Genomic DNA, 56,383 nt, shown 5'->3' with positions numbered 1-56,383 from the left:
CAGATTGTCGTTATCGCCCGCGGCAACGCCGTCGAAGCGGATCGCTGTTTCGCCGGGACCGGTCGCCAGCACCGCTTCCACCTTGTTGTCGATCCGGAAGTCCGGCGGCACGTCGAAACGGATGCCGAGGCCGCCATGCAGGAAAGTCTGGCCGCGGACATAACCCTCCTGAGGGCTGTCGCCATAGAGCAGGCCGTCGATGCCGGCGATGTAATAATCACGGCCCTTGTCGCCGACGGTGCCTTCCTGGCCGAAATTACGGGCATGGCGGCGGGCGAGATCGACGCGCTGGGTGGAGTTCGGATGGCTCGACAGGAAGTCGAGGCTCTGGTCGCTGTCGGGATCGACAGCCGAATAACGGGCATAGGCCGCCATGGAATCGAGGAAGCGCGCCGCCGCATAGGGGTCGTAACCCGCTTCGCCGAGCATCCGCACGCCGATCACGTCGGCCTGCAGTTCCTGCTGGCGCGAAAATGCCGCCAGGCGAAGCTTGCCGCGGGCCAGCGCCTGCTTGCCGGCTAGATCGCTGGAAAGGACTTCGGCAACGACGCGGCTTGCGATCACTTCCGCCTCTTCGCGGCGCTGGCGTTCGATGCCGTGGTTGGCGGTGACGTGGCCCATCTCGTGGGAGAGCACCGCCGCGACTTCCGATGCGTCGTTGGCAAGTGCCAGAAGGCCGCGCGTCACGTAAAGATAACCGCCCGGCAGCGCGAAGGCGTTGATCGCCGGCGAATTCAGGATGGTGATGCGGAAGGACTGGTTGGGATTTTCCGAAACGGCCGTCAGGGCGCCGGCGATGCGGGCGACCAGCCGCTCGGTCTTGGCGTCGCGATATTCGCCGCCGTAGCTCGCAACGATGCGCGGATGCTCGCGCGCGCCCATCTGCGCTCGCGGATCGTTCTTCTGCACTTCGTCGACGATCTGCGGCGAGTCGGAGGGAGAAACATTCGGCGTATAAGCCTGGTCGAAGAGCGATTGGCAGCCGGAAAGGATCGCACCGCTGAACAGCAGAGCGCCCAAGGCCCGCCGACCGGGCAAGGCACGGACAATCGTCCAGACAGCCGGGATCGCTGTGTCGCGCCTCATCGTCCTCGTCTTCCGCACCATCATTCCCAAGGTCCGCCATCCGGCTTGACAGAGGTCCTCTCGATCCAAGCCGGCTCCTTCTCTATGTCGCTTAGCGATTTTCGCGTCGAATGCACAGATGCTGTTGTTGAAATATGTCTTGCTGGTGCGTTTGCAATGAAAATCCCCGCTACCTTTTCGCGATGCCATCGCGGCACGTCCAAATTGTGGCGAGTTCCATAACGGTCCGGCCGTCCCCGTCGCCAAACGTGATCACACAAATAGTAACTTGCAAATTGCAAGTTACTTATGCCACAAGGCAACGTCTTGCCGGAGAAGAAACCCATGAAACGGACAGGTCCCATCGACACCGGATGCCCGGTGTTGCGCAGTCTCAAACATGTCGGCGAGGTCTGGAGCTTCCTGATCCTGCGCGATGCACTGGGAGGTGCAACACGTTTCGACGAATTCCAGCGCAACCTCGATATCGCCCCGAACATCCTGACCAGCCGCTTGAACTCGCTTGTCGAATCCGGGCTGATGGAACGACGGCGCTATACCGAGCGGCCGCCGCGGGACGAATACCACCTCACGCAGCGCGGTCGCGACTTCAAGCCTGTGGTGCAGGCGATGCTTGCCTTCGGCAACCAGCATTTCGCGCCAGAGGGGGAAAGCGTGGTGATCGTCAACAGGGAGACCGGCGAGCAGGCCGACCCAGTGATGATCGACCGCCGCAGCGGCCGGCCGCTGGGCGATCCGGTCTTCACCAACGCGGCTGGTCCGGCTGCGAGCGAGCGCATCCGCCGTCGCTACCCATCCGTGAACCAGTTATTGCCACATAGAGAGGCTGATCGATGAGTGCCGTGACCACCGAAGCCGTCGAAGCGGCGTCTCCTTTCGAAGATGCGGACGCGGCGCCGATCAATCCGCGGACCCGGCAGCTGCTGCAGGATCCCATCCTGCCGATGCTGATCCGGCTCGCATGGCCAAATATCCTGATCATGCTCGCCCAGGCCTCGACCGGCCTCATCGAAACCTGGTGGATTTCGCATATGGGTACCGCGGCGCTGGCGGGCATGGCCCTGGTCTTTCCGGCCGTGATGCTGATGCAGATGATGTCTGCCGGCGGTTTCGGCGGAGCTATTTCCTCGGCAATCGCCCGCGCGCTCGGTAGCGGCCGGCGTGACGATGCCGACCTGCTTGCCTGGCATGCCGTCGTCGTCAATGTCGCGATCGGGCTGTTGTTTTCGGTGATCATGCTCGCCTATGGCCGGCCGATCTATCAGGCGCTCGGCGGCGAGGGGCCGGAACTCGAAGCGGCCCTCATCTATTCCAACGTTATATTCGGCGGCATGATCTTCGTCTGGCTGATGAACGGCCTGGCGAGCGTGGTGCGCGGCACGGGCAATATGCTGTTCCCGGCGCTGGTTACCTGTGTCGGTGCCGCACTCCTCGTGCCCGTATCGCCGCTTCTCATTTTCGGCTTCGGCCCGTTCCCGGGGCTCGGCATCGCCGGAGGCGGTCTGGCCCTGGTGCTCTACAGTTTCGGCAGCACCGCGGTGCTTGCCTGGTATATCCTCTCCGGCCGCAATCTCGTGCGCTTCGGCGTCGGACCGCTTCGCTGGGCGATGTTCCGGGATATCGTCCGTCTCGGCGCTGCCGCGGCGATCAATTCCGTTCTCACCAATGTGACCATCGGCATTGCCACGGCTCTGGTGGCGACAAAGGCGGGCGTCTCGGCGGTGGCCGGTTTCGGTACCGGCGCGAGGCTCGAATATCTGCTGATCCCCGTGATCTTCGGCATCGGTGCGCCGATGGTGGCGCTTGCTGGCACCAACATGGGCGCCGGCCAGAAAGATCGCGCAATGCGCATCGCCTTCACCGGCGCCGCCATTGCCTTCGTCATCACCGAAGTGATCGGCCTGATCGCGGCGATCTTCCCCGTCGCGTGGATTTCGTTGTTCAGCGAGGAGCATGGAGCGATCGATGCGGGAGTCGCCTATCTGCAGATCGTCGGGCCGGTTTATGGTTTCTTCGGCGGCGGGCTGGCGCTCTATTTCGCCTCTCAAGGCGCGGGCCAGCTACTCTGGCCGCTTGCCTGTGGTTTTCTGAGACTTGCCATTGCAGGTCTCGGGGGCTGGCTGGCGCTGGAATTTACCGGATCGCTCAACGGTCTGTTCTTTGCGCTGGCAGCTGGTCTGGTCGCTTATGGAGGAATACTGTTCCTCGCCATCCGCTCCGGCGCCTGGTTTCGCGGAAAGGCTGCCTGATCAGCCGGAGAGAAATTCGGCGAGTGCCGGAATATCGCGCCGGGCGAGGAATTCCTCGGCTGGCGCCTGCAGCAGGATCTGGCCGTGGTCGATGAAGATCGCGTGGTCGGCCAACCGGCCGACTTCGTCCGGATCGTGGGTCACGATCAGCACCGTATTGCCCGTCTCGCGATGCAGGTCGACGAGCAGGCTGGCCATCGAAAGCCTGAGCCCGGGGTCGAGCGCTGCGAACGGCTCGTCCATCAGCAGAACCGGTTTTTTGCGCACCAGAGCCCGTGCGAAGGCGGCCCGCTGCCTTTCGCCACCGGAAAGCGTCCCCGGCATCCGCTTCTCAAAACCACCAAGCCCGACGCGCTCCAGCGCCTGCGATATCGCGGCCCGGTCACTGTTGGAAAGTTTCAGCGAGGGGCTGATGCCGAGGCCGATATTGGTGGCGAGGTCCAGATGGGCGAAGAGATTGTTGTCCTGAAAGACCAGCGATACGGGACGCTCGGAGGGATGTTTTTCCGTGACGTCCCCGCCCGCGATCTGGATACGGCCGCGGTCCGGCGTCTCGAAGCCGGCAACGAGGTTGAGGAAGGTCGATTTGCCGGAGCCGGATGGCCCGGTAATCGCCGTCACGGCGCCGGCTGGCAAAACACAGTCGAAGCGGAATTCCCTCGTGCCGAGCTTCAGTTCAACCTTGTTCAGCGCGATGCCGTCAGCCATGGCTTGTTTCCCTCCGGCCGGCAGTGCCGATCATCGTCAGCGCCAGGCAGATGATGCCGAGGATAAGCGCCAGTCCGTCCGCGTCGTTGGTTCGATAGCTGGATAGCCGGCTATAGACAAGCCAGGGAAGGGTGGTGAGATCGCTGGAGCCGAACAGCGCCACCGCGCCGAGATCGCCCAGCGACAGCGCCATGGCGAAGGACAGCGCCGTCAGCAGCGGCCTTGCCAGAACCGGCAGATCGATCCTCCATGCCCGTGAAAGGCCGGACAGGCCGAGGCTTGCAGAAAGCCTGCCTGTCCGCTTGCGGTGCGTTTCGACGGCCGGGGCCAAAACGCGCATCACAAAGGGAAGCGCCATCAGCATGTTGATGATCGCCACAAGCGCCGGTGCGAAGCGCGCCACATCGCCGAACGGGCGCAGCATCAGGAACCAGCCGGTCCCCAGCACGACCGGCGGCACGAGCAGCACCAGCGAGGACATCCCACCCAGGGACACGGAAAACGCCCTGGCCGTTCCGCCAGGCGTCTTCATGTCTGCGATTGCACCGCGCCCGGCAATGATAGCCAGGGAGGTCAGCACGGCCAGCAGGCCGGCGGAAAGTGCGATCGTGAAACTGGTCCAGGCGGCGCGCAGGAAGGCGGGGCTGTTGACGAGGCTCCAGAGATTGGCCCGGACGCCCGCGCCGACGATCGAGGCGAGCGGCAGGATCAGGAATATCGTGGCAAGCAGGATCGCCAGCACATCCCAGAGCCGCGCGGGCAACGTCCGGCCATCGAACCGGCGGGTCGCCCGGCCGGCCGTGATACCAGCGTCGTCAGGGGCTGGAAACAGCGAAATCGCGATCAGGATCAGCGCCGTAATGCCGATCTGCAGCAGCGACAGCGCTATGGCGCGTGGAGGGTCGAAATCGAAACGCAGCGACTGGTAAATCGCCACCTCGAGCGTGGTTGCAGCCGGCCCGCCGCCGAGCACCAGGACGAGCGTGAAGCTCGTGGCGCACAGCATGAAGATCAGGCCGGCAATGCCCGGGATGACGCGGCGGGCCGCAGGCCACTCGATGAAGCGGAAAACGGAGAAGGGTTTCATCCCGAGGCTGGAGGAGAGCAGCCAATATTCCGCCGGCTGGCGCTCCAGCGCCGCAAGCAGCAGTCTCGCGGCGAGCGGCAGGTTGAAGAACACATGTGCCAGCAAGATGCCGGAAAGCCCATAAATGCTGATCGGTTGTTCGAGACCAAGCTTCAATAGCAGGCTGTTTATCACTCCCTGCCGCCCCCAGATGCCGATCAGGCCGAGTGCACCGATCAGCACCGGCAGGCCCATCGGCAATGCCATCAGCCGGATGACCCATACACGGCCCGGAAAGCGCGGGCGGCGTGCGAGCGCGAGTGCGACGGGAAGGGCGAAGGCGACCGACAGCAGCATCGAAAGAACCGCCTGCAGCAGGGCGAAGCGCAGGATCCGCCAGGTATAGGCGGTGAACAGCCGGCTTTGGGTGTTGCCGGCGTCCCAGGAGAGAAGGGCGGCGACGGCGAAGCCGACGAAGAGGGCGATTCCGACAAGGCTCAGCAGCCCCCAGCCTATCCCGCGTCTCCGCTCGGCTCGAGTCAGCATGGGATTAGTTCATGCTCATGGCGGTCAGCCATTCGTCGATCCAGGCCTGCCGGTTTTTGGCGACCTCGTCCGACCCCATCAGGAAAGTTTTCGTCGGCTGCACCAGCTTGTTGAATGCGTCGGGGAGCGGCTGGGAGGTCTTGGCGGCCGGCATCATCCAGTTGGTGGTCGGGATGACGTCCTGGAAGGCCGGCGAGACCATGAATTTCAGGAACTGTTTCGCCAGGTCCTTTTCCTTCGCCCCCTTCAGCATGCCGGCGACCTCGATCTGGATGTAGTGGCCTTCGGAGAACGCGGCGGCCTGATAGCGGTCCGTCTTCTCCTCGACCATGTGATAGGCGGGCGAGGTCGTGTAGGAAAATACCATCGGCACTTCGCCCTTGGTGAACAGGCCATAGGCCTCCGACCAGCCGGGCGTGACGGTCAGCACGCGTTTCCTGAGCTTCGCCCAGGCCTCCGGTGCCTGGTCGCCATAGACCGATTTCACCCAGAGCAGCAGGCCGAGGCCGGGGGTCGAGGTGCGCGGGTCCTCGATGGCGATCTTCTGCGCCGGATCGCCGTCCACCAGTTCCTTGAGGCTTTTCGGCGGGTTCTTGATCGCCTGGGTATCGTAGACAACGGCGAAATGGCCGTAGTCGTAGGGGATGAACGTGTCGTCGCTGTAATTGCCGGGGACCTTGGCCGCGGCGGCGTCGAGCCCGTGCGGCTCGAACAGGCCGGTCGCCTTCGCCTCGGAGATCAGGTTGGTATCGAGGCCGAGCGCGATATCGGCGTCGGTGCCTTTGCCTTCCAGCTTCAGGCGGGTCAGAAGCGCCACGCCATCGGCGACGCCGACGAAATTGAGCTTGCAGGCGCAGGTCTTTTCGAACGCCTCTTTCACCTTGGGACCCGGGCCCCAATCGGAGATGAAGCTCTCGTAGGTGTAGACGGTCAGCGTCTTTTCCTGCGCTTCGGCCGGCGCGGAAAGGGAAAAGGCGGTAGCGGCCACGAGTATCGAAAGAATGGTGCTGCGCATCAGCGTCTCCTCGTTTTGGTGACAAAGGGGGATAGGCGCTGATGAAGAGCCGTCTAATCCCTCCGCCGGTGTTAACCGGATCAGGTTCCGCGGGTTGGCCAAAGGCCTCTCAGCCGCACGAAAACGCGCGGCACCCCGTTAGAGCAGGATCAGATTTAGCGGCGAGGCGAATGGCTGGCAAGAGGCGGTCTGCGGCCGGCTCAAGGCGCATTCGGCAGGAGCAACATGGCTCGGTGGTTCATGGCTCAGTGGTTCTGCGGAAACACTTTCAGTTCACGCGGAACGATCGCCATGCCGCCCAGCCGGTTGGCAACGGCGTAGTCGATCGTCTTTTCGACCACATCGGGCATGACCGGTTTGGTGAGAACGCCGAGCGAGCCCTTGACGCCGGCTTCCACATCGTCCGGATTACCCGTCATGAACACGACGGTGATGCCATATTGTTCGGCAAGCTCGCGACCGATCTCCGGACCAGTCCGGCCGTCCGAAAGATTGACATCGACCAGAGCGATATCGGCATAGGCGGCGAGCGCCAGGGCGTGTTTGCGGGCATTGGCAAAACCGGCGACTTTCAGGCCCATGGCTTCGATCGTCTCGGCTACATCGAGCGCGATCAGAAACTCGTCTTCGACAATCATGACTCTTTGATTCATCGCCTCAGTGGCCAGCCGACGACGCGTAACATTTGTCAGCATTGGATGTCCCCATTCGGTTGATCGGTTCCTGGCAGGCCGATCCGTCCCCGGGACATTTCGACCACTACTTACACCCCAGAACGCCCCGGGACATCATATGTTCCGCTCCGCGACAAATATTTTTTCAGCTAACTATTTGTTAAGTTTAACAAATCGCAAATCAGCCTTCAATTTCTTCACGCAGCATTTCGAGTTCCAGCCATTCTTCTTCCATTTTGCTGATGCTTTGGCGCAGCTTTTCCATCTCCGCAGCCAGCTTGTTGAAGGCGGCGGGATCCTTGGTGAAGAGATTGGGATCGGCCATTTTCTTCTCGCGGGCGGCGATCTCGGCCTCGGCTTTTGCCATTTCCTTCGGCAGGTTCTCGAGCGCGAATTTCTGCTTGAAGGAAAGCTTGCCTTTGCCCTTGGGCGTGCCGGAACCCGATGCCGCGGTATCGGTTTTTGCCCTGTCAGCTTTTTCGGTGCGGCGCCTTTCCTCCAGCGCGCCCTTGCGCTGCGCCAGCATATCCGTGTAGCCGCCGGCATATTCGATCCAGCGGCCGTCCGGTGCGTCCGGATTTGCGGGGGCGATGGTCGAGGTCACGGTGCGGTCGAGGAAGTCGCGGTCGTGGCTGACGAGGATGACGGTGCCGGAATAGCCGGCGACGATTTCCTGCAGCAGGTCCAGCGTCTCGATGTCGAGGTCGTTGGTCGGTTCGTCCAATATCAGGAGGTTGGACGGCCGGGCCATGATGCGGGCAAGCATCAGTCGGGCGCGCTCGCCGCCGGACAGGTTCTTGATCGGTGTCCTGATCTGCTCCGGCTGGAACAGGAAATCCTTCATGTAGCCTGCGACATGCCGCTGTTCGCCGTTGACCAGCAGCGTCTCGCCGCGTCCATCCGTCAGATAGTGGGACAGCGTGTCCTCGGGGTCCAGGTCCTCGCGCTTCTGGTCGAGTGTGGCGATTTCCAGATTGGTGCCGAGCTTGACGGTGCCGGTGTCGGGTGCCAACTGGCCGGTCAGCATCTTCAGAAGCGTCGTCTTGCCGGCGCCGTTCGGGCCGACGAGACCGATGCAGTCGCCGCGATGCACGCGGATCGAGAACGGTGCGACGATGATCCGCTCGTCGTAGCTCTTGGTGATGTTTTCGGCCTCGATGACCAGCTTGCCGGATTCACGGCCTTCGCTGACGCTCGCCTGCACCGTGCCCTGCGGTCCCTTGTGGCCGCGGTAATTGCCGCGCATCGTCTGCAACTCGCCGAGGCGGCGCATGTTGCGCTTGCGGCGGGCCGTCACGCCGTAGCGCAGCCAGTGCTCTTCGCGCTCGATCGCTTTGCCGAGCTTGTGCTGTTCCAGCTCTTCCGCCTCCAGCACCTCGTCGCGCCACGCTTCGAACTCGCCGAAACCGCGGTTGAGGCGTCGTGACGTGCCGCGATCGAGCCAGACGGTGGCATTCGAGACCTTTTCGAGGAAACGCCTGTCGTGCGAGATCACCACGAGCGCGCTTCGCGTCTTGCGCAGCTCCTCTTCCAGCCATTCGATGGTCGGCAGGTCGAGATGGTTGGTGGGCTCGTCGAGCATCAGGATGTCGGGTTCGGGCGCCATGACGCGGGCCAGTGCTGCGCGTCGGGATTCTCCGCCGGAGAGCGTGTTCGGGTGTTCCTGGCCGGTGAGGCCCAGATGTTCGAGCAGATAGGTGACGCGATAGGGGTCGTCGCCCGGGCCGAGGCCCGCTTCGGCATAGGCCTGCACCGTCGAATAGTCGGCGAAATCCGGCGCCTGTTCGAGATAGCGGATGGTCGAGGACGGATGGCGGAACACCTCGCCCGACTGGGGCTCGACCATGCCGGCGGCGATCTTCATCAGCGTCGACTTGCCGGAACCGTTGCGGCCGACGAGGCAGATGCGGTCGCCCGGCTCCACCTGCATGCCGGCGCCGGCGAGAAGCGGCGCGCCGCCGAAGCTCAGGAAAATATCGTCAAGTTTCAGAATTGGGGGCGCCAACAGTCAGGCTCCTGTAAAGTCGTGGGGGCGGGCAAGGATCATCGCCTTGCCCTTCCTCAAATGGAATTCCACCCGGCCTTCTGCAACGTTCGAGACGGTGCGCGAGGAGCCGAAGGGGAGTGAGAAGTTGTCGAGCGGATACCGTGCGCCGATGATATCGAGCCCTTCCAGGTCGGAAAAACCGATGACCGAAAACAGCGAGCCCTCCGGTAGGTCCAGTGTCCTTGTGCCCGGCAGCAGCGGCACGGCCTCCTCGTCGCCCGACGTCAGCAGGATGTCGAGGTGACGTTCGGCCAGGCTCATGGCGTGAAAGAGATGCTGAAGCGCATGGTCGCTGCGCTCGCCGCCGAGCGCGCCGGCAAGGATCAGCCTTGTCGCGCCGCGTTCGACGGCTTCGGCCGTCGCGATCTCGCCGTCGGTCTCGTTCTTGGCCGGCGGAAAGGCCTGCCGCTCGACATGCGGGAACTGCGCAATCAGCGCGGCGTCGGAGGAATCGAAATCGCCGACCCAGAGTTCCGGCTTCACGCCGAGCGCTGTCGCATGGCGCATGCCGCTATCGGCCGCGATGAAGCGGCTGCCGGCGATCGTGTCCCGCAGGCGGTCGGTGACGCGTAAATTGCCGCCGAGCAGAATGGTGAAGGTCGAATGGGTCATGCGCATTGCCCATAGCGCAAAGCCGGTGGAAAGGGAAAGCTGTTGCACCGCCTCGGGCGAGCTTTTAGTTTGCGGCGCGTTCACCGATCAGGATCACGAGATGCAGTTTCAGGGTACAGCGGACTATATTGCCGACAAGGATCTGATGGTGGCGGTCAACGCCGCGATCCGGCTCGAACGTCCGCTGCTGGTGAAAGGCGAGCCCGGCACCGGCAAGACCGAGCTTGCGCGGCAGGTGGCCGCCGCCCTCGGGTTCGATCTGATCGAGTGGAACATCAAGTCCACCACCAAGGCGCAGCAGGGGCTCTACGAATACGACGCTGTCTCGCGGCTGCGCGACAGCCAGCTCGGCGACGAACGCGTCCACGACGTGGCCAACTATATCCGCCGCGGCAAGCTGTGGCAGGCCTTCGCCTCCGACACGAAGCTCGTCCTGTTGATCGACGAGATTGACAAGGCCGATATCGAGTTCCCGAACGACCTGCTGCAGGAACTCGACCGCATGGAATTCCATGTCTACGAGACCGGCGAGATGGTGCGCGCCAAGGTCCGGCCGATCGTCGTCATTACCTCCAACAACGAGAAGGAACTGTCGGACGCCTTCCTGCGCCGCTGTTTCTTCCACTATATCCGCTTCCCGGACGTGGATACGCTCGCCCGCATCGTCGAGGTCCACTATCCCGGTATCAAGCAGGCGCTGGTGCGCAACGCGCTCACCCAGTTCTACGAGATCCGCGAGATGCCGGGGCTGAAGAAGAAGCCCTCGACCTCCGAAGCGCTCGACTGGATCCGGCTGCTGGTCTCGGACGACGTCGATCCGTCGGACCTGCGCGGCGACGTCAAGAACGCGCTGCCGAAGCTGCATGGCGCTCTCCTCAAGAACGAGCAGGACGTGCATCTCTTCGAACGGATGGCCTTCCTGGCGCGGCGGGAGCGGTAAGCGGAAGATTATGCTCCCATTGACGCCGGTCGTAGCAAGGCGTATTTGAACTTTCGAGAATTCGTGGTGATTTGGCCGGCCGGCTTGCAGCCACGTTAAAAAAGTCGCTAAAGGGCCGCGAGAAGATGTCTTCCCACGGACCGGTCGCGATTTATTTTGCCGCCGGTTTTATTTTTGTTGGGTTGAGACATGCCGATCAAAATTCCCGATACGCTGCCTGCATTCACTACGCTCGTTTCCGAAGGCGTGCGGGTGCTGACCGAAACCATGGCGGTGCGGCAGGACATTCGTCCGCTGCAGATCGGGCTCCTCAATCTCATGCCGAACAAGATCAAGACCGAGCTGCAGATGGCGCGCCTCGTCGGCGCCTCGCCGCTGCAGGTCGAGTTCTCGCTGATCCGCGTCGGTGGCCACAAGGCCAAGAACACGTCGGAAGATCACCTCCTGTCCTTCTATGAGACCTGGGAAGAGGTGAAGCACCGCAAATTCGACGGCTTCATCATCACCGGCGCGCCTATCGAGACGCTTCCCTTCGAAGACGTCACCTATTGGGGCGAGATGAGGCAAATCCTCGACTGGACGGCGACCAACGTGCATTCGACCATGAATGTCTGCTGGGGGGCGATGGCGGCGATCTATCATTTCCACGGCGTGCCGAAATACGAGCTCAAGGAAAAAGCGTTCGGCGTCTATCGCCACCGCAACCTCGTGCCGTCTTCGATCTATCTCAACGGTTTTTCGGACGATTTCCAGGTTCCGGTGTCGCGTTGGACGGAAGTCCGCCGCGCCGACATCGAGAAGAATCCGGACCTCGAAATCCTGATGGAATCCGAGGAAATGGGCATCTGCCTGGTGCATGAGAAAGCCGGCAAGCGGCTCTATATGTTCAATCACGTGGAATACGACTCTACCTCGCTGGCCGACGAATATTTCCGGGACGTCAACGCCGGCGTACCGATCAAGATGCCGCATAACTACTTCCCGCATAACGACGATACGCTGACGCCCTTGAACCGTTGGCGCAGCCATGCACATCTTCTGTTCGGCAACTGGATCAACGAGATCTACCAGACGACGCCTTACGACCTGGAGAAGATCGGTACCGAATAGGCTTCGACGCGATGTTCATTCCCTTCTTCCTTCACCTCAAGGAAGCGAAGATTCCGGTGACGCTCCGGGAGTTCCTCGACCTTCTCGAAGGCATGGAGGAAGGGATCGCGGATTTCGACGTGGAAGCCTTCTACTTTCTCGCCCGCACGGCGCTGGTGAAGGACGAGCGGCATATCGACAAGTTCGACCGGGTCTTTTCGTCCTATTTCCGCGGGCTCGAGGCAATCTCCGGCGGGCCTGGCCTGGATGTCGCCAGCATCCCCGAAGAATGGCTGCGCAGGCTCACCGAGAAACATCTCACCGACGATGAGAAGAAGCTCGTCGAGTCGCTCGGCGGGTTCGAGAAGCTGATGGAGACGCTGCGCCAGCGGCTGGAGGAACAGAAGGGTCGGCATCAGGGCGGCTCGAAATGGATCGGCACCGGCGGCACCTCCCCTTTCGGGGCCTATGGCTATAACCCGGAAGGCGTGCGGATCGGCCAGGACCAGTCCCGCCACCGCCGGGCGGTAAAAGTCTGGGACAAACGCGAGTTTGCCGATTTCGACGACAAGGTGGAGCTCGGCACCCGCAACATCAAGCTGGCCCTGAAGCGGCTGCGCCGCTGGGTGCGGGAAGGGGCGGTCGAAGAACTCGACCTGGCCGGCACGATCCGCTCCACCGCCGAACACGGTTATCTCGACGTTCAGACCCGGCCGGAACGGCGCAATGCGGTCAAGCTGCTGATGTTCTTCGATGTCGGCGGCTCGATGGACGACCATATCCGGGTGGTCGAGGAGTTGTTCTCGGCAGCTCGCGCCGAGTTCAAGCATATGGAGCATTTCTACTTCCACAACTGCCTTTACGAAGGTGTGTGGAAGGAGAACGGCCGCCGGTCGGAGCGGACGCCGACGCTCGAGCTGATCCGCAGCTATGGCGCCGACTACAAGGTGATCTTCGTCGGGGATGCCTCGATGAGCCCCTATGAGATCACCCATGCGGGCGGTTCGGTGGAGCACTGGAACCAGGAGCCGGGAGAGGCCTGGATAAGGCGCATCACCGAGCATTTCCACCGCTGCGTCTGGCTCAACCCGGTGCCGCAGGACCACTGGAGCCATACGACCTCGATCGGCTTCATGCGGCAGCTGATGACCGAGCGCATGTTCCCGCTGACGCTCGGCGGATTGGAACAGGCGACGCGGGCGCTCACGCGATAGAGCCTTTTTTCTTCTCCGCGGCGTTGCGGGTCGCCGCCAAATCGCGCAGGTTGCCGCAAACATATCGGTGGAGGAGTAATCTCATGGCGGACCAGAATTTCGAAGTTTTCGGCACCACGGAAAAGGGCGAAACCGTCTATCGTGTCCGGATTTCCGGCGGCGGGCTCACCGCTAACGTCATCACCTGGGGTGCGGTGATCCAGGACCTCAGGCTCGACGGCCATCGGCCGCCGCTCGTGCTCGGTTTCGAACGGTTTGAGGATTACCTGAACCATTCTCCTTATTTCGGCGCGACGCCCGGCCGTTGCTCCAACCGTATCGGCGGTGGCCGCTTCGTGCTGGATGGGAAGCAATATCAGCTGGAACTGAACGAGCGGGGCGTGACCCACCTCCATGGCGGCTCGGACGGCATCGGCCGCAGCAACTGGACGATCGTCGAACATGCGGCCGACAAGGTGGTGCTGAGGATCACCGATCCCGACGGCCGTGCCGGTTATCCCGGAAACTGCACGGTCACGGCGACCTATCAACTCAAGAGTGACGGCGTTCTTTCCGTCGTCTACCAATCCACCACGGATCAGCCGACGCTCGCCAATATCTGCCAGCATACCTATTTCAATCTCGACGGCCGCGAGGATGCGCTCGATCACGACATCATGATTGCCGCCGATCATGTGCTGGTCTTTGATGACAAGCAGGTGCCGACAGGCGAACTGATGGCGGTCGCGGGCACGCCTTTCGACCTGCGCGACATGGGGCCGATGAAGCGGTTCGACGGCGATGCCCAGGTCCTGTTCGATCATAACTTCTGCCTGTCGCCGGAGCGAACGGCCAAGCGATCCGTGGCTTTGGCGCGCAGCATCCATTCCGGCGTGTCGCTGGAGGTTCGCACCACCGAGCCGGGCCTACAGCTCTATGCCGCCTTCAAGCTGTCGCAGATCCCCGCAGAGGGCCTCGATGGGCGCCGGTATGGGGCTTTTGCCGGGTTCTGCCTGGAAACCCAGGTCTGGCCGGATGCCATCAACCACGCCAACTTCCCGAATGCGGTGCTACGGCCGGGCGAGGTGTTGCTGCAGGAAACGGACTATGTCTTTTCAAAGCAATGATCGCTGTCGGCGTCGCCCGGATCGGGATTATCTCTGCCCGAATTGACGACGCTGCCGGCCCGAAAGCCGGCGGCGCTTGCCGTTTTCCGGTTATGTCGGCTGGATCATGCGGCGCAGTTCGCCTTCCAGCAGCGCCATGTTTACAGGCTTCCGGATGGTCGTCCGGTTTCTGAAGCCGTGGTGATCGTCGAGCTGCTCATATCCGGTGCAGAACAGGAAGGGCACGCCGTGGGTCTGCAGCCATTCCGCAAATGGGTAGACGGGCTTTCCCCCGAGATTGACATCGAGGACGGCGACGTCGGGAAGCTGCGAGCTGTCGACCAGGCGCATGGCTTCATCGGCAGTTGCCGCCGGTCCGACAATTTCCCAGCCGCGCGATTCAAGTTCGCTGCAGAGCTCCATGGCGATGAGGGTCTCGTCCTCGACGACAAGTATCCGTCCCGCCGAGCCGGGTTCCGATGACCTCGGCGCGACCTCCTCGCCGAGGACCGAGCCGGCCGAAATGTCGGGACGGTAGACGGATCGGGGCAGGGTCGCGATCAGGCGCATACCGGCCGGCGGCCAGCTGATGTCGAGTTCGCCCGCCAATTGACGGGTGGCGACTTCCCTCACCAAGGTGGAGCCGAAACCCCTGGATTCCGGCTTCTGCACCGCCGGCCCGCCGGTCTCGGTCCAGCGGAGCTCCAGTTCCAGGGAGGGCAGGATGCGCCAGGAGACATCGACGCGCCCTTCCGTGACCGACAATGCCCCGTATTTGACGGCGTTGGTGGCAAGCTCGTGGATGAGGAGGCTGACCGGCTGCACGGTATTGGGGGTGAGAGTGACGGCGGGCCCGCCGATCATCAGCTGGTTGACGTTCTGATAGGCTCGGGTTTCCTCGGTGAGGACCGCAGCGAGGTCTCCGCCCTCCCACCGGTTCTGGGCGAGCAGCGAATGGGCGCGGCTCAGCGCCGAAACGCGGCCTCGAACTGCGACGATGAAAGCCTCCTTGGTTTCGGCACGGGTGAGGGAGACCAGCGCCTGCACCACCGCCAGGGCGTTCTTGGCCCGGTGATCGACCTCGCGGGCCAGCAACTGGCGGGAATCCTCGTTGGCCTTGCGTTCGGTGATGTCGCGCAAGATGACCGTTGCCAGCTTTCCGTCGCCGATCTGTACCTGCGAGATCGATGCCTCGACAGGGAATTCCTCGCCATTGGCGCGCAGGCCGCTGATCGCTCCCAATGCACCCATCCGGCGGTTGGTAACGCCGGTCTCCTTGAAGAGGCGGATATGTGCGGCATGCCCATGCCGAAACCGCTCGGGGATGAAGCGTTCGATCGGCGAGCCGATCGCATCCTTGCCCGCGATGCCGAACATGCGCTCGGCGGCCGGGTTGAACAGCACGATCCGCTGGCCTTCATCGACGGTGATCAGCGCATCCATCGCCGATTCCACGATCCCCTCCATGCGTCGCCGGCTTTCCAGCAGGGCATCCTCGGCGGCCTTTCGCTCGGTGATGTCGCGCAGGATGACGGTGGCCAGGCGCTCGCCGCCGATCTCCACCTGCGAGATCGACGCCTCGATCGGAAATTCCTGGCCGTCCGCGCGCAAACCGCTGATGGCACCCAGCGATCCCATCTGCCGGGTGGTCACGCCGGTTTCGGTGAAACGATGAATATGCGCCGCGTGGGTCGGGCGATGGCGTTCCGGCATGAAACGGGAGATGTGCTGGCCAAGCGCCTCGCTGGCTGGCAGGCCGAACATGCGCTCTGCGGCCGGATTGAACAGGATCACCCGTTGCTCGTCATCAATGGTGATGATGCCGTCCATGGCAGAGGCAACGATGCCCTCAAGCCGTTGCATGGTTTCAACGGCGGTTTTCTGACTGAGCTTTTGGTGGTGCGGGCGAGATTCCATGACGGCAGATCTCCAGTTCAACCGCCGAATCACTGGTGCGATCGCATGGACGGTTGCAACCAGTATGGCATCTCCCGCATTTGGTGAATATGCGGGAATCATTAAATTCATGGGGAAAGGTGCTGGAGGGGAAGCGCCCGCTTTGCGTCTGCAATCGGGGCGTGCTGTCGAGCGTCTTGGCCCTGTGGCCGGGCTGGTAGAGTATAGTCTCAAAAGGGAATTTGGAGCGGGCGAAGGGATTCGAACCCTCGACCCCAACCTTGGCAAGGTTGTGCTCTACCACTGAGCTACACCCGCTCATCAATCCACCGGTCCGTGGTAGTGAAGCTTGACCGTGGCGTCGTGGCTCGTTGCCGGCGACGGGCGCTATATGGCCCAGTCCTTTTTCAAATGCAACAGGGAAATGACGATTGGCGCCAAGAAAAATCGCGATCCCGCCAAAGCCCCTGCAAACCGCCGGTTCCGGCCGGAACCGGCGGCTGCTTCATTCTCAGGAGGCCGGACAGGCTGCTCCGGACTTCACCCAGGCGCTGATGAGCTCGCCGAATTCGGCCTGGGTGCCCGGCACCGGTTCACGTCCGGCACCCGGGTTCCAGCCCCAGCCGACCAGTTCGTCATGCGCCATGTGCTCGACGATCTGATCCATGGTCTTGCCGCCGTTGCGGGCCGGGTCCTTGATCTGCTGGCAAATCTGGCCGAGTGATTTGCCGACCCAGGCCATTTCGATCGGCGCGAGATGCCAGGCGGGATTGCCCGGAATGCTCTTGATCGTGTCGGCCTGGCCGACAACGGGCGTGTTTTCCGCACTGTGGCAGGTGGTGCATTGCATGCCGGGCAGGCCCATGCCGCCGTCGCCGCGGACGACCGGCGGCTGGTGCGGGTGCATGTTGGCGCCCTGCAGCGGCCGTTCGGTCGCCGGGTGACAGTTGACGCAGCGCGGGTGCTGGATGACCTTGCCGGCCTCCTGGAAGAGCGCCATGGAACGTTCCCGCTGGTTGGCGATCGACTGGAAGGAAGCCGCGGGCTTCAGCGTCTTGGCGTCCGTCTTGGCATCCTGGGCGACCGAGGCGGGCGACAGCAGCGTGCCGGCGCCCACGAAAAGACAGAGGGTAGCGACGCCGGTGATAGCGAGTTTCCAATTCATCGGTGTTGATCCTCAGGACGAAACGATGTTGACGATAGGCAGCTGCCGGACCGGCGCTCCGGTCAGGCGACGCCAGGCATTGGCAACCGCCGGACCGACAGGCGGCACGCCAGGTTCGCCGACGCCGCTCGGCTTTTCGCTCGACTTGATGATCTCCACCGCCACGTCCGGCATCTCGTTGATGCGGATGGAGCGGTAGTCGTGGAAGTTCGACTGCACGATCTTGCCGCCTTTGGCCAGGGTCACCGCGTCGAAGAGAACCGCGCCAAGGCCGTAGCCGATGCCGCCTTCCATCTGCGCCTTGATGACGTTCGGATTGACGGCGACGCCGCAATCGACCGCGCACCAGACCTTGTGGACACGCGGCGCGCCTTCCGGCCCGATCGAGACTTCGACGACCTGGCCGACGAAGCTGCCGAAGCTTTCGACCACCGCAACGCCGCGGGCGCGGCCTTCCGGAGTCGGCGAACCCCAGTTGGCCATTTCCGCAGCCTTCCTGAGCACGCCTGCATGACGCGGCTTTTCGCCGAGCAGCGCAAGCCGTCCCTCGACCGGATCCTTGCCGATCTTCTGGAACAGCTCGTCGACGAAGGTCTCGACTGCAAAGCCGGTATGGGTGTGGCCGACCGATCGCCACCAGAGCGGCGGGATGGAGAGCTGGACGTTGTGGGCGCTGACCTTCAGGTTCGGGATCGCGTAGGGCAGGTTCGAAGCACCTTCGACGGAGCTCTCGTCGAGATCCGCCTTGCCCATGATCGACTGGCCGACGATCACCTGTTCCCAGGCTGTGATCTGGCCCTGCGCATTGATGGCGCCGCGCATCCTGTGGGCATACATCGGGCGGTAGAAGCCGCCGCGAATGTCGTCCTCGCGGGTCCACATATGCTTCAAGGGGCGGCTACGATCGGTTGCGGCATAGACGGCTGCCGCTTCCTGTATGTAGGGCGAGCCGAACTGCGCCTTGCGGCCGAAGCTGCCGCCGGCGAGCTGGGTGTTCACCCTGACCTTCGCCTCGTCGAGACCCAGGACCTTGGCGGCGACCGACTGGTCCATGCCCGGGAACTGGGCGCCGTTATAGATATCGACCGATCCGTCCTGCGCCTTGATGAAGACTGCGTCGAGCGGCTCCATCGGCGCATGCGCCAGGAAGGGGAAGACGATCTCGGCTTCCACCGTCTGCAGGCCGGGCGCCTTGAAGGCGTCGTCGACATTGCCGTTATTGGTCGCTTCCACCCCTTTCTCGCCGAAGAGCTTCCGGTAATCGGCGGAAAGTTCTTCCGAGGAGCGGGTCTCGGCCTTGGAGAGATCCCATTTGATGCTCAGCGCATCGCGGCCCTTGAGCGCCGCGAACGTGTTGTCCGCATAAACGGCGATGCCCGACGGCACCTGCTTCACGTCGACCACACCCTGCACCTTGCGGGCTTCGGCATCGTCGAAGCTCTTCACTGTTGCGCCGAAATGCTCCGGGTGGGCGACGACGGCGATCAGCAGGTTGTCCGGCGTGATGTCGAGCGTGAAGATCGCCGTGCCGTTGGTCTTGCCGTGGGTGTCGAGCTTCGGCAGGTCGGTGCCGATCAGCACGAAATCCTTGGGGTCCTTGAGTTTCGGCTCGGCAGGCGGGGTCTGGCGGGCCGCCTTTTCGGCAAATGCGCCGAAACCGCTCTCCTTGTTGGAGGCGGCATGCCTGATGCGGCCCTTCTGGACGGTGATCTCGGAGGCCGGCACCTTCCACTCGTCGGCGGCGGCTGCGACCAGCATCGCCCGCGCGGTGGCGCCCGCCTTGCGCATCTGCTCGTAGGAATTGGCAATCGCGCTCGAACCGCCGGTTCCCTGCAGGCCGAAACTCAGGTTGGCATAGACCTTGTTGTCGGTCGGCGAGTGGACGGCGCGCATCTGGCTCCAGTCGGCATCGAGTTCTTCTGCCACCAGCGTGGCAAGACCGGTGAACGGGCCCTGGCCGAATTCGATGTGCTTGGAAAGCACGGTCACGGTGTCGTCGGTGCCGATCTTGACGAAGGCATTCATCGGCGCAAGCGCCGGATCGCCGCCGGCGTGCACGCCGGTTTGGGCAGCGGAGAGCATCTTTGGCGCGATCGCGACACCGATGACGAGGCCTGAGCCGGCGAGGAAGGCGCGGCGGGTGGTGTTGATGTCCTGGATGGTCATTGCTCAGCCCTCCATCGAGTTGGCGGCGTTGTGGATTGCCGCGCGGATGCGATGGTAGGTGGCGCATCGACAGATATTGCCGGTCATCGCGCCGTCGATATCGTCATCCGTCGGCTTCGGCACCATCTGCAGCAGGGCGACCGCCGACATGACCTGCCCGGACTGGCAGTAACCGCATTGGGGCACGTCAAGGCCCGCCCAGGCCGTCTTCACCGCATCGGCTTCCTTGCCGGAAACGCCTTCGATGGTGACCACGTCCGAACCTTCGATCGTCGCGATCGGGGTAATGCAGGAGCGGCGCGGGATGCCGTCCAGATGCACCGTACAGGCGCCGCACTGGGCGACGCCGCAGCCGTATTTGGTGCCGGTGAGTTTTTCGAAATCGCGGATGACCCAGAGAAGCGGGGTGTCGGGGTCGCCGTCGAACGTTCTTTCCTGTCCGTTGAGCGTGAAGGTGACCATGAGGCAGACCTTTCAGTTAGGAAGCCGGGCGCTGCGCCGGCACTGGAGATTGAGCGGCTATTATCGGCCGGGGCCGGTATCGAGGGGCGCGAAACACCGCGCGAAATAAACCTGAGTCAACTGGAGTAGTTATTATTTATCAATTGGCTACCGGCCGCCGATCGAATGCCGCAGGCCGGTTCTCCACGCCTGATTAGATGGTCGGCCGTCAGACCAGGTCAAGCGCCTCACGAGATCGTGTGCACCTGTCTTGGCCGGCCCAACCATTCCGGTTATAGTCCGCCCGCCCGCCAACAGAGCCAATTCCATCAGCATGACAGAGACAAAGCCGAAAACCGCCGAGGATCTTTTCCGTTTCCTCGACAGCCTGGATATTCCCCATTCGACCAAGACGCACCCGCCGGTTTTCACCGTGGCGGAATCCGAAAGCCTGCGTGACGAAATTCCCGGAGGCCATACCAAGAACCTGTTCGTGAAGGACAAGAAGGACCAGTATTTCGTCCTGACGGTCGAGGAGCGCGCGACGGTCGATCTGAAGACCGTGCACAAGGTGATCGGAGCGTCGAGCCGCGTCTCGTTCGGCCGGCCCGAAATGCTTCTGGAATATCTCGGCGTGGTTCCCGGTTCGGTGACGGTATTCGGCGCGTTCAACGATACGGGCCGAAATGTTACCTTCGTGCTCGACGAAGATCTGCTGAAGCACGACGTCATCAACGGCCACCCGCTGTCGAACGACGCCACGACCTCCATCGCCAGCAGCGATCTCATCCGCTTTCTGGAGGCGACCGGCCATCAGCCGCTTGTCTTGAAAGTAACGGACTGACATACGATCTTTGCAGCCTATATGGCAAAGATGCGAAAGCGTTCCCGGGAGAACATTCATGAGCGGCAGCAATAACCCCTATGGCGGTTCCTACGGCGGGCAGATGACTGCTTCGGCAAGCTTTGGGGCGGCGCCGGCCGCATCCGGTCCTGCCGGGGTCTACGTATCCGACACCAGCACCGCCGGCTTCACCAAGGACGTGCTCGAAGAATCGCGCCGCCAGCCGGTTCTCGTCGATTTCTGGGCGCCCTGGTGCGGTCCCTGCAAGCAGCTGACACCGGTGCTCGAAAAGGTCGTCAACGAAGGCCAGGGCCGGGTCAAGCTCGTCAAGATGAATATCGACGATCACCCGTCGATCCCGGGCCAGCTCGGCATCCAGTCGATCCCGGCCGTCATCGCCTTCGTCGACGGCCGCCCGGTCGACGGTTTCATGGGTGCGGTGCCGGAAAGCCAGGTTCGCCAGTTCATCGACAAGCTCGCCGGACCTCCGGGCGCCGACCAGGCTGCCGAGATCGAAGCGGCTCTCGCCGAGGCAGAGACCCTGCTTGCCGGCGGCGAAATCCAGGAAGCCGCCCAGCTTTACGGGGCCGTCCTGCAGGCCGATCCGGAGAATGCCAAGGCCGCCGCCGGGATGATGCAGTGCCTGATCGCCATGGGCGAGACGGCGCGTGCCAGCCAGATGCTTGCCTCCCTGCCGGAAGAGCTTGCCAAGGAACCGGCGATCCAGGCGGTCGCCAAGAAGCTCGAGCAGATCGAGGAAGCCCGCAAGCTCGGCGATCCGGTGGCTCTGGAACGCCAGCTCGATGCCGACCCGGACGACCACGACGCCCGCCTGAAGCTCGCCAAGATCCTCAACGTCCAGGGTGAACGCGACAAGGCTGCCGAGCACCTGCTGACGATCATGCGCAAGGACCGCACGTTCGATGACGACGGCGCCCGCCGCCAACTCCTGGCATTCTTTGATGTCTGGGGACCGAAGGATCCAGCGACGATCGCCGCCCGCCGCCGCCTGTCCTCAATCCTGTTTTCGTGAGCCCGTACTGTTTTCGTAAGCAAGGCCAATCCTCAAGGATTGGCCTTGCGTTCTCCGGTGGGTGCCCCACATTATTCCGAGCGACGAATCTTTGGTCTGAGCCAGTGGTCGTCTGGGAGGTGTCGGACCCATGCATGTGGGAAATGCGAGATATCTGAAGCGGGAGGATCTGCCGGAGACGGTACCTGTCTTTCCTCTTACCGGTGCATTGCTTCTGCCGGGCGGACAGTTGCCGCTCAACATCTTCGAACCACGCTATCTCGCCATGTTCGACGCGGCGCTCGCAGGTAACCGGCTGATCGGTATCGTACAGCCGTCGCTGCTTGAATCCGGCGAGGCCGTCGAAGGTCCGCGGGCTGCGCTCTCGACGGTCGGCTGCATCGGCCGCATCACATCGTTTGCCGAAACCGGTGATGGCCGATACATCACCTCGATCAGCGGCATCTGCCGGTTCCGGCTCATCGAGGAGGTGGGCCACGGCCATCCCTATCGCACCTTCAAGATCGCGCCGATGATGACGGACCTCTCCACCGAGGACGACGAGGGTACGGTCGACCGCGCCGAGCTATTACGCGTCTTCCGCGCCTATCTCGACGCCAACAAGCTGGAAGCGGATTGGGAAAGCGTCGAGCGCGCCGGCAACCGCACGCTCGTCAACTCCCTGTCGATGATGTCGCCCTTCGGGCCCGCCGAGAAACAGGCTCTCCTCGAAGCGCCGGACCTGCGCACACGCGCTGAAACGCTGATCGCCATCACGGAAATCCTGCTGGCGCGCGATTTCGGCGATTCCGACACCATCCTCCAGTAAGGCCCAAGCGCATGGACGAAAAACTCAGCAAGGTCGATCCGAAACTGCTCGACCTGCTCGTCTGCCCGCTCTCCAAGAGCCGGCTATCCCTCAACCGGGAGACCAACGAACTCATTTCCCAGAAGGCGCAGCTTGCCTACCCGATCCGCGACGGTATCCCGATCATGCTGATTTCCGAGGCCCGCAAGATCGAAGACTGAGAGGCTGTCGGACGCGTGGCTAGATCGCCTCGCCCGCCAGCAGCTTCGGATCGTCTACGCCGCTCTTTCCGGCCGCCTGGTCGATGAAGAAGGTCTTCAGCTTCGGAAGCTTTTCGACAATGCCGAGGCCGAAGTCGCGGGCGATGCGGATCGGGGTGATGTCGTTGGAGAACAGGCGGTTCAGCACATCGGTGGTAACCCCCATGCGGAACGTATCGAACCGCCGCCAGGACTGATAACGCTCCAGCACGTTGAGCGCGCCGATGTCGAGGCCGAGGCGGTCGGCTTCGACCACGGTCTCGGCGAGTGCCGCGACGTCCTTGAAGCCGAGATTGAGGCCCTGGCCGGAAATCGGGTGGATTCCGTGCGCCGCATCGCCGGCAAGGGCGACGCGCGGGGCCACGAAGGCGCGGGCGAGCGTCAGGCCGAGCGGGAAAGCGCGTTTGCCGCCGACCACCGTCAGCTCGCCGAGCTTGTGGCCGAAACGGCGCTGAAGTTCTTCCTCGAATACCAGATCGTCGGAGGCGACCAGCCGGTTGGCCTCCGCTGTCCGCTCGGTCCAGACGAGCGAAGAACGGTTGTTGGTGAGCGGCAGGATGGCAAAGGGGCCGGACGGCAGGAAATGTTCTTCCGCCACGCCTTCATGCGGCCGCTCGTGGGCAACCGTCGCGACGATGCCCGATTGGCCGTAATCCCAGGTGACGGTCTTGATGCCGGCCATGTCGCGCAATTTGGAGCGCACGCCGTCGCAGGCGACCAGAAGGCGGGTCTCGACGGCCGAGCCGTCGGAGAGCGACACGGTGCAACGGGTGCTGCCGGACTGGAAGCCGGTGGCGGAAAGTCCGTGGCGGATGGCGATCCCGAGGCGTTCGGCGGCGCCGCGCAGTGCCCGCACCATGGCGACGTTCGCCACCATGTGGGCAAACGGCCTGCCTTCCTCGATTTCGCCGTCGAAGGTGAGGAAGACCGGCCGCACCGGATCGGACGTGCGGCTGTCGGTGACGACCATCCGGTTGATCGGCTGGGCGTCCACGGCAATCTCGTTCCAGACGCCGATGACGTCGAGCATGCGGGTAGCGGCGGCGATGATGGCGGAGGCCCGCTCGTCCTTTTCCCAGGCGCCGGCAGGAGCCGCCTCGATCACCTCGACCTGCAGATGCGGCGCCGCCTGCTTGACCGCGACAGCGGCGGCGAGACCCACATAACCGCCTCCAACAACCAGCATGTCCAGCATTTGCCTAAACTCCCGTGAGACTTGAGAATATCATGTGGTGGATATAGATCATCCGACAGCCGCTTCCTATCGCCGGAGTTCGTCATAATGTCGCGCCAGACCGAATCCCTCTCCGCCATGGAACAGCTCATCGCGACGCTCGACCTCGAAAAACTCGAGGAGAACATCTATCGGGGCACCAGCCCGGATGTCGGCTGGCAGCGGGTGTTCGGCGGGCAGGTAATCGCCCAGGCCCTGATGGCCGCCCAGCGGACCGTCGAGGCCGACCGCTTCGTGCATTCGCTGCATGCCTATTTCATGCGCCCCGGCGATCCTTCCGTTCCGATCCTCTATCAGGTGGAGCGCATCCGCGACGGGTCAAGCTTCACCACCCGCCGGGCGGTGGCGGTGCAGCACGGCAAGGCGATCTTTGCCATGTCCGCCTCCTTCCAGGTGGAGGAGGGCGGTTACGAGCACCAGATCGACATGCCTTCGGTGACCCAGCCGGAAGACCTGATGGGCGAGAAGGAGTTCAAGGAACTCTTCCTCAAGAAGGCGCCGGAGAACGTGCGTCGCTACTGGAGCCGTGAGCGGCCGATCGAGGTGCGCCCGACCTCGCTCGTGCATTATCTGACCAGGGACAAGCTCGAACCACGGCAGGACATCTGGGTCCGGACTGTCGGCGAGGTGCCGTCCGACCGCCACTATCAGGCAGCCGTGCTCGCCTATCTCTCCGACATGACGCTGCTCGACGCGTCGCTCTATCCGCACGGCACGTCGATCTTCGATCCGACGCTTCAGGCGGCGAGCCTCGACCACGCCATGTGGTTTCACAGGCCCGCCACATTCGACGACTGGCTCCTCTACACGCAGGACAGCCCGAGCGCCTCCGGCGCCCGCGGAATGACCCGCGGCAGCATTTACACCCGTTCTGGCACACTGATCGCCTCGGTCGCCCAGGAAGGACTGATTCGGAAAAAGGCAAATGATTAATAGTTGTGCAATTTTTCAATTTTGCACAAGTTTTGGACGTATTTGCGCCATCCAAATGCCCGTTTTTTGAGACCTGCGTTGTAAGCCTTTACATTTCAATAACTTATAGACGTCATCGAAACTGGCACGCCCCTTGAATGTATCTCGTCAGTCGTTGTCATGATCTTGACGTCGATGAGGAGAGTCGGCCTTGGCCGAGGACAAACAAAGGATGGGAAAGCCAGATGAAAATCGTGATGGCCATTATCAAGCCGTTCAAGCTGGATGAGGTGCGCGAAGCCCTCACGGCTGTCGGTATCCAGGGCCTGACCGTGACCGAAGTCAAAGGTTACGGGCGCCAAAAGGGACACACCGAAATCTATCGCGGTACCGAATATGCCGTAAGTTTTCTGCCAAAGCTGAAGATCGAAATTGCAGTCCCCTCCGACCTCGTCGAAAAGGCCGTGGAAGCGATCGCTTCGGCCGCCAAGACAGGCCAGATCGGCGACGGCAAGATCTTCGTCTATTCGATCGAGCAGGCCGTGCGCATCCGTACCGGCGAAACCAACACAGAAGCGCTTTAAGCACGGCTTGACAGGGGAGTTTTTTAGCTATGCAATTTAATAGGATTTCCACTCTGGGGCGCCTGAGTGCCGCTGCCGCGGCGCTTCTCGCGCCCGCCGTCGCCTTTGCGCAGACGGCTGCCGCACCGGCCGCTGAAGCTGCAGCCGCAGCTCCGGCCATGACGGTCGACAAGGGCGATACGACCTGGATGCTGATTTCTTCCATCCTTGTCCTTCTGATGATCGTGCCTGGTCTGGCACTGTTCTACGGTGGTCTCGTTCGCGCCAAGAACATGCTCTCGGTTCTGATGCAGGTCATGATGATCGCCGCCGTGGCGATGATTGTCTGGGTCACCTACGGTTATTCGCTCGCCTTCACTGATGGCGGCTCGATCAACAGCTTCATCGGCGGCTTCTCCAAGATGTTCCTTGCAGGCGTCGACACGACGACGATGTCTGAAAGCTTCACCAAGGGTGCGGCCATTCCGGAACTCGCCTTCGTTTGCTTCCAGATGACCTTCGCAGCCATCACTCCTGCGCTGATCATCGGTGCGTTTGCCGAACGTATCAAGTTCTCGGCAGTCATCCTGTTCACCATCCTGTGGCTCACCTTCGTCTACTTCCCGATGGCCCACATGGTCTGGTTCTGGGGCGGCCCGAGCGCCTATTCCGGCCCGACCGGCCTGATCTTCGGCTTTGGCGCGATCGACTTCGCAGGCGGCACCGTCGTCCACATCAACGCTGGTATCGCAGGTCTCGTCGGCGCCATCATGGTCGGCAAGCGCACCGGCTTCGGCAAGGACATGATGGCTCCGCACTCGATGACGCTGACCATGGTCGGCGCAGCACTTCTGTGGGTTGGTTGGTTCGGCTTCAATGCCGGTTCGAACCTCGAAGCCAATGCCTACGCTGCTCTTGCAATGATGAACACCTTCGTTGCAACCGCTGCCGCTATCGTTGCCTGGGCCCTCGTTGAAACCTTCGCTCGCGGCAAGGCTTCGATGCTGGGTGCTGCTTCGGGTGCTGTTGCCGGTCTCGTCGTGGTCACACCGGCTGCCGGCTTCGTCGGCCCGATGGGTGCTATCATCATGGGCCTGATCGTCTCGCCGGTCTGCTACTTCTTCGTCTCGACCGTCAAGAACAAGTTCGGCTACGACGATACGGCTGACGTCTTCGGCGTACACGGCATCGGCGGTATCATCGGTGCGATCCTCACCGGCGTGTTCGTCAACCCGGCTCTCGGTGGCGCAGGCATCGTCGACTATTCGACGGCTGACTTCGCTGCCAGCTATGCCGGCACGGCAACCCAGGTCTGGGCTCAGTTCAAGGGCGTGATCGTCACTGTCCTGTGGTCCGGCATCGGTTCCGCGATCCTCTACAAGATCGTCGATCTGATCGTCGGCCTGCGCGTCACCGTCGAAGCCGAACGCGAAGGTCTCGACCTTTCGACCCACGGCGAAGCCGCTTATCACTCCTGATCAACGATTCACGGCGGCGGGCAAACCGCCGCCGTGGCACATTGCGCCGCAGCTTCCGCGTAAGCTGCATTGGCCCGGGTTTCGACCCGGGCTTTTTTATTCATGTTTTCAGCCTTCACCGTGCCCGTTTTGGTTAAAGGGACATTAACCACCACCGCGCTATTCTCCGCTGGAATTGCGTGAATCAGGTCTCAGGCTGCCGATTCGCGCTTGGAGTTGCGTTCAAGGACGGCGGGCAGACACGATGGGCAGAAGCAGTTCAGCGGCTATGGCAAACCGGTCCACCCGCCTGGTGCTCACCGCTTTCGTGTGGCGCCAGGCGCTGGCACTCGCCGGTTTCGGGATCTTCCTCGCATTGGCGCTGGCGGTTGCTGCACTGGCGACCTGGAACGTCGCCGATCCGAGCTTCTCCTACGCGACCGACAATGCACCGACCAATATTCTCGGCTTTCCGGGTGCGGCCTTCGCCGACCTGATGATGCAGTTCCTCGGGCTTGCAAGCCTCGTCGCCCTGCTGCCGGTGCTGGCTTTCGCCCTGGCATTGATCGCCGGGCGTAAATACGACCGCGTTCCGGCGCGCCTTGCGGCCTGGGGCGGCGGCACGCTGCTCGCCTCGGCGACATTGGGCTGCTTTCCCGCACCGCTCACCTGGCCGATCCCGAACGGCACCGGCGGCGTCATCGGCGACATGATCCTGCGCTTCCCCGCGTTGTTCGTCGGCGCCTATCCGACGGGTACCGTGGCGATGGTGCTCGGTTGCCTGTTCATCATCCCCTGCGCCTGGCTGATGCTGTTTGCCTCCGGCCTTGTCGGCGAAGCCTTCGAGGAGGATGCCGAGGACGACGACCAGCCGGTTGCGGCCGCAAAAACCCGTTCCAAGCGCGAGGAGATCGAGGAAGAGGACGACGAGGACCGATTTGCCGGTTTCCTGGCGTTCGGCGCCATCGCTCACTACTGGTATATCGCCCAGGCCAGATTGCGTCGCCTTGCCGGCATCAAGCCGCGCAGCCGGATGGATTTCGACCAGCCCTACGATTTCAACGAGGACGAATTCGGGACGCTGAACGAGCCGGTCCGTGCGAGAGCGGCATCCGTTGCGCCCGGCCGTCGCATGGAGCCCTCGCTCGATGGTCCCGCCGAGCGGGTCGCCTCGCCGCGTCGGGTGGTGGCGGCTCCACCGATTTCCCGCCATGACGACGACGACTACGATCCGCCCTTCGACCTGGACGACATGCCGCCGCGCCCGGCCGGTATCCTGGCCGACGACGACGAGGACGACGACGCGCCGTTCGTCGCCTCGCGCGCACCGCAGACCGTCAACGGCGTTCGCGTCCAGCAGCGTGTGGCGCCGTCGGCCGCGCCGCCGAAGCCGAGCGCCCGCATCGCCCGCGAAGCTCAGGGCTCGTTCATCGCGCCGGATGGTTTCCAGCTTCCCTCCGTGCATCTGCTGAACGAACCGAAGGCCGTCGCCCGCGACGCTTCGCTGTCGGCGGATGCGCTGGAGCAGAATGCCCGGTTGCTGGAAGGCGTTCTCGAAGATTTCGGCGTCAAGGGCGAGATCATCCATGTTCGCCCGGGGCCGGTCGTCACGCTTTACGAACTCGAGCCCGCGCCAGGCATCAAGTCGTCGCGCGTCATCGGCCTTGCGGACGATATTGCCCGTTCGATGAGCGCGATCGCTGCCCGCGTCGCCGTCGTCCCCGGTCGCAATGCGATCGGCATCGAGCTGCCGAACCGCACCCGCGAGACGGTCTATCTGCGCGAAATGATCGGCTCCAAGGATTTCGAGGGCAGCAAGGCGAAGCTCGCCATGGCGCTCGGCAAGACGATCGGCGGCGAGCCTGTCGTGGCCGACCTCGCCAAGATGCCGCACCTGCTCGTCGCGGGCACCACCGGTTCAGGCAAGTCGGTCGCCATCAACACGATGATCCTGTCGCTTCTCTACCGCTACACGCCGGAGAAGTGCCGGCTGATCATGATCGACCCGAAAATGCTCGAACTCTCCGTCTATGACGGCATCCCGCATCTCCTGTCGCCTGTGGTCACCGATCCGAAAAAGGCCGTTGTCGCGCTCAAGTGGACCGTGCGCGAGATGGAAGAGCGCTACAAGAAGATGTCGAAGATCGGCGTGCGCAATATCGACGGCTTCAACAGCCGCGTCGAGCAGGCGCTGGAAAAGGGCGAGGTGCTCACCCGCACCGTGCAGACCGGTTTCGACCGCCATACCGGCGAGGCCATGTACGAGACCGAGGAATTCGATCTCCAGCCGATCCCCTATATCGTCGTGATTATCGACGAAATGGCCGACCTGATGATGGTCGCCGGCAAGGACATCGAAGGTGCCGTGCAGCGCTTGGCGCAGATGGCGCGTGCCGCCGGCATCCATGTGATCATGGCGACCCAGCGTCCGTCGGTCGACGTCATCACCGGCACGATCAAGGCCAACTTCCCGACCCGCATCTCGTTCCAGGTGACGTCGAAGATCGACAGCCGCACTATTTTGGGCGAGCAGGGCGCCGAACAGCTGCTCGGCATGGGCGACATGCTCTACATGGCCGGCGGCGGCCGCATCCAGCGCGTCCACGGGCCTTTCGTTTCCGATACCGAGGTCGAAGACATCGTCGCCTACTTGAAAACTCAAGGGCACCCCCAATATCTCGATGCGATCACGGCCGATGACGACGAGGACGGCGACGGTTCCGGCCCGGCCGGCATGTCTAACCTCGCCGAGTCGGACGACCCTTACGACCAGGCGGTGGCGATCGTGCTGCGGGACGGCAAGGCGTCGACGTCCTATGTCCAGCGCCGTCTCGGCATCGGCTACAACCGTGCCGCTTCGCTCATCGAGCGGATGGAGCAGGAGGGGCTGATCGGGCCGGCCAACCACGCCGGCAAACGCGAAATCCTGGTGCCGACAGAGAGCGACATCCTCGAACGGTAAGGCTTTCGTGATTGCCACGGGCCGGCCATCAAGCCGCCGCCTTTGGTGCGGAGGAATAACGAAAGGAGACCAGAATGAAGAACGAAAAGACCATCCTTTCAAATGCCAATTCCAGCGCGCTGGGCCGCCGGCAGTTTTCGCTGGGTCTTGCGGGCCTGGCCGCGGCCGCCTTTGCGCCGAAGCTCGGCTTCGCCCAGAGCGCCGGCAGTGCTGCGGCTCAGAAAATCGCCGACCACTTCTCGTCGGTCAAAACCATGATGGGCGAATTCGTGCAGTTCGGCCCGCGCGGAGAGCAGACCGGCGGAAAATTCTTTATCGAGCGTCCCGGCAAGCTGCGCTTCAACTTCGAGGATCCGTCGCCGATCCGCGTCATCGCCGACGGCAATAACGTCGTCATCGGCAATATGAAGCTCAAGACCTGGGACATCTATCCGCTCTCCAAGACGCCGCTCAGCCTGCTGCTCGCGAGCCGCATCGACCTCGGCAACCAGATGGTCCGCAACGTCAAGGAAGAGTCCGATCTCACCACGATCGTGCTGGGCAACAAGACCGTGTTCGGCGATTCGACCATCACCATGATGTTCGATTCCAAGACCTACGACCTGCGCCAATGGACGATCACCGATGCCCAGAACAAGGATACGTCGGTGATGATCTACAACGTCCAGAACGGGGTCAAACTCGACGATAAGGTCTTCATCATCCCCTATGAGGACGTCCGCAAGGGCTGACCGCGGCAGGGCCTGAAACCAATGAAGGGCTGCGCCTGGCTGCGCGGCCCTTTTTGCTTCTCAGGGGCGGCAAAATTCCCTAAAGCTCGCGGGGCAGAGCCCCGAGGGATATCATGACATTTTCGATTACGACCTGGAATATCAACTCCGTGCGGCTGCGCATGCCGATCGTCCAGCAGTTCCTCGTCCGCCACAAGCCGGACATCCTCTGCCTGCAGGAAATCAAGTGCCAAGAGCCCGAGTTTCCGCTGCAGCCGCTGAAGGATCTCGGTTACCAGCACATCATCATCCACGGCCAGAAGGGCTATCACGGCGTCGCCATCGCCTCCAAGGTGCCGCTCCTCGAAGACCATCGCCAGAACTACTGCAATGTCGGCGACGCCCGGCACATTTCGGCGCTCTTCGAACGCGGCTCGCGACGAATCCGCCTGCATAATTTCTACGTGCCCGCCGGCGGCGACGAGCCGGACCGGACGATCAACCCGAAATTCGGCCACAAGCTCGATTTCATCGAGGAGATGAAGGCACTGAAGGCCGACGCGATGCCCGGCATTTCCTCTGTCCTCGTCGGCGACCTCAATATCGCCCCGCTGGAGCACGACGTCTGGTCGCACAAGCAGCTCCTGAAGATCGTCAGCCATACGCCTGTCGAGACCGAGGGGATGAAGGAGATCATCGCCAAGGGCGGCTGGCTCGACCTGATGCGCCAGCACACGCCGGAGCCCGAAAAGATCTACACGTGGTGGAGCTACCGCGCCAAGGACTGGGAAGCGGCGAACAAGGGCCGGCGGCTCGACCATATCTGGTCCTCGTCCGATCTCGGGCCGTTCCTCGACCGCATCGACGTGCTGAAGGAAGCCCGCGGCTGGAACCAGCCTTCGGACCACGTACCGGTGACGGCGGTGTTCAAGATTTAAGATCGGTGGGTCTTATCCGTCGCGATATGCTGCGGGACTGTGGCCCCCTCATCCGCCTGCCGGCACCTTCTCCCCGCTGGGGAGAAGAGATATGCCGCGCCGCGGCCGTTCTTCCTCTCCCCTTGGCGAGAGGGTGGCCGAGCAAAGCGGAGGCCGGGTAAGGGGGCTGCGGGCTCGGTTAGATTAACAAGAAGCCTCACGCAAACCGGTCCTGCATCGCTGCCGCCGCCCTGGCGAGGCTGGTGATGTTGTCGCGGATGCGGCTTTCGATCACCCGGCCGACCTGGGGATATTCCTCCAGCAGGCGGTGGAACAGCGAACGGCTGATCTTCAGGGCCTCGGAATCCTCGATCGCGATTGCGGTGAACTTGCGCTCCACCATGGTGACGAGCGCCAGCTCCGACAGCAGCGTACCGGGACCGACCGTCGCCTCCACCTTCAGCTCGCCGCCCCGATCCGCCATCAGCAGCTCGAAACGGCCCCTTGCGACGATGAAGGCCGATTCCGCCGGGGATTTCTCCCGGAACAGCTGCTGGCCGGTCGTCACCTGCCGACGCTCGGCACCGAAGGCGACGAGGCGCAGCTGGTCGTCATTCATGTCCCGGAACAGCGGAACCTGCGAAAGCAGGCGGATATCTTCGGTCAGCGACATCAGGGCCCTTTACGGTACGATCTTGTAGCCGCCGTTTTCAGTGACCAGGATTTCGGCGCTCGACGGATCGCGCTCGATCTTCTGGCGAAGGCGGTAGACATGTGTTTCCAGCGTATGCGTAGTGACGCCGGAATTATAGCCCCAGACTTCCTCCAGGAGGACGTCGCGGGTCACTACCTTCTGGCCGGCGCGATAGAGGTAGCGGATGATCGCCGCTTCCTTTTCGGTCAGGCGGATCTTCTTGCCGTCCTCGGTGGTCAGCAGCTTCTGGCTCGGCTTGAAGAGATAGGGGCCGACCGTGAAGGTGGCATCCTCGCTCTGCTCGTACTGGCGAAGCTGGGCACGGATGCGGGCAAGCAGCACGGCGAAGCGGAAGGGCTTCGTCACATAGTCGTTGGCGCCGGCTTCGAGGCCGAGAATGGTGTCGGAATCGGTGTCGTGGCCGGTCAGCATGATGATCGGGGCCTTGAAGCCGTTCTTGCGCAGCAGTTTCACCGCCTCGCGGCCGTCCATGTCCGGCAGGCCGACATCCATGATCAGCAGGTCGATCTGGGCATTCTTGGCGGCCTGCAGCGCCTTGGCCGCATTCGCCTCCTGGAGGATTGCGAACTCGTCGTAAAACGACAACTGCTCGACAAGCGTCTCGCGCAGATCATCGTCGTCGTCCACCAGGAGTATCGTGCGCGCTGCCATGCGTTCTTGCCTTTCGTCTCGCCGTTGCGTCCGGACTGTTGTCATTGCCAGTCAATCGAAGCGCATTTAGGGCTCCTCGACCTAAATCCCTACAGCATCGACCCAAAAATCGGAATCGATTTTCGGAAAGTACGATGTTTCGATTCAATATGCGCAGCGCTTTAGTGTGCTATGAATTCAAACGAAATCATATTCAAAGCAAAACCTTGTGAGAGAAATGCAGCGTTTTCGCGAGGGAAATCACAAAAACACTGCCGTCGTCACCGTTCGCACCGCGCCACGCGACCGGGGCCGTGCGATCGTCTCCTTCGGCGGCATCACCGTGCCGGCGGCGCTGGGGCGGTCCGGCACCTCTCCCTTCAAGCGGGAAGGGGACGGCGCAACGCCGATCGCGCCGATGCGCCTCCTCAACGGCTATGTCCGTGGGGACCGCGTGACGCTGCCCCCGACGCCGCTTTCGATGACGCGCATCGGTAAAGACCTGCTGTGGTGCGATCAGCCGGAGCACCCGTCGTATAATCGCCCGGTGAGGGCACCGTTCCGGCCAAGCCATGAGGAGATGATGCGGGCCGACGGGCTCTACGACATCTGCCTCGTGCTCGACTGGAACGTCACCTCGCGAGCCCGCAACCGGGGTTCGGCGATCTTCTTCCACCTGATCAAACCCGGCTACCAGCCGACCGCCGGCTGCATCGCCGTCAGCCTTCCCGACATGAAACGGCTCATCCGCTTCATGCGCAAGGGGACGGTGGTGAGGGTGCTGGGGTAAGGCGTCGTCAAATCCCCTCACCAACAAAATCTAAGACTTAGCTGAAGCTAAGATCTTGATTTTGTAACCTCTCCCGCAAGGGGAGAGGTAAGTTGCGGCGCGGCGTCGGGTTACCTCTCCCCTTGCGGGAGAGGAAGCGATTTCAACATCTTAAGCTTTGCTTAAGTGTTAGAAATCGCAGGTGAGGGGATCGCTTCCGGAAACGAAAATGCCCGGCGCGAAGGCCGGGCATCTCGAAATCAAAGCTGGAAGACGCTTATTTCCACTCGCGGATGTCGACGAAGTGGCCCGCGACTGCGGCTGCGGCGGCCATGGCCGGCGAGACGAGATGGGTGCGGCCCTTATAACCCTGGCGGCCCTCGAAATTGCGGTTCGAGGTGGAAGCGCAGCGCTCGCCCGGCTTCAGGCGGTCGTCGTTCATCGCCAGGCACATCGAGCAGCCCGGCTCGCGCCATTCGAAACCGGCATCCTTGAAGATCTTGTCGAGGCCTTCGGCTTCCGCCTGTTCCTTGACGATGCCCGAGCCCGGGACGACCATGGCGGACACGGTCGATGCAACGGTGCGGCCTTCGACAACCTTGGCCGCGGCGCGCAGGTCTTCGATGCGGCCGTTGGTGCAGGAGCCGATGAAGACGCGGTCGATGGCGATATCGGTGATCTTGGTGCCAGGCTTCAGGCCCATATAGTCCAGTGCACGCCATTTGGAGGTGCGCTTGGTTTCGTCCGGGATATCGTCCGGGTTCGGAACGGACCCCTCGACCGAGATGACGTCTTCCGGCGAAGAGCCCCAGGAAACGATCGGCGGCAGGTTGGCGGCGTCGAGCACGACGACCTTGTCGAAATGCGCGCCTTCGTCCGTCTGCAGCGTCTTCCAGTAGTCGAGCGCCATGTCCCAGGCCTTGCCCTTCGGGGCGCGCGGCTTGTCCTTGATGTATTCGAAGGTCTTTTCGTCCGGCGCGATCAGGCCGGCGCGGGCGCCGCCTTCGATCGTCATGTTGCAGACCGTCATGCGGCCTTCCATGGAGAGCGCGCGGATCGCCTCGCCGGCGAACTCGATGACGTGGCCGGTGCCGCCGGCGGTGCCGATCTCGCCGATGATGGCAAGGATGATGTCCTTGGCGGTGACGCCCGGCGGCAGCTGGCCGTCGACGCGCACCAGCATGTTCTTCGCCTTCTTCTGCACCAGCGTCTGGGTGGCGAGCACGTGCTCGACTTCAGACGTGCCGATGCCGTGCGCCAGCGCGCCGAAGGCGCCGTGGGTCGAGGTGTGGCTGTCGCCGCAGACGATGGTCATGCCCGGCAGGGTGAAACCCTGTTCCGGGCCGACGATGTGGACGATGCCCTGGCGGACGTCCTTTTCCGAATAATATTCGACGCCGAAATCACGAGCGTTCTGGGCAAGCGCTTCCACCTGGATGCGGCTTTCCTCATTCTTGATGCCTTCGTGGCGGTCGGCCGTGGTCGGGACGTTATGGTCCACGACGGCGAGCGTCTTTTCCGGTGCACGGACCTTGCGGCCGGCAATGCGCAGGCCCTCGAAAGCCTGCGGCGACGTCACCTCGTGAACGAGGTGACGGTCGATGTAGAGAAGACAGGTGTGGTTCTCGTCCTCGGAAACGACGTGGTCGTCCCAGATCTTGTCGTAAAGGGTGCGGGGTGCGCTCATGGCTGCTGTCCGTAAAGCTGACTGAAACAGGAAATGGGTGTCCGGCAGCTTAGGGCTGCCGCAAGCTGAGACAATCAGCTAAGTCGGTCGCAAAGCGCCCCGGATACCCGCGCGAAAAACCGTGCCGGCAGACGTTTGTGGTCCTGCAGCACGACGATATGGTTCGCGAGGCATCCGAATTTCGATCCCATGGCCGCTGCAATAGCAGTTTCCGAAGAAATCGGCAATCGAATTGCTTCGCAGAAAATCTGTCGCATCTCTGTCATAAAGCTTTCGCGGAAACGTGGTTGATCTGAGTTTCCATAAAGGAGGAATGCCCACCATGTCCGAACCCATGCAAGACCAGCTCAGCCGCATCAAGGAAGAGATCGCCGACAGCTTCGATGAAGAGCTGGAAATGCAGATGGAAGAGGACCGGCTCGACGAGCTGGTCGCCGAGGGCATGTCCGAGCCCGCCGAGGCGACGATCGACCGCCGGATCTATTTCCGTGAACTCTTCCGCCTCCAGCATGAGCTGGTCCGTCTGCAGGACTGGGTGCAGTACAAGAAGCTGAAGATGGTCGTGCTGTTCGAAGGCCGCGACTCGGCCGGCAAGGGCGGCGCCATCAAGCGCGTCACCCAGCGCCTCAATCCGCGTGTCGCCCGCGTCGTCGCGCTGCCCGCGCCGACCGAGCGCGAACAGAACCAGTGGTATTTCCAGCGCTACGTCCCGCATCTGCCGACCGCCGGCGAAATGGTGATGTTCGACCGCTCCTGGTACAACCGCGCCGGCGTCGAGCGGGTCATGGGCTTCTGCACCAAGGACGAGCTGGAAGAGTTCTTCCGTTCGGTGCCGGAATTCGAACGCATGCTGGTCCGCTCGGGCATCATCCTCGTCAAATACTGGTTCTCGATTACCGACGAGGAGCAGGAATTCCGCTTCAAGATGCGCATCCACGATCCGCTGAAGCAGTGGAAGCTGTCGCCGATGGACCTCGAAAGCCGCGTCCACTGGGAAGAATATACCAAAGCCAAGGAAGAGATGCTCCAGCGCACCCACATCCCGGAAGCGCCGTGGTGGGTGGTGCAGGCCGTCGACAAGAAGAAGGCGCGGCTCAACATGATCTCCCATCTTCTCGCCCAGGTGCCTTACGAGACCGTGCCGAAGGAGCAGATAGACCTGCCGGGCCGCGTCCGGAACGACGATTACATCCGCCACCCGGTGCCGGCGGACATGTACGTCCCGGAAGTGTACTGAACAGAACTGCTGCGCCCTGCCGTCGTTGATGCTGCGGGGCGCTCGGCAGGGAATGAAACGGCGAGGCGGCCTTCGGGCCGCCTTTCGCGTTAGCGCTCCGTCCTACTCCGCAAACGTCCTTCGATGCCGCGCAGGGCCAGCGACAGGCCAATCGTCAGCAGCAGGTAGATATAGGTGACGATCGAATAGGTCTCGAAGAAGCGGAAGGAGCCGGCCGCATAGACCTTGGCCATCTGGGTGATGTCGGCGACGCCGAGAACCGAGACGAGCGATGAATCCTTCACCATCGAGACGAAGTCGTTGGAAAGCGGCGGCAGGATCACCCGCATCGCCTGGGGGAAGACAATCAGCCGGAAACGCTGCCAGCGGGTCAAGCCCAGCGCCTTTGCCGCCTCGATCTGGCCGATATCGACGGCCTGGAACCCGGCACGAAAGATTTCGGCGATGAAGGCTGCATAACCGATCGTCAGTGCGATGATCGCCCGCCAGAGCAGCGAGACGTCGCGCACCAGAAGCGCCTGGGCCCAGCCGCCCTCGATCAGCGGCGCCAGCGCCCAATTGTAGAGCGTCACGAAGGCCGGTGCGCCGACGAAGGCGATGTAGAAGAGCAGCACGAGGATCGGGATGCCGCGGACGAGCTCGATATAGAAACGCGCCGCCTGCCTCAGCACGACATTGCCGGAAAGCCCCGCAAGCGCGATGCCGAGCCCGAGCAGCGTCGCCAGGAGAAAGGCGGCAAGCGTCACGCCGACCGTGATGCCGATGCCCTTGGCCACGACATTGAAGACCTGGGAATAAAGGTCGTTGAGGGCGATGACCGCCGCCAGGCCGAGGCAAAGTATCGCGAAGGCGACCAGCCACCAGGGGAAATCCTGCGGCTGGGACGTTCTGCGACGCGAAGGCGCCATGCCTTACTGGCCCATCTTGTAGTCGAGGAACCACTTCTTGTTCAGCGCATCGAGCGTGCCGTCGGCTTTCAGGGCGGCGATCGCGGCATTGACCGGCGCAACGAGATTTGAGCCCTTCTTGAAGATGAAGCCGAAATCCTCGGTGCCGAGCGGCTGGCCGATCAGCTTCAAGGAACCGCCGGAAGCCTTGACGTACCCGTCGCCGGCGGTGCTGTCCGTCAGCACCAGGTCGACGTCTCCCGCCTTCAACGCCTGCACTGTCGCGCCGAAGGTCTCGAACAGCTTGATCCGCGGGTTCTGCTCGTTGCCGTCGAGGATTTCGTAGACCGCGGTGTAGAAGGGGCTCGTTCCCGGCTGTGCGCCGATAAGTCCAGTCCCCAGGGCGCCAAAACTCTTGGCGTCGGTGAAACGCTTCTCGTCGCCGCGCACCAGCATCAACTGCTGCGAGCGCATATAGGGATCGGAGAAATCGACCTTCTCCTTGCGGTCGTCCTTGATGGTGATGCCGGTCATGCCGATGTCGTATTGCCCGTCGGAAACGGCCTGGATCATCGCGTCCCAGCTGGTGCCCTGGTATTCGAGCTTGAAATTCAGCCGCCTGGCGATCTCGTTCATCGCATCATATTCCCAGCCAATCGCCTTGCCGCTCTTCGGATCGACGAATTGCAGCGGCGGATAGGCGTTTTCCGTGACCACGACAACCGTCCGGCCCTTCAGGTCCGGCAGTTCGGCGGCGCTGGCGGCGGGTGCAAAGGCAAGGGCGGCAAGGCCGGAGATCAGCATACGGCGTGAGAGCATTGTGGCACTCCTGACAAATGGCTGGCGAATCCCTCTCATGAAAAGCCGGCCGATAGCAAGCGGCCGGCAGCGGGCATCTTTTTCTTGCCGCGCATAAGGGGGTCCCCTACATCCCCCTCACCGAAACACGCTGCTTCCTCTGCAGCAAATGCTTTGGAGTAAATAATTTGGTTCAGGAAAAAGAGCTAATTTCAAAGATCGTTTGGCGGCTTATGCCGTTCCTCGGCGTCCTTTATCTGATTGCCTATATCGACCGTCAGAACGTCAGCTATGCCAAGCTGGAAATGGTCGGCGCGCTCGGCATGAGCGAATATGCCTATGGTCTCGGCGCCTCGCTTTTTTTCATCGGCTATTTTCTGTTCGAGGTCCCGAGCAACCTCTTCCTCAACCGGTTCGGCGCCAGCCGCTGGTTCGCCCGCATCATGATCACCTGGGGCATTGTAACTGTGGCGCTCGCCTACACGCAGAACGCGACGATGTTCTACATCCTCCGTTTCCTGCTCGGTGTTGCGGAAGCAGGCTTCTTCCCGGGCGTCCTGTACCTGCTGACGCTCTGGTTCCCGAAGGATTATCGCGGCCGCATGGTCGGCCTGTTCATGATCTTCAGTGCGCTCGCCAATGCCGTGGGCGCCCCGATTGGCGGCATGCTGCTCGATCTCAACGGGCTGCTTGGCCATGCGGGATGGCAATGGGTCTTCCTGGCGACCGGCATTCCGGCGGTGCTCGCCGGGATCGTCACTTTCTTTTATCTCGACGACACGCCGGAAAAGGCGAAATTCCTGACGGAGGATGAAAAGCGCTGGCTGCACGATCGGCTGGCGCGTGAGAATTCCGGAATGGAGGAGCATGCAGACAACGGATTCAAGGCGCTCGTCAATCCGCGAGTGCTTCTGATGGCGCTCTGCTATATCGGCTTCCCGCTTGCTGCCTACGGTCTCAGCTACTGGCTGCCGACCATCGTCAGGGGATTCGGCGTCTCGAACACGACGAACGGCTTCATCAACATCATTCCGTGGGTAATCGTCGCGCTCGCGCTATGGGTGGTGCCGGCCGCCGCAGACCGGGCCGAGAGCAAAACTCCCTATATTGTCGGTCCCGCCTTCGTCGGCGCGATATGCCTGGCGCTTTCGGCGCTCGTCACCTCGCCGACCTTGCAGTTCACTTTCCTTTGCGTCGCCGCAGCCGGCATTTTCGCTGGCCAGCCAGTCTTCTGGAGTCTTCCCTCACGCTTCCTCAGGGGTGCCGGCGCTGCGGCTGGCATCGCGGCGATCAATTCGGTCGGCAATCTCGGCGGTTTCGTCGCACAGAACGTCGTCCCGTGGATCCGGGATTCGACCGGTAACGATATCCTGCCGATGGTCTTCCTGGCGGCCTGCCTTGCTGTCGCCGGTGTCCTCGTCATCATCGTCGGCCGAATGTTGGCGGCGAGACAGGCGATCTCCATCTGACCGGACGTTACCGCCATTGGTTCCCTCTGGGGAACCAATGGCGGTAAAACTGCCTGCTTCCGCCTCATCGGCGTTTCTCCTATGTCTTTTGGCAAGCCAGATCAAAACGCTTGGGAGAACGTCGATGATACGAGTCTTGAAACGTGCCGCTCTGGGTTTGGTCCTGTTCGGGGCCGCGATGGGCACGCTTGCCACGCCGTCGCTGGCACAGGAGCCGGTGTCGGCCGCCGCGGACAAAGACGCGCTTTTCACCAGCACGGACCCCAAGCTGCATGCAAACAAGCAGGTTGCCTACGGTATCGTCCGCGACCTGCTGGAAGCCAATCAGTGGGACAAAGCCGATCAGTACCTCACTGACCGTTACATCCAGCACAACCCGAATGCCGCGTCAGGACGCGAGGGCGTGGTGCGCTATTTCATCGACGTCCTGAAGCGGAAGCCGAGCCCCATTCCGACCAAAATAAAAACGCCGGTCGTCTTTGTCACAGCGGAGAGCGATCTGGTGACCGTGGGGACGGTGCGCGAAATGAAAGATCCTCGCGATCCTTCGAAGAGCTATACCAGCACCTGGTACGACACATGGCGTATCGTCAATGGCAAGGCGGACGAACACTGGGATTCGGCCGTCAGGAATTAAACCTGTATCACGCAACAAAAAAGGCGGCTCGAAGGCCGCCTTTTCCGTATTCGATATGAAAAGCTTATTCGGCAGAAGCTTCAGCGGCCTTGGCGGCTTCGGCTGCTTCAGCAGCTTCCGCTGCGGCCTTTGCTTCAGCGGCTTCCGCTGCTGCCTTTTCGGCGGCGAGAGCCTGGGCTGCTGCAACCTTCTCGGCTTCGATACGTGCCTTCTCTTCGGCAACTGCCTGACGCTCGGCGTCGTTCAGCTTGCGGGCGCGAACGCCGGTGTCTTCGACGATACGAGCCGACTTGCCGCGACGATCGCGCAGGTAATAGAGCTTGGCGCGACGGACCTTACCGCGGCGAACGATTTCGACGCTCTCGACCATCGGCGAGTAGACCGGGAATACGCGCTCGACGCCTTCGCCGTAGGAGATCTTGCGAACGGTGAAGCTTTCGTTGATGCCGCCGCCGGAACGGGCGATGCAGACGCCTTCATAAGCCTGTACGCGAGTACGGGTGCCTTCCGTGACCTTCACGTTGACGCGGACGGTGTCGCCAGCGGAAAATTCCGGAAGCGTGCGCTTGGCTGCAATCTTGGCGGCCTGTTCGGCTTCCAATTCCTGGATGATATTCATCGTCTCAAACCTTTGGTTCTTCTGAAACAGCCAGAGCGCTCGGATATATCCCTTTGGTCAAAGCCTCGGGATTTGCCTTTTCGGCAGAGCGAATTCACCATTCTTTGTTGCTGGTCGACGGGATATTTCCCATTTCCGGCTGGGCCAATACACGAAAGACATGGGTTTGTCATCCCGTTGATTGCGATTTTGTGACGAAAAAGCCCGCTATTGCCGCGTTTCGCCGAAGTCGCTATCTGATGGCCAGGGATGAGGAAACATCAATGACAATCACAATGATAGCCCTGCTCGCCGCGGCGGGCTTCCTGTCCGGCGCGGTCAACGCGATCGCCGGCGGCGGGACTTTTCTGACCTTCGGGGCGATGACGCTTGCCGGCGTTCCGCCGATCCTGGCCAATGCGACGTCGTCCATCGTACAATTTCCGGGCTATGTCACTTCGACGATCGCCTATTGGGACGAGATTTCCAGCCGCTGGCGCAGTGCGCTTGTCCTGGCGCTCGTTTCCGTCGTCGGCGCCTTCGCCGGCGCTTTCCTGCTGCTGTCGCTCGACAATCCGTCCTTTCGGGCGCTGGTGCCCTGGCTGCTGGCGGCCGCGACGGCGGTGTTTGCCGCAGGTCCCTGGCTGAAACCGAAGGCATCGGCGGAGCGGCCGGCGAGTTCGCCCGGCTCCGTTATCGCCCAATTCCTGACGGCGATCTATGGCGGGTTCTTCGGCGCCGGCATGGGCATCATGATGCTCGCCGTGCTCGGCGTCACCACCGGCGGCAGCTATCACCACCTCAATGCGCTGAAGAACATGCTGGCGATCCTGATCGCGGCCGTCGCCATCATCGTCTTCGTCGGCGGTGGCGTCATTGCCTGGCCGGAGGCGCTGGTGATGATCCCCGCCGGCGCGCTTGGCGGTTATGCCGGCGTGTGGATGGCGCGGCGGGTGCCGCAGGCGGTGTTGCGCTGGTGCGTGGTGGCGGTCGGCGTGGGGTTGACGATCTATTATTTCGTGACGGGGTGAGCGGCGCCCCCTCACCCGGCCTCCGCTACGCTCGGCCACCCTCTCCCCAAGGGGAGAGGAGGGAATAGTGAAGTGGCGGCACAAATATCTTCTCCCCTCGGGGAGAAGGTGCCCGAAGGGCGGATGAGGGGGCTGCTTTGGCCTATAACAAATCCGGGCGCCGCTCCGCCGTCAGCTTTTTCGCTTCTTCCAGCCGCCATTTTTCGATCGCCGCATGGTTGCCGGAGGTCAGCACGGCCGGGATCTCGCGGCCTTCGAACACCTGCGGCCTGGTATATTGCGGATGTTCGAGCAGCCCGTTCTCGAAGCTTTCATGGGTACCCGACAGCGCATTGCCCATGACGCCCGGCAGGATGCGCACGACCGCGTCGAGCAGCGTCAGCGCCGCCGGCTCGCCGCCGGACAGAACGTAGTCGCCGATCGAGACCTCTTCGAGATTGCGGCCATCTATCACCCGCTGGTCGACGCCTTCAAACCGGCCGCAGACGATCACCACGCCGTCACCGGCCGCCAGCTCGCGCACCTTTTCCTGGGTCAGCGGTTTTCCGCGCGGGCTCATCAGCAGGCGCGGGCGCCCCGGGGCCAAGTCGCCGTTTTCGGAGACGCTGTCGATCGCCTTGGCCAAAATATCCGGCTTCAGCACCATCCCGGCGCCGCCGCCGGCCGGCGTGTCGTCGACGGTGCGGTGCCTGTCCTGCGCAAAATCGCGGATCTGTACCGTATCGAGCGTCCATTGTCCGCGCTCCAGCGCCTTGCCGGCCAGGGACAAGGCCAGATGTCCGGGAAACATTTCCGGGTAGAGCGTCAGGATGGTGGCGCGGAAGGTCATCGTTGCTATTTGCCCTTTTTGGGCAGGCCCGGTGCGGGACCCTCGTCTTCCGGATTCTCGGCAAGGCCGGCGGCCTGCGGATCGATGACGATCTTGCCGCCTTCGAGGTCGATCTCCAGCACTGCCGACTCGGAGAAGGGGATGAGGGCAGGGCGGCGGCCGGGGCCTTTCAGCTCCAGGAGATCGCCGGCGCCGAAATCATAGACGGCGCTCACCGTGCCGTAACTCTTACCTTCCTCGTCGACTGCTTCGAGACCCTCGAGGTCGGCATAATAGAACTCGTCTTCCTCGAGTTCGTCGTCGGGCAGGTTGTCGCGCTCGATGAAAAGTTCGAGACCGGCCAGCGCCTCGGCCGCATTGCGGTCGTTGATGCCGCGGAAGCGGACGATTGCGATGTTCTTGGCTTCGCGGATTTCGAGGATCTCGAAGATCCGGCCGTCCTCGCTATGCAGGTGACCGTAGTCGCCGAGCGCGGTCGGATCGGCCGTATACGTGCGCACCCGCACCTCGCCCCGGAGACCCTGGGCGGCGCCGATGGTCGCCATCAGAACGGGATTTTCGAGCTTGGTCATGAGGGTCGTGATCTCGGTTGTCGTGCGCTCATTTAAGCTTTGCGCGATCAAAAGCAAACAGCAAAACGGGCAGCGCGTTGCCGCGCCGCCCGTCGTTCAGGAAAGAATGGTCGCGAAGCTTATGCTTCGGCGGCAGCGGCTGCTGCTTCTTCGGCCTTCTGGGCGCGTTCCTTGATGCGTTCCTGGGCCTTCTTGCCCGGCTGGCCCTTGCCAGGGTTGTTCTTGGCTTCGCGCTGGGCAATGCCGGCCTCGGCGAGGAAGCGCAGAACGCGGTCGGTCGGCTGGGCGCCGTTGTCGATCCAATGCTGGATGCGTTCGGCGTTCAGTTCGACGCGCTTGGCATCGTCCTTGGCGAGCATCGGGTTCCAGGAACCGAGCTTTTCGAGGAAACGACCATCGCGGGGCGAACGGGCGTCAGCAACGACGACGGTGTAGTACGGACGCTTCTTGGAGCCGCCGCGGGCGAGACGAATTTTCAGGGACATTGCAATTACTCCTAGGTTTTTCTTGGCCGCCGTCGGCGGACCAGGGGTCTTGTTGTACCCGCCGTCAGGCGGGCTGATTCATGCTGTCTTCGTGCCGACGTGTTCGGCGGCAATGGCTTCGTGGTGCCGGATGACTTCCTTGATGACGAAGTTCAGGAACTTCTCGGCGAAATCCGGGTCCAGATGCGCTTCCTTCGCCAGGCGGCGAAGTCGCTCGATCTGGAATTCTTCGCGCGCCGGGTCGGCCGGCGGCAAATCGTACTGGGCTTTGAGGACGCCCACTTCCTTGGTGCAGCGGAAACGTTCCGCCAGCATGTGCACGAGCGCCGCGTCGATGTTGTCGATCGACTGGCGGTAGCTTGAAAGCTTGGTCTTGACCTCAGGGTCAATCATCGGCGTGTCCTCCCTCACTTCTTCTTCGGCAGGCCCGGAAGACCCGGGAAACCGCCGCCGAGACCGGGTAGCTTGGGCGCACCAAGTCCCGGCATGCCACCGCCGGGCATGCCCGGCATCGAGCCCGGCTTGAAGCCTGCGGCCTCCGCCTGCTTCTGCAGCGCTTCGAGCTGTTTCGGATCGAGCTTGGAAAGATCGGGCATGCCGCCCATTCCACCCATACCACCGCCCATGCCGCCCCCCATACCACCAAGACCCATCTTCGAGGCAAGGCCGCCCATCATCTGCTTCATCATGCCGCCCTTGCCCTTGCCGCCCATCATTTTCATCATGTCGGCCATCTGGCGGTGCATTTTCAGAAGCTTGTTGATTTCGGCCGCATCCGTGCCGGAGCCGGCTGCGATGCGCTTCTTGCGGCTGTGCTTCAGCATGTCGGGATTGGCGCGCTCGGCCCTGGTCATCGACTGGATGATGGCGATATGGCGGGCAAACGTCTTGTCGCTCATGCCGGCGGCCGAAAGCTTGTCCTTCATGCCGCTCATGCCCGGCATCAGCCCCATGATGCCGCCCATGCCGCCGAGCGACTGCATCTGCTTCAGCTGTTCGGCCAGATCGTTGAGGTCGAACTTGCCCTTGGCCATCTTTTCGGCCATGGCGCGCGCCTTGTCGGCGTCGATATTCTCCGCGGCCTTCTCGACCAGCGAAACGATGTCGCCCATGCCGAGAATGCGGTCGGCGATGCGGCGGGGATGGAATTCCTCCATCTCCGTCATCTTTTCCCCGGTACCGATCAGCTTGATGGGCTTGCCGGTGACGGCGCGCATCGAAAGGGCCGCACCGCCACGGCCGTCGCCGTCCATGCGGGTCAGCACGAGGCCGGTAATGCCGACGCGTTCGTCGAAATTGCGGGCGAGGTTGACGGCGTCCTGACCGGTGAGGCTATCGGCGACCAGCAGGATTTCATGCGGGTTGGAGCGGCGCTTGATCTCTGCCATCTCCGCCATCAGCGGCTCGTCGATATGGGTGCGGCCGGCGGTGTCGAGGATGACGACGTCATGGCCGCCGAGCTTGGCGGCCTGCACGGCGCGGGCGGCGATCTCGGTCGGCGACTGGCCGGCAATGATCGGCAGCGTGTCGACGCCGGTCTGGACACCCAACTGGCGGAGCTGTTCCTGGGCGGCCGGGCGGCGCGTGTCGAGCGATGCCATCAGCACCTTCTTGCGCTCGCGATCGGTCAGCCGCTTGGCGATCTTGCCGGTCGTCGTCGTCTTGCCGGAGCCCTGGAGGCCGACCATCATGATCACCACCGGGGCGACCGCATGCAGGTCGATGCCGACCCCTTCGGAGCCGAGCATCTCGATCAGCTCATCATGGACGATCTTGACGACCATCTGGCCCGGCTTGATCGACTTCAGGACTTCGGCGCCAACGGCCTTTTCGCGCACCTTGTCGGTAAAGGAGCGCACGACTTCCAGTGCCACGTCTGCTTCGAGCAGGGCGCGGCGAACCTCGCGCAGAGCGGCGGACACATCCGCTTCGCTCAATGCGCCACGGCCGGTCAGTCCACTCAAGATGGAGCCAAGACGGTCCTGGAGGCTTTCGAACATCGTTTCTTCCTTCTCGCGTTTCGGATGACCGAAACGTCGGGTTCTCATCCGCCAAAAACAAGAGACAAAGCCAAAAAGCACCCGAGGGCGCAACGCGCTGTCGGGTGTTGACCTCCGGGCTCAGTCTATCGGCCCCGGTCGGCGGCTCCAAGTCGTAACTTGTCAGCAGATGGGCGGGCTTTAACAGCAAGCGGGCGGGAAAGTCAAGTCTGCCGGCCGGTGGGCGGTCGGTGCCTCGCCTTGCGGGAATATTCAATTGCTCTATATTGAATATTCAAACTGTGGATGGTAGCCATGTCCCTCTATATACGCGACGCCAAAGTGAATGAGCTCGCTGATGAAGTTATGCGCCGGCTCGGTACGAAAACCAAGACGGAAGCCGTGCGGGTGGCGCTGGAGAACGAGCTGAAGCGGGCCGGGGAGAAACTGTCGCTGGAGGAGCGTATCAGGCCTTTGCAGGAGCGTATTGCGGCGCTCGGACCAAAAGACCCGGACTTCGATGAAAAGGCCTTCATGGATGAGATGTGGGAAATCTGATGTTTCTCGATGCGTCCGCAATCGTCGCAATTTTGGGTCGAGAACAGGTAGGGGCGTCCTTGCTCGGCAAAATCAGAGCTGCTGAGGCCCCTGTTTATTATTCCTCGATGGTTGTGTTTGAGGCAGTCATCGCTTTGGCCCGTCAGAGAAAGATCGCTGTATATGGCGAGCATGCACCGACGCCGAAATATCTGATCGAAGAGGTGCAGGCGGTTGTCGCTGATTTCTTCGGACAAATCGGTGCTGTCGAAGTCGCTCTTCCATCTGGTCTTCATGACTCGGCACTGGCCGCTGCAAAGATCTATGGCCGTTTCGTCGGCCATCCCGCAAAATTGAACTTCGGCGATTGCTTCGCTTATGCCGCTGCAAAGACGCTCAAGTCTCCACTACTCTTCGTTGGCGACGATTTCTCCAAAACGGATATCGAAGTCGCGTAAATGTGTTCTTCGCACACGCAACGTCTCTTCCCAGGTGTAAGAGCACGCTGATAGACATCTCCCATGAACCGACGAAAATTCCTGAAATGGTCCGGCATCGGTGCGATCACCGCCCTCGTGGGCGGGTTCGCGGCAAGGGGAGCCATGGCTGCCAATAAGTACTACTCCGGTCCGGCCTCCGATCATTTCGACGGAACGTATTTCTTCAATCCGGGTGGCGAGCAGCCGCGCGGCGGGCTTGACCTGCTGCGCTGGAAGCTCGGGGGCAACAACATCGCCTGGCCGGACAGTTTTCCGAGCCCGTTTCCTCAGGCCGTGCCGAAAACGCGGGTCTCGGGCGACCGGCTGACCGTCACCATGGTCGGGCATGCGGCGATGCTGATCCAGGTCGCCGGCCTCAACATCCTGACCGATCCGGTCTGGGACGATCGCGCCAGCCCGGTGCGTTTCGCCGGTCCGAAGCGGGTCAATCCGCCCGGCATCCGCATCGGCGACCTGCCGCCGATCGATGTCGTGCTCGTCACCCATAACCATTACGACCACATGGACCTCGAAACCCTCTGGGTGCTGCAGGGCCGCGACAAGCCGCATTTCATCACGCCGCTCGGCAATGACGCGCTCATCCGATCGCGTATCGCGGATGCGAAGATCACGGTGATGGATTGGGGCGGCCGCGAGGAGATCGCCGCAGATATCGGTCCTGGCATCGTCCTGCATTGCGAGCCCTGCCATCACTGGTCGGCGCGCGGCGTAGGCGACCGGCGCATGGCGCTCTGGGCCGCCTTCGTTGTCGAAACTCCCGCGGCCAAGATCTACCATATCGGCGATACCGGCTTCCACCAGGGCATCAACTACCGCGCCGCGCGGGAAAAGCACGGAGCTTTCCGGCTCGCCAACCTGCCGTTCGGCGCCTACGAGCCGCGCTGGTTCATGCAGGCGCAGCACCAGAACCCGCAAGAGGCGGTGGAGGGCATGCTTCTTTGCGATGCGGCTTTCGTCGCCGGCCATCATTGGGGCACGTTCAAGCTGACCGATGAAGGGATCGAAGAGCCGCTGGCGGCGCTCCACGCCGCTCTCGATGCACGCCGCGTTTCCCGGGACCGTTTTCGACCCATGCGCCCCGGCGAAGTCTTCGAAGTGCCGACAATTTCCGTCTGAACACGCCGGAACTGTTGCTAAAGCGCGACAGATGGCCCGAAGCGGCAAAAAATCCAGTTTCTGTCGCCACCAATGCCCGGCTGCCCAACATGCTGATTTCACATTAAAACATGAGTATAATTATCATCTTATAGGATGTTCTTTGGATCCATTCCAAATCATTGATGTTGCGCCGCTTTTTAGGCGGCGCTAAACGCGGAGCCGTTGGTCGGGCAGGTTTCGGCCTTGGGGTAACGGACTTGGACATCAGCCTTATCGAGCAGTTGCAGCAGACCGAGGAGGGGAAGCTGCGGCGGTTCTTTCTTCGGCGCCTGCGCAACAGGGAGGATGCGGCGGACGCGACGCAGGAGACCTTTCTGCGGCTGCTGACGGCATCGCCGAAGGAGGACCTGCGCAATCCGCATGCCTATCTTTTCCAGGTCGCCCGGTCCGTCGCCCATGGCATTACCGCCCGGCTGATGCGCGACAGCGCGCTTTTCGACGATGAGTTGGACCAGACGCAGGTTGCCGACGAAGCGCCAAGTCCGGAGCGCGTGGTCGCTGCGCGCCAGCAGCTCGGACTTCTGATCGAGACGATTTCCTCCCTGCCGCCGAAATGCCGGGTCGTGTTCGTGCTCAGCCGGCTCGAAGGGCTTTCCAACGGAGAGATCGCGACCAAGCTCGGGATCTCCCGAAACATGGTTGAAAAACACATCATCCGTGCACTCATGGCTTGCCGTCAGGCCCGCCTTGCGGCATTGCCTCCCGCCGGGGGGATTGCGCATGACTAATGTTTCAGACAAAGCGCGTGAGGACGCCATTGCGGAGGAGGCGGCAGGGTGGGTCGCGCGGCTCGGCTCCCGCGATGCGACAGATGCGGATCGCCGCCGCTTCGAATTCTGGAAAATGCAGGATCCGGCTCACGCGGCTGCCTTTGAAGAGATGAGCGCTCTCTGGGGCGATCTCGCCGCGGTGCCGAAAACGGTCGTGCCACGCCGGCGCCGGGTGGTCGGGAGTGGCATTGCCGCTCTGCTTCTGATGGGCTGTCTTGGCATCATCGCCAGCGAGACCGGCGTCATCGCCCGGTATCGTTCGGATTTCTACACGCCGGTCGGCGTCATCCAGCGGATCGACCTCGATGACGGATCGGTGGTGACGCTCAACACCGATAGCGCCATCAAGGTGCGATACGGCCAGGCCGAGCGCCGGATCGTGGTCCTGCGCGGCGAAGCCTTTTTCGACGTCACCCCGAACCCGGCGCGGCCTTTCGTCGTCAGCGGCGACGAGACCCAGGCGATCGCGCTCGGAACCCATTATGCGGTGCGGGTCGGCGAGCGCGATGAGGTGATGGTCGAGGAGGGGCATGTGGCGGTGACCGCCGGCTCCCAGCGTGCGGTGCTCGATACCGGCGGCACCGCGCATCTCGGCGCCGATGGTCGCCTGACAACCGGCTCCGGCGATGTCGCCGATCTGACGAGTTGGCGCAGCGGCAAGCTGGTCTTCTCCGGCCGGCCGCTCGGTGAGGTGCTCGGCCAGATCAGCCGTTACCAGCGGGGCCGCATCATGGTGCTCGACGACCAGGCCTCGCAGCTGCGGGTCAGCGGCGTGTTTACTGTCACCGATCTCGACCAGGCTTTCACGGCTCTGCAGGAGAGCCTGCCGATCCGCATCATCCGGGTTTCCGACTGGGTTACGCTGGTCCGTTCGCGCTGAAGATAGGCCCACCGGAAAATTGAGTATTAAAATCATCTTTTTTCGAAAACCGACATCAGGAGTTGGAGCCCTCTTTCACTCATAACCACCAGGGGCCGCGATGAGAGCGGTCCCGAAGTTTGAGTCAGGGGGTTGAAATGAGTTTGAGGGGACCGCTTTTTTCGCGGCATGTCCGGATCGCGCTTGGCTGCGCATCCTGGCTGGGCGGCATGGCTCCGGCCACCGCACAGCAGCCGGCGCAAGGCGTCCAGTCGCAGCAGGTCGCCGTTTCCATTCCCGCCGGGCCACTTGAAAGCGCACTTCTCGCGCTCGGCCGCCAGACCGACCTGCGCCTCGTCTATCGCAGCGAAATCACGGCCGGAAAGACCACAGGTGGCGTGACCGGTTCGCTGACGCCGTCTGCCGCCCTGTCACGGCTGCTCTCCGGCACCGGCGTTTCCTTCCGGTCAAGCGGCGGCAATACGGTGACGCTGGAAGCCGGTACGTCTTCGGTCGCAGCGACCGGCGGCGACCCGGATACGACGCTCAAGCCAATTGTTCTGCGCGATGGCGGCAACGGCGGTGCGGCCGACACGCCTTACGAGACGCCAGGCTCCACGAGCTATATCTCGTCCGAGCAGATCCAACGCTTCCGCGGCTCGTCGGCCGGCGACCTGTTCAAGAATACGCCGGGCATCATCTCCGCCAACAACCACAGCAGCGGTTCCGTCAACGTGAACATTCGCGGCCTGCAGGGCCAGAACCGTGTTCGGGTTGCGATCGACGGTACGCAGCAGACGACGACCACCTGGCGCGGTTACGGCGGCGTCGATGACCGCACCTATATCGATCCGGACCTGATCGGCGGCGTCGGCATTTCCAAGGGACCGACGGGCGGCGCGGTGGGCGCCGGCGTCAATGGCGGCGTGGTGGAGATCACCACGTTGAAAGCCAAGGATATCGTCGAGGACGGCAAGCAATATGGCGGCCGCATCAAGATCGGTGCCCAGGACAACACGACAAGGGATTTTACGGTCAATTCCTACGACCAGCAGACGGATTCGGCCGAATTCTTCGATTTCACCAATGGCTCGGGCAGCTTTGCGTTCGGTACGGTGCAGGACAATTTCGATTTCGTCATCGCCGGTGCCCGCCGCTACCGTGGCAACTATTTCGCCGGCAAGCACGGCAAGAACTATTACGAGTTCCAGGGCAGCAACCAGTCCCTCTCGCGTACCAAGCAGGGCGAGGAGGTTTTCAACTCGTCCAACGAATCCACCTCGTTTCTCGCCAAGAGTACGCTTCGCTTCGATGACGACCAGAGCCTGGAACTGGGCTATATCCGCTATGAAAGCCAGTTCGGCCAGATCATGACCTCGCTTCTGACCTCGGGCGACAACACATTCCGGCAGGCGCCGCTATCCGATGTCACGACCGACACGTTCACCAGCCGTTATCGCTACAATCCCAGCGACCTGATCGATCTCAAGGTCAATGCCTGGCTGAGCATCGTCGACCAGAACTCCATGTCGACGGGTTTCGGCATCTATCTTCCGCAATTCAACATCATACCGGGTGACGATCCGCGTTACGCCATGACCCATACCTGGGGCGGCGACATCTCGAACACGAGCCTGTTCGACACGGAATACGGGCCGTTCAAGGCCAATTACGGCGCGTCCTACCTGCTCGAGGATATCGATTCCAGGCGCTATTTCAGCCGCAACCATACGATCGACCGCGGGGTGCCGATGGATCCCAGCATCGGCAACCGGTCGATCGCCAGCGTGTTCACCGACGGACAGTGGGAGGCGACCGACTGGCTGACTCTCAATGCCGGGCTGCGCTATGACGGTTACTGGATGAACGACAAGGGTATCGAATCCAGGACCGGCATCCGCCACAAGGAAGGTGGCCGGTTCAACCCGTCCGTCAGCGTCATCGTGGAGCCGATCGAAGGGCTGCAGTTCTATGCGCTTTATGCCGAAGGCATGCGCCCGCCGACCATGCGCGAAACCATGGGAAATGACGGTAACGTCATCCAGAACCCTTATCTGAAGCCGGAGGTCTCGAAGAACTGGGAAGTCGGCATCAACTACAGCAAGGATGGCCTGTTGCTGGCCGACGACGCGTTGCGCTTCAAGCTGTCCTATTTCAACAACAACTACACCGATTATATTTCTCGCGTACCGTCCAATGCGGGGCCGGGCCAGCCGGTCTTCACCTTCGACAATCTCAGGAGCACCCGGTTCTCCGGTATCGAAATCTCCGGCTCTTATGAGGCCGGCCCGTTCTTCGGCGAAGGATCGCTGACCAAGTACCTGAGCTACGAGTTCTGCCGCACTCTTTCCACATGCTCGGACTCGACCGTGTCGATGGATTATGCCGCCAACCACATGCCGCCCGAGATCATGGCGAGCCTGACGCTCGGCATGCGCCTCTTCGACGACAGGCTGAGTTTTGGCACCCGCTTCACGCATGGCGGCGCGCGCCTCTCGCCGGTCACGCAGGATGCCCGGATGTATACGGGCATGTGGATTCCCTACACGACCGTCGACGCGTTCGCCACCTACAAGATCACCGACCACTTGACGTTCGACCTTCAGGCGGAGAACCTGACGGATCGATTTTACGTGGATGCGCTCGACGGGTTCACTCCCGCTCCCGGACGGACAATCCGGGCGTTCCTGACGGCCAAATTCTAAAACATATAAGCATCTGGACATTGCACGCATGCAGATCGAACTTGAAACACCCACCGCACCGACCCGAATCCAGCGTCTGAAGGCTCTCACCGATGCCACCCATGAGCGGCTAGACACGCGCATCATGGCGGCCGATCCCTTCGCCAGCCGCGAGCGTTACGCGCTCTTCCTCGCCGTGCAGCATCATTTCCATGCGGATGTCGATCCGCTCTATCTCGATCCGCGGCTCAACCGCATTGTCCCCGATCTTCCGAGCCGGGTCCGGCTTGAAGCACTGCGCCAGGATATCGCCGATGTGACCGGAAATGCGCCGGCCGTCCTCACTGCCGGCATGGGCGGGCTCGGTATCCCGGCCGCACTCGGGTGGCTGTACGTTGCCGAAGGCTCGAACCTCGGCGCCGCCTTCCTCCTGAAGCAGGCGGCAAGGCTTGGCCTGTCGGAAGAATTCGGCGCCCGCCACCTCACCGGCCACCCCGCCGGCCGCGGCCTGCACTGGCGCACTTTCGTTGCTGCTTTCAACGGGTTCGAGATGTCCGAGGCGGAGGAAACGGAAATGGCCGAAGGCGCCAAGTCGGCGTTTCGGCGGGTGCATGCGCTGGTGGACGAATTTTTCATCTGATGGGGGATGCGTGGATCCTCGGGTCAAGCCCGAGGATGACGGCGTTGGGCGTTTTCAAAGGGGTGGTAAACTCGGGGTAAGGTCTGGAGTTAGTTCAATTTAGGGCCTATCCCTCACTCAACGACGAACGTCTGTCCGCGCCGACGATTGTTTTTGGGCACCCTTCGTCCTCTCCGTCGTCATCCTCGGGCTTGACCCGAGGATCCAGGGGCGGCGTATTCCGGCGCGCATGGCCGGTTCCCTCTCCCTGCCTGCCGACCACCGCGGCACAGAGGCATACCACCCACTGGTAATTCCCTGCCTTTTCCGCCATATACAGCCCAATAGGCGGGCATTCGGCCCGGAATGGATTGGCGTCATGACGGAACTGGTGGAATTCGCGCGGATGAACGGGCTTGGCAACAAGATCCTGGTCGTCGACATGCGCGGACGCACCGACAAGGTGACGCCGCAGGCTGCTATCGCGCTCAATGCCGATCCGGCCACCCAGTTCGACCAGATCATGGCCATTCACGATCCGAAGGCTCAGGGCACCGATGCCTGGATCGACATCCTCAATTCCGACGGCACGATGGCACAGGCCTGCGGCAACGGCACGCGTTGCGTGGTGCAGGCACTGAGCGCCGAGACCGGCCGCAAGACCTTTACCTTCCAGACCGTCGCCGGCATACTCAATGCCGTCGAGCATGAGGACGGTACGATTTCGGTCGACATGGGCAAGCCGGTCTTCGAGTGGGACCGCATTCCGCTTGCCGAGGAGTTTTTCGATACGAGCCGCATCGAACTGCAGATCGGCCCGATCGACGCGCCGATCCTGCATTCGCCGTCTGCCATGTCGATGGGCAATCCGCATGCGATCTTCTGGGTCGATCGTGATCCGATGAGTTTTGACCTCGAACGGTTCGGGCCACTGCTCGAAAACCATCCGATGTTTCCGGAAAAGGCCAATATCACGCTGGCGCAGGTCACGTCGAAGTCGTCGTTGCGCACCCGCACCTGGGAACGTGGCGCCGGCCTGACGCTCGCCTGCGGCTCGGCCGCCTGTGCTGCCGCCGTTTCCGCCGCCCGCACCGGGCGCACCGGACGCACGGTGACGATCGACGTTGCCTCCAGCCCGATCCGCCAGCCGCTTACCATCGAATGGCGCGGGGACGACCACGTCGTCATGACAGGTCCGGCCGAATGGGAATGGTCCGGCAAGGTCGATCCCCAGAGCGGCAATTTCAGCCGTGACGCCGATGCTGGTCAAAGGGGCGAGCCGGAGGCCCAATCGCCTCACGGGAACGAGCCGGAGGCCCAATCTTCTCATAGGAACGAGCCGGAGGCTCGGGTCAATTGAGCGGGGTCGAGGTCATCACCTTCGGCTGTCGGCTCAATACCTATGAATCGGAAGTGATGCGGGCGGAGGCCGAAAAGGCCGGGCTCAACAATGCGATCCTCGTCAATACCTGCGCCGTGACCGGCGAGGCCGTGCGCCAGGCCCGTCAGGCGATCCGCCGGGCCAGGCGGGAAAATCCGCATGCGCGCATCATCGTCACCGGCTGCGCCGCCCAGACCGAAAAAGAGACTTTTGCGGGCATGGCGGAAGTCGATGCCGTGCTCGGCAACGAGGAGAAGCTGACCAGCGCCTCCTACCGGGCGCTGCCGGATTTCGGCGTTTCGGCGGAAGAGAAGCTGCGCGTCAACGACATCATGAGCGTGCGCGCCACCGCGCCGCAGATGGTGAAGCATATCGACGGCCACGTGCGCGCCTTCATCCAGGTGCAGAACGGCTGCGACCATCGCTGCACCTTCTGCATCATTCCCTATGGCCGCGGCAATTCCCGCTCGGTGCCGATGGGTGCGGTGGTCGAGCAGGCCCGGCGGCTGACGGAAGGCGGTTATCGCGAAATCGTGCTGACCGGCGTCGATGCCACCAGCTATGGCGCCGATCTTCCGGGCCAGCCATCGCTCGGATACCTCGCCAAGACGCTGCTCCGCCAAGTGCCTGAGATCTTGCGCCTGCGCCTGTCCTCGATCGACAGCATCGAGGCGGACAAGCATCTCTGGGACCTGATCGCCGACGAGCCGCGCTTCATGCCGCATCTGCACCTGTCGCTGCAGCATGGCGACGACATGATCCTGAAGCGGATGAAGCGCCGCCACTCGCGCGCCGAGGCGCTTGCCTTCACGGCGCAGGCGCGGCGCCTGCGGCCCGAGATCGCCTTCGGGGCGGATATGATCGCCGGTTTCCCGACCGAGACGGAAGAAATGTTTGAGAACGCCGCGACACTGGCGGAAGAGGCCGGCATCTCGTTCCTGCACGTCTTCCCCTACAGCCCGCGTCCGGGCACGCCGGCGGCGCGCATGCCGCAGGTGGACCGGGCGGTCGTCAAGGACAGGGCGGCACGGCTGCGGGCGCGGGGCGACGTTCTGCATCGTGCCCACCTCGATCGCATGGTCGGCACCGAGCAGGCGATCATCGTCGAGAACAACGGCATGGCGCATACGGAAAACTTTTCGCTGGTGGCGGCGCCTCACCTTGTTCCCCGCGAACTCAAGCGCGTTATGATTACCGGCCATAACGGCAAACATCTGGAAATGCAGGTCGCGTCCGCCCTTGTCCCGTCTCGGGCGGCGTAACCGGAACAGGTTCTCATGGCATTGAGCTTCATCAAACGCGTCTTCACCTTCGGCAAACCCGCCGAGGAACCGGCACCCGATGCGGAAAAGCCGGAGGATGTCGCCGCCATCCAGGCGGAACTGGAGCCGAAGTCGCGCGACGAAGACCTGCCTATCTCACCCGTCGACCCGGTCGCACCGGCCGAGATCGAGACGGCTGGCGGGCCGGTTGCGGATGTGGCGGCGGAGAATGTCGAGCCGACCGAGCCGGAGACTGCCGAAGAGGATGAGCCGGCGCTGCTTTCGGGTGTCGAAGCCACTTCCGAGATCGGAATGGTGCCGTTGTCGCTGTTGCAGGCGGAGGCCGAGGCCGAAGAAGAGGGTGTTGCTGCCGCGGAAGCGCCCCCCTCTGTCCTGCCGGACATCTCCCCCTCAAGGGGGGAGATTACGGATGAGCCGCTGGCTCAGGCGTCTGATGACAGTACAACAGGCTCGGATGCTGTTTTGGGGCAACGTGCGGGCCACGATTCGATCTCCCCCCTTGAGGGGGAGATGTCCGGCAGGACAGAGGGGGGTGCCTCCGTGGACGAAGTGGTCCCCGTCGCTCCCAGTGAAACGCCTCGCCCAGAACCC

51 protein-coding genes, 1 tRNA gene, 3 pseudogenes and 2 riboswitches (1 of these 57 cut by a window edge) are annotated in these 56,383 nt (G+C 62.5%); of the genes and pseudogenes, 31 read left to right on the top strand and 24 right to left on the bottom strand.

Going from position 1 to position 56,383, the window contains the following annotated elements; all coding sequences use genetic code 11:
• Nucleotides 1-1,086, bottom strand: the 5' portion of a protein-coding gene (locus C5J22_RS27525; RefSeq protein ID WP_105440855.1) for a M48 family metalloprotease. It extends 429 nt beyond the left edge of the window; only the first 1,086 of its 1,515 coding nucleotides appear in the window; its start codon is at nt 1,084-1,086; the stop codon falls past the left edge of the window.
• Between the two features lie 324 nt (nt 1,087-1,410).
• On the opposite strand from C5J22_RS27525, the gene C5J22_RS27520 reads away from it, so the two are divergent.
• Both C5J22_RS27520 and C5J22_RS27515 read left to right on the top strand, forming a co-directional pair.
• Nucleotides 1,411-1,923 carry a helix-turn-helix domain-containing protein gene (locus tag C5J22_RS27520; protein WP_105440854.1) on the top strand — a complete coding sequence of 171 codons (513 nt, stop codon included), beginning with the start codon at nt 1,411-1,413 and terminating at the stop codon, nt 1,921-1,923.
• Nucleotides 1,920-3,335 (top strand): MATE family efflux transporter, encoded by a 1,416-nt coding sequence (locus C5J22_RS27515; protein WP_105440853.1) that lies wholly within the window; start codon nt 1,920-1,922, stop codon nt 3,333-3,335. Before C5J22_RS27520 ends, C5J22_RS27515 begins: the two co-directional genes overlap by 4 nt.
• Here C5J22_RS27515 and C5J22_RS27510 read toward each other — a convergent pair whose 3' ends face one another.
• The 6 genes from C5J22_RS27510 to C5J22_RS27485 form a co-directional block, all read right to left on the bottom strand.
• On the bottom strand, nt 3,336-4,043 hold the full coding sequence (locus tag C5J22_RS27510) for an ATP-binding cassette domain-containing protein (RefSeq protein WP_105440852.1): 708 nt from the start codon (nt 4,041-4,043) through the stop codon (nt 3,336-3,338).
• The gene (gene thiP / locus C5J22_RS27505; protein ID WP_105440851.1) at nt 4,036-5,655 is read right to left on the bottom strand and encodes a thiamine/thiamine pyrophosphate ABC transporter permease ThiP; all 1,620 of its coding nucleotides are present in this window, start codon (nt 5,653-5,655) and stop codon (nt 4,036-4,038) included. The genes C5J22_RS27510 and thiP overlap by 8 nt, the downstream gene beginning before the upstream one ends.
• A 4-nt stretch (nt 5,656-5,659) precedes the next feature.
• Nucleotides 5,660-6,670: a thiamine ABC transporter substrate binding subunit gene (gene thiB / locus C5J22_RS27500; RefSeq protein WP_105440850.1), complete on the bottom strand. Its 1,011-nt coding sequence runs from the start codon at nt 6,668-6,670 to the stop codon at nt 5,660-5,662.
• Nucleotides 6,671-6,710: 40 nt separating this feature from the next.
• Nucleotides 6,711-6,818: riboswitch (TPP riboswitch) on the bottom strand.
• 97 nt (nt 6,819-6,915) lie between these two features.
• The gene (locus C5J22_RS27495) at nt 6,916-7,365 is read right to left on the bottom strand and encodes a response regulator (protein ID WP_046637357.1); all 450 of its coding nucleotides are present in this window, start codon (nt 7,363-7,365) and stop codon (nt 6,916-6,918) included.
• Between the two features lie 160 nt (nt 7,366-7,525).
• Nucleotides 7,526-9,349 carry an ABC-F family ATP-binding cassette domain-containing protein gene (locus tag C5J22_RS27490; RefSeq protein WP_105440849.1) on the bottom strand — a complete coding sequence of 608 codons (1,824 nt, stop codon included), beginning with the start codon at nt 9,347-9,349 and terminating at the stop codon, nt 7,526-7,528.
• Between the two features lie 3 nt (nt 9,350-9,352).
• Nucleotides 9,353-10,009, bottom strand: coding sequence for a thiamine diphosphokinase (locus C5J22_RS27485; protein ID WP_205837232.1), 657 nt, complete (start codon nt 10,007-10,009; stop codon nt 9,353-9,355).
• Between the two features lie 94 nt (nt 10,010-10,103).
• On the opposite strand from C5J22_RS27485, the gene C5J22_RS27480 reads away from it, so the two are divergent.
• From C5J22_RS27480 to C5J22_RS27465, 4 genes are all read left to right on the top strand, one after another.
• On the top strand, nt 10,104-10,943 hold the full coding sequence (locus tag C5J22_RS27480) for a MoxR family ATPase (RefSeq protein ID WP_105440873.1): 840 nt from the start codon (nt 10,104-10,106) through the stop codon (nt 10,941-10,943).
• Between the two features lie 53 nt (nt 10,944-10,996).
• A riboswitch (SAM riboswitch) is annotated at nt 10,997-11,074 on the top strand.
• 58 nt (nt 11,075-11,132) lie between these two features.
• Entirely contained in the window at nt 11,133-12,053 is a 921-nt protein-coding gene (metA, locus tag C5J22_RS27475) for a homoserine O-succinyltransferase (protein WP_046665166.1), read from the top strand.
• An 11-nt stretch (nt 12,054-12,064) separates the two neighbouring features.
• Complete coding sequence (locus C5J22_RS27470) at nt 12,065-13,246, top strand: VWA domain-containing protein (protein ID WP_105440847.1); 1,182 nt, start codon at nt 12,065-12,067, stop codon at nt 13,244-13,246.
• Between the two features lie 83 nt (nt 13,247-13,329).
• Nucleotides 13,330-14,352, top strand: a complete 1,023-nt coding sequence (locus C5J22_RS27465; protein ID WP_105440846.1) for an aldose epimerase family protein — start codon at nt 13,330-13,332, stop codon at nt 14,350-14,352.
• A gap of 90 nt (nt 14,353-14,442) precedes the next feature.
• Here C5J22_RS27465 and C5J22_RS27460 read toward each other — a convergent pair whose 3' ends face one another.
• The 5 genes from C5J22_RS27460 to C5J22_RS27440 all read right to left on the bottom strand — a co-directional run bounded on the left by C5J22_RS27460 (nt 14,443) and on the right by C5J22_RS27440 (nt 20,020).
• Nucleotides 14,443-16,248, bottom strand: a complete 1,806-nt coding sequence (locus C5J22_RS27460; RefSeq protein WP_105440845.1) for a PAS domain S-box protein — start codon at nt 16,246-16,248, stop codon at nt 14,443-14,445.
• Between the two features lie 222 nt (nt 16,249-16,470).
• Nucleotides 16,471-16,545: transfer RNA gene (locus tag C5J22_RS27455), tRNA-Gly, on the bottom strand.
• Nucleotides 16,546-16,738: 193 nt separating this feature from the next.
• The gene (locus tag C5J22_RS27450) at nt 16,739-17,392 is read right to left on the bottom strand and encodes an Isoquinoline 1-oxidoreductase subunit (protein WP_205837230.1); all 654 of its coding nucleotides are present in this window, start codon (nt 17,390-17,392) and stop codon (nt 16,739-16,741) included.
• Nucleotides 17,393-17,404: 12 nt separating this feature from the next.
• Nucleotides 17,405-19,558 carry a xanthine dehydrogenase family protein molybdopterin-binding subunit gene (locus C5J22_RS27445; protein WP_105440844.1) on the bottom strand — a complete coding sequence of 718 codons (2,154 nt, stop codon included), beginning with the start codon at nt 19,556-19,558 and terminating at the stop codon, nt 17,405-17,407.
• A gap of 3 nt (nt 19,559-19,561) precedes the next feature.
• Nucleotides 19,562-20,020 (bottom strand): (2Fe-2S)-binding protein, encoded by a 459-nt coding sequence (locus tag C5J22_RS27440; protein WP_105440843.1) that lies wholly within the window; start codon nt 20,018-20,020, stop codon nt 19,562-19,564.
• Nucleotides 20,021-20,333: 313 nt separating this feature from the next.
• Between C5J22_RS27440 and C5J22_RS27435 the strand changes: the two genes are divergently transcribed.
• The 4 genes from C5J22_RS27435 (at nt 20,334) to C5J22_RS27420 (ending at nt 22,884) form a co-directional block, all read left to right on the top strand.
• Nucleotides 20,334-20,843, top strand: coding sequence for a prolyl-tRNA synthetase associated domain-containing protein (locus C5J22_RS27435; protein ID WP_105440842.1), 510 nt, complete (start codon nt 20,334-20,336; stop codon nt 20,841-20,843).
• A 58-nt stretch (nt 20,844-20,901) separates the two neighbouring features.
• Nucleotides 20,902-21,876 carry a thioredoxin gene (gene trxA / locus C5J22_RS27430; protein ID WP_046605182.1) on the top strand — a complete coding sequence of 325 codons (975 nt, stop codon included), beginning with the start codon at nt 20,902-20,904 and terminating at the stop codon, nt 21,874-21,876.
• 130 nt (nt 21,877-22,006) lie between these two features.
• Nucleotides 22,007-22,684 carry an LON peptidase substrate-binding domain-containing protein gene (locus C5J22_RS27425; protein WP_105440841.1) on the top strand — a complete coding sequence of 226 codons (678 nt, stop codon included), beginning with the start codon at nt 22,007-22,009 and terminating at the stop codon, nt 22,682-22,684.
• Between the two features lie 11 nt (nt 22,685-22,695).
• Nucleotides 22,696-22,884 carry a Trm112 family protein gene (locus C5J22_RS27420; protein WP_037081395.1) on the top strand — a complete coding sequence of 63 codons (189 nt, stop codon included), beginning with the start codon at nt 22,696-22,698 and terminating at the stop codon, nt 22,882-22,884.
• A 19-nt stretch (nt 22,885-22,903) separates the two neighbouring features.
• On the opposite strand, the pseudogene C5J22_RS27415 reads toward C5J22_RS27420, so the two are convergent.
• Nucleotides 22,904-24,121 (bottom strand): annotated as a pseudogene (locus tag C5J22_RS27415) (ubiquinone biosynthesis hydroxylase); the annotation flags it as partial.
• 84 nt (nt 24,122-24,205) lie between these two features.
• Between C5J22_RS27415 and tesB the strand changes: the two are divergent.
• The 6 genes from tesB (at nt 24,206) to C5J22_RS27385 (ending at nt 31,699) form a co-directional block, all read left to right on the top strand.
• On the top strand, nt 24,206-25,090 hold the full coding sequence (gene tesB, locus C5J22_RS27410) for an acyl-CoA thioesterase II (protein ID WP_105440839.1): 885 nt from the start codon (nt 24,206-24,208) through the stop codon (nt 25,088-25,090).
• Between the two features lie 224 nt (nt 25,091-25,314).
• Nucleotides 25,315-25,653: a P-II family nitrogen regulator gene (locus C5J22_RS27405; RefSeq protein ID WP_105403846.1), complete on the top strand. Its 339-nt coding sequence runs from the start codon at nt 25,315-25,317 to the stop codon at nt 25,651-25,653.
• Between the two features lie 29 nt (nt 25,654-25,682).
• Complete coding sequence (locus C5J22_RS27400; RefSeq protein ID WP_105423221.1) at nt 25,683-27,110, top strand: ammonium transporter; 1,428 nt, start codon at nt 25,683-25,685, stop codon at nt 27,108-27,110.
• 244 nt (nt 27,111-27,354) lie between these two features.
• Complete coding sequence (locus C5J22_RS27395; RefSeq protein WP_105440838.1) at nt 27,355-30,051, top strand: DNA translocase FtsK; 2,697 nt, start codon at nt 27,355-27,357, stop codon at nt 30,049-30,051.
• A gap of 74 nt (nt 30,052-30,125) precedes the next feature.
• Nucleotides 30,126-30,782, top strand: a complete 657-nt coding sequence (locus C5J22_RS27390) for an outer membrane lipoprotein carrier protein LolA (RefSeq protein ID WP_105440837.1) — start codon at nt 30,126-30,128, stop codon at nt 30,780-30,782.
• Nucleotides 30,783-30,895: 113 nt separating this feature from the next.
• Nucleotides 30,896-31,699: an exodeoxyribonuclease III gene (locus C5J22_RS27385; RefSeq protein WP_105440836.1), complete on the top strand. Its 804-nt coding sequence runs from the start codon at nt 30,896-30,898 to the stop codon at nt 31,697-31,699.
• Between the two features lie 196 nt (nt 31,700-31,895).
• On the opposite strand, the gene C5J22_RS27380 is transcribed toward C5J22_RS27385, so the two are convergent.
• Complete coding sequence (locus tag C5J22_RS27380; protein ID WP_105440835.1) at nt 31,896-32,351, bottom strand: cyclic nucleotide-binding domain-containing protein; 456 nt, start codon at nt 32,349-32,351, stop codon at nt 31,896-31,898.
• 9 nt (nt 32,352-32,360) lie between these two features.
• The gene (locus C5J22_RS27375; protein ID WP_105440834.1) at nt 32,361-33,044 is read right to left on the bottom strand and encodes a response regulator transcription factor; all 684 of its coding nucleotides are present in this window, start codon (nt 33,042-33,044) and stop codon (nt 32,361-32,363) included.
• Between the two features lie 217 nt (nt 33,045-33,261).
• On the opposite strand from C5J22_RS27375, the gene C5J22_RS27370 reads away from it, so the two are divergent.
• Nucleotides 33,262-33,813, top strand: coding sequence for a L,D-transpeptidase (locus C5J22_RS27370; RefSeq protein ID WP_105430688.1), 552 nt, complete (start codon nt 33,262-33,264; stop codon nt 33,811-33,813).
• A 256-nt stretch (nt 33,814-34,069) separates the two neighbouring features.
• On the opposite strand, the gene leuC is transcribed toward C5J22_RS27370, so the two are convergent.
• Complete coding sequence (gene leuC / locus C5J22_RS27365; protein WP_105403852.1) at nt 34,070-35,479, bottom strand: 3-isopropylmalate dehydratase large subunit; 1,410 nt, start codon at nt 35,477-35,479, stop codon at nt 34,070-34,072.
• 322 nt (nt 35,480-35,801) lie between these two features.
• Here leuC and ppk2 point away from each other — a divergent pair, with 322 nt between their 5' ends.
• Nucleotides 35,802-36,716 carry a polyphosphate kinase 2 gene (gene ppk2 / locus C5J22_RS27355; RefSeq protein WP_105403853.1) on the top strand — a complete coding sequence of 305 codons (915 nt, stop codon included), beginning with the start codon at nt 35,802-35,804 and terminating at the stop codon, nt 36,714-36,716.
• Between the two features lie 89 nt (nt 36,717-36,805).
• Here ppk2 and C5J22_RS27350 read toward each other — a convergent pair whose 3' ends face one another.
• Both C5J22_RS27350 and C5J22_RS27345 read right to left on the bottom strand, forming a co-directional pair.
• A complete protein-coding gene (locus C5J22_RS27350) occupies nt 36,806-37,624 on the bottom strand; it encodes an amino acid ABC transporter permease (RefSeq protein WP_105440833.1) in 819 nt (272 codons plus the stop codon).
• Between the two features lie 3 nt (nt 37,625-37,627).
• Nucleotides 37,628-38,422 (bottom strand): transporter substrate-binding domain-containing protein, encoded by a 795-nt coding sequence (locus C5J22_RS27345; RefSeq protein ID WP_105440831.1) that lies wholly within the window; start codon nt 38,420-38,422, stop codon nt 37,628-37,630.
• Nucleotides 38,423-38,589: 167 nt separating this feature from the next.
• Here C5J22_RS27345 and C5J22_RS27340 point away from each other — a divergent pair, with 167 nt between their 5' ends.
• On the top strand, nt 38,590-39,870 hold the full coding sequence (locus C5J22_RS27340) for an MFS transporter (RefSeq protein ID WP_105440830.1): 1,281 nt from the start codon (nt 38,590-38,592) through the stop codon (nt 39,868-39,870).
• Nucleotides 39,871-39,907: 37 nt separating this feature from the next.
• Complete coding sequence (locus C5J22_RS27335) at nt 39,908-40,507, top strand: nuclear transport factor 2 family protein (RefSeq protein WP_245440555.1); 600 nt, start codon at nt 39,908-39,910, stop codon at nt 40,505-40,507.
• A gap of 64 nt (nt 40,508-40,571) precedes the next feature.
• Here C5J22_RS27335 and rplS read toward each other — a convergent pair whose 3' ends face one another.
• Nucleotides 40,572-41,126 carry a 50S ribosomal protein L19 gene (gene rplS, locus C5J22_RS27330; protein WP_046605196.1) on the bottom strand — a complete coding sequence of 185 codons (555 nt, stop codon included), beginning with the start codon at nt 41,124-41,126 and terminating at the stop codon, nt 40,572-40,574.
• Nucleotides 41,127-41,389: 263 nt separating this feature from the next.
• Here rplS and C5J22_RS27325 point away from each other — a divergent pair, with 263 nt between their 5' ends.
• Nucleotides 41,390-42,136, top strand: coding sequence for a sulfite exporter TauE/SafE family protein (locus tag C5J22_RS27325; RefSeq protein ID WP_105440828.1), 747 nt, complete (start codon nt 41,390-41,392; stop codon nt 42,134-42,136).
• Between the two features lie 142 nt (nt 42,137-42,278).
• Here the strand turns inward: C5J22_RS27325 and trmD are convergent, their stop codons facing one another.
• The 5 genes from trmD to ffh all read right to left on the bottom strand — a co-directional run bounded on the left by trmD (nt 42,279) and on the right by ffh (nt 46,022).
• Nucleotides 42,279-42,965: a tRNA (guanosine(37)-N1)-methyltransferase TrmD gene (trmD, locus tag C5J22_RS27320; RefSeq protein WP_105440826.1), complete on the bottom strand. Its 687-nt coding sequence runs from the start codon at nt 42,963-42,965 to the stop codon at nt 42,279-42,281.
• A gap of 5 nt (nt 42,966-42,970) precedes the next feature.
• Nucleotides 42,971-43,537, bottom strand: coding sequence for a ribosome maturation factor RimM (rimM, locus tag C5J22_RS27315; protein ID WP_105440825.1), 567 nt, complete (start codon nt 43,535-43,537; stop codon nt 42,971-42,973).
• A 119-nt stretch (nt 43,538-43,656) separates the two neighbouring features.
• Nucleotides 43,657-44,022 (bottom strand): 30S ribosomal protein S16, encoded by a 366-nt coding sequence (gene rpsP / locus C5J22_RS27310; protein ID WP_105403860.1) that lies wholly within the window; start codon nt 44,020-44,022, stop codon nt 43,657-43,659.
• A gap of 78 nt (nt 44,023-44,100) precedes the next feature.
• Complete coding sequence (locus C5J22_RS27305) at nt 44,101-44,415, bottom strand: chorismate mutase (RefSeq protein WP_105440824.1); 315 nt, start codon at nt 44,413-44,415, stop codon at nt 44,101-44,103.
• A 14-nt stretch (nt 44,416-44,429) separates the two neighbouring features.
• Nucleotides 44,430-46,022: a signal recognition particle protein gene (gene ffh / locus C5J22_RS27300; RefSeq protein ID WP_105440823.1), complete on the bottom strand. Its 1,593-nt coding sequence runs from the start codon at nt 46,020-46,022 to the stop codon at nt 44,430-44,432.
• Between the two features lie 294 nt (nt 46,023-46,316).
• On the opposite strand from ffh, the gene C5J22_RS27295 reads away from it, so the two are divergent.
• The 10 genes and pseudogenes from C5J22_RS27295 to C5J22_RS31390 form a co-directional block, all read left to right on the top strand.
• Nucleotides 46,317-46,559, top strand: a complete 243-nt coding sequence (locus C5J22_RS27295; RefSeq protein ID WP_105440870.1) for a type II toxin-antitoxin system VapB family antitoxin — start codon at nt 46,317-46,319, stop codon at nt 46,557-46,559.
• Nucleotides 46,559-46,996, top strand: a complete 438-nt coding sequence (locus tag C5J22_RS27290) for a type II toxin-antitoxin system VapC family toxin (RefSeq protein WP_046637393.1) — start codon at nt 46,559-46,561, stop codon at nt 46,994-46,996. The genes C5J22_RS27295 and C5J22_RS27290 overlap by 1 nt, the downstream gene beginning before the upstream one ends.
• Nucleotides 46,997-47,059: 63 nt before the next feature.
• Nucleotides 47,060-48,154, top strand: coding sequence for an MBL fold metallo-hydrolase (locus C5J22_RS27285; RefSeq protein WP_105440821.1), 1,095 nt, complete (start codon nt 47,060-47,062; stop codon nt 48,152-48,154).
• 239 nt (nt 48,155-48,393) lie between these two features.
• On the top strand, nt 48,394-48,924 hold the full coding sequence (locus C5J22_RS27280) for an RNA polymerase sigma factor (protein ID WP_105430681.1): 531 nt from the start codon (nt 48,394-48,396) through the stop codon (nt 48,922-48,924).
• Nucleotides 48,917-49,846 carry a FecR family protein gene (locus C5J22_RS27275; protein ID WP_105440820.1) on the top strand — a complete coding sequence of 310 codons (930 nt, stop codon included), beginning with the start codon at nt 48,917-48,919 and terminating at the stop codon, nt 49,844-49,846. Before C5J22_RS27280 ends, C5J22_RS27275 begins: the two co-directional genes overlap by 8 nt.
• Before the next feature lie 137 nt (nt 49,847-49,983).
• On the top strand, nt 49,984-52,530 hold the full coding sequence (locus C5J22_RS27270; RefSeq protein ID WP_105440819.1) for a TonB-dependent receptor: 2,547 nt from the start codon (nt 49,984-49,986) through the stop codon (nt 52,528-52,530).
• 28 nt (nt 52,531-52,558) lie between these two features.
• Nucleotides 52,559-53,149, top strand: coding sequence for a biliverdin-producing heme oxygenase (locus C5J22_RS27265; protein WP_105440817.1), 591 nt, complete (start codon nt 52,559-52,561; stop codon nt 53,147-53,149).
• 358 nt (nt 53,150-53,507) lie between these two features.
• Nucleotides 53,508-54,398, top strand: a pseudogene (gene dapF / locus C5J22_RS27260) (diaminopimelate epimerase); the annotation flags it as partial.
• Nucleotides 54,399-54,484: 86 nt separating this feature from the next.
• Nucleotides 54,485-55,771, top strand: coding sequence for a tRNA (N(6)-L-threonylcarbamoyladenosine(37)-C(2))-methylthiotransferase MtaB (gene mtaB, locus C5J22_RS27255; RefSeq protein ID WP_105440816.1), 1,287 nt, complete (start codon nt 54,485-54,487; stop codon nt 55,769-55,771).
• A 15-nt stretch (nt 55,772-55,786) separates the two neighbouring features.
• Nucleotides 55,787-56,383: pseudogene (locus C5J22_RS31390) on the top strand (signal recognition particle-docking protein FtsY); the annotation flags it as partial.

The sequence above is a fragment of the Neorhizobium sp. T25_13 genome (assembly GCF_002968675.1).
GTDB lineage: Bacteria > Pseudomonadota > Alphaproteobacteria > Rhizobiales > Rhizobiaceae > Neorhizobium > Neorhizobium tomejilense.
Note: the sequence above shows the minus strand (reverse complement) of the source record. Positions and strands in the feature narration are given on the sequence as shown.

Coding starts and splice junctions, on each gene's coding strand:
- C5J22_RS27520 (WP_105440854.1), top strand. CDS start 1,411: ATGAAACGGACAGGTCCCATCGACACCGGATGCCCGGTGTTGCGCAGT.
- C5J22_RS27515 (WP_105440853.1), top strand. CDS start 1,920: ATGAGTGCCGTGACCACCGAAGCCGTCGAAGCGGCGTCTCCTTTCGAA.
- C5J22_RS27510 (WP_105440852.1), bottom strand. CDS start 4,043: ATGGCTGACGGCATCGCGCTGAACAAGGTTGAACTGAAGCTCGGCACG.
- thiP (WP_105440851.1), bottom strand. CDS start 5,655: ATGCTGACTCGAGCCGAGCGGAGACGCGGGATAGGCTGGGGGCTGCTG.
- thiB (WP_105440850.1), bottom strand. CDS start 6,670: ATGCGCAGCACCATTCTTTCGATACTCGTGGCCGCTACCGCCTTTTCC.
- C5J22_RS27495 (WP_046637357.1), bottom strand. CDS start 7,365: ATGCTGACAAATGTTACGCGTCGTCGGCTGGCCACTGAGGCGATGAAT.
- C5J22_RS27485 (WP_205837232.1), bottom strand. CDS start 10,009: ATGCGCATGACCCATTCGACCTTCACCATTCTGCTCGGCGGCAATTTA.
- C5J22_RS27480 (WP_105440873.1), top strand. CDS start 10,104: ATGCAGTTTCAGGGTACAGCGGACTATATTGCCGACAAGGATCTGATG.
- metA (WP_046665166.1), top strand. CDS start 11,133: ATGCCGATCAAAATTCCCGATACGCTGCCTGCATTCACTACGCTCGTT.
- C5J22_RS27470 (WP_105440847.1), top strand. CDS start 12,065: ATGTTCATTCCCTTCTTCCTTCACCTCAAGGAAGCGAAGATTCCGGTG.
- C5J22_RS27465 (WP_105440846.1), top strand. CDS start 13,330: ATGGCGGACCAGAATTTCGAAGTTTTCGGCACCACGGAAAAGGGCGAA.
- C5J22_RS27460 (WP_105440845.1), bottom strand. CDS start 16,248: ATGGAATCTCGCCCGCACCACCAAAAGCTCAGTCAGAAAACCGCCGTT.
- C5J22_RS27450 (WP_205837230.1), bottom strand. CDS start 17,392: ATGAATTGGAAACTCGCTATCACCGGCGTCGCTACCCTCTGTCTTTTC.
- C5J22_RS27445 (WP_105440844.1), bottom strand. CDS start 19,558: ATGACCATCCAGGACATCAACACCACCCGCCGCGCCTTCCTCGCCGGC.
- C5J22_RS27440 (WP_105440843.1), bottom strand. CDS start 20,020: ATGGTCACCTTCACGCTCAACGGACAGGAAAGAACGTTCGACGGCGAC.
- C5J22_RS27435 (WP_105440842.1), top strand. CDS start 20,334: ATGACAGAGACAAAGCCGAAAACCGCCGAGGATCTTTTCCGTTTCCTC.
- trxA (WP_046605182.1), top strand. CDS start 20,902: ATGAGCGGCAGCAATAACCCCTATGGCGGTTCCTACGGCGGGCAGATG.
- C5J22_RS27425 (WP_105440841.1), top strand. CDS start 22,007: ATGCATGTGGGAAATGCGAGATATCTGAAGCGGGAGGATCTGCCGGAG.
- C5J22_RS27420 (WP_037081395.1), top strand. CDS start 22,696: ATGGACGAAAAACTCAGCAAGGTCGATCCGAAACTGCTCGACCTGCTC.
- tesB (WP_105440839.1), top strand. CDS start 24,206: ATGTCGCGCCAGACCGAATCCCTCTCCGCCATGGAACAGCTCATCGCG.
- C5J22_RS27405 (WP_105403846.1), top strand. CDS start 25,315: ATGAAAATCGTGATGGCCATTATCAAGCCGTTCAAGCTGGATGAGGTG.
- C5J22_RS27400 (WP_105423221.1), top strand. CDS start 25,683: ATGCAATTTAATAGGATTTCCACTCTGGGGCGCCTGAGTGCCGCTGCC.
- C5J22_RS27395 (WP_105440838.1), top strand. CDS start 27,355: ATGGGCAGAAGCAGTTCAGCGGCTATGGCAAACCGGTCCACCCGCCTG.
- C5J22_RS27390 (WP_105440837.1), top strand. CDS start 30,126: ATGAAGAACGAAAAGACCATCCTTTCAAATGCCAATTCCAGCGCGCTG.
- C5J22_RS27385 (WP_105440836.1), top strand. CDS start 30,896: ATGACATTTTCGATTACGACCTGGAATATCAACTCCGTGCGGCTGCGC.
- C5J22_RS27380 (WP_105440835.1), bottom strand. CDS start 32,351: ATGTCGCTGACCGAAGATATCCGCCTGCTTTCGCAGGTTCCGCTGTTC.
- C5J22_RS27375 (WP_105440834.1), bottom strand. CDS start 33,044: ATGGCAGCGCGCACGATACTCCTGGTGGACGACGACGATGATCTGCGC.
- C5J22_RS27370 (WP_105430688.1), top strand. CDS start 33,262: ATGCAGCGTTTTCGCGAGGGAAATCACAAAAACACTGCCGTCGTCACC.
- leuC (WP_105403852.1), bottom strand. CDS start 35,479: ATGAGCGCACCCCGCACCCTTTACGACAAGATCTGGGACGACCACGTC.
- ppk2 (WP_105403853.1), top strand. CDS start 35,802: ATGTCCGAACCCATGCAAGACCAGCTCAGCCGCATCAAGGAAGAGATC.
- C5J22_RS27350 (WP_105440833.1), bottom strand. CDS start 37,624: ATGGCGCCTTCGCGTCGCAGAACGTCCCAGCCGCAGGATTTCCCCTGG.
- C5J22_RS27345 (WP_105440831.1), bottom strand. CDS start 38,422: ATGCTCTCACGCCGTATGCTGATCTCCGGCCTTGCCGCCCTTGCCTTT.
- C5J22_RS27335 (WP_245440555.1), top strand. CDS start 39,908: ATGGCGGTAAAACTGCCTGCTTCCGCCTCATCGGCGTTTCTCCTATGT.
- rplS (WP_046605196.1), bottom strand. CDS start 41,126: ATGAATATCATCCAGGAATTGGAAGCCGAACAGGCCGCCAAGATTGCA.
- C5J22_RS27325 (WP_105440828.1), top strand. CDS start 41,390: ATGACAATCACAATGATAGCCCTGCTCGCCGCGGCGGGCTTCCTGTCC.
- trmD (WP_105440826.1), bottom strand. CDS start 42,965: ATGACCTTCCGCGCCACCATCCTGACGCTCTACCCGGAAATGTTTCCC.
- rimM (WP_105440825.1), bottom strand. CDS start 43,537: ATGACCAAGCTCGAAAATCCCGTTCTGATGGCGACCATCGGCGCCGCC.
- rpsP (WP_105403860.1), bottom strand. CDS start 44,022: ATGTCCCTGAAAATTCGTCTCGCCCGCGGCGGCTCCAAGAAGCGTCCG.
- C5J22_RS27305 (WP_105440824.1), bottom strand. CDS start 44,415: ATGATTGACCCTGAGGTCAAGACCAAGCTTTCAAGCTACCGCCAGTCG.
- ffh (WP_105440823.1), bottom strand. CDS start 46,022: ATGTTCGAAAGCCTCCAGGACCGTCTTGGCTCCATCTTGAGTGGACTG.
- C5J22_RS27295 (WP_105440870.1), top strand. CDS start 46,317: ATGTCCCTCTATATACGCGACGCCAAAGTGAATGAGCTCGCTGATGAA.
- C5J22_RS27290 (WP_046637393.1), top strand. CDS start 46,559: ATGTTTCTCGATGCGTCCGCAATCGTCGCAATTTTGGGTCGAGAACAG.
- C5J22_RS27285 (WP_105440821.1), top strand. CDS start 47,060: ATGAACCGACGAAAATTCCTGAAATGGTCCGGCATCGGTGCGATCACC.
- C5J22_RS27275 (WP_105440820.1), top strand. CDS start 48,917: ATGACTAATGTTTCAGACAAAGCGCGTGAGGACGCCATTGCGGAGGAG.
- C5J22_RS27270 (WP_105440819.1), top strand. CDS start 49,984: ATGAGTTTGAGGGGACCGCTTTTTTCGCGGCATGTCCGGATCGCGCTT.
- C5J22_RS27265 (WP_105440817.1), top strand. CDS start 52,559: ATGCAGATCGAACTTGAAACACCCACCGCACCGACCCGAATCCAGCGT.